Source organism: Mesorhizobium sp. STM 4661 (genome assembly GCF_000359125.1).
Lineage (GTDB): Bacteria > Pseudomonadota > Alphaproteobacteria > Rhizobiales > Rhizobiaceae > Mesorhizobium.
On sequence record NZ_CAAF010000055.1, the window covers coordinates 1 to 56,561 of the forward strand.

A 56,561-nucleotide genomic window follows, 5' to 3' on the forward strand; every position below is an offset into this window, starting at 1 on the left:
TGAATTAGTCGCATAAGATAGATTATGGAACTTATGCATGGGCCCGGCGGCTGGAAATTACTGGCGATTTTCATAGGCTTGGCGCAATTGATGGGTGTTGCCTTGAGCCGATGGGCAACGTTAGGCTGCCCGGATGACGACAGCAAAGCGTGAGATCGAAGCGGCGATCGAGGTGTTCGTGCATGGGTACAGCGCCGGCAAGAGCCAAACCTTTCCTTACGACGCCAGCCGCGTCGGGCCATTGTGGCTGATGCGCGATGCCGTGCGCAAGAATCCTCGCGACTGCCGCAGCGAGGAATGGGTCGTCCATGACGTTGCCGCTCAGGAGGCCGATGCGATCGTGCGACAGCATGCGCGGCCAAGCCACGCCATTTCCGTCGTGATAGCGAACGACGAACCGGATAGGCCGGTGCGAACCGCATACAAGGCTCTCGGCTACCGGCTGCTTCGGACGGAAGGATTTTTCGTCCAGCCACTGAGCCAGATTCCAAAGCCGCCGGCGGTTGTTTCGATCGAACGCGTGCAGACAGTCGAACGGGCGGCGCAGTTGGGAAAGATCATGCGCAGGCGGCCGATCGCGGAGGATCTGCTCGGCGACGGCGCGCCGTTCCGCCAATATGTGGCGGTCGATGGCGACGATATCGTTGGACGCGTGCGCAGCGTGGATGCTGTCGGCGCCACGTGGTGCGCGGACATGTATGTCGAGCCCTCGCACCGGCGTCGCGGCGTCGGCCAGGCGCTTATGTCGAAAATGCTGCGTGACGACCGGGCCCATGGGTCGCGGTGCTCGGTGCTGGCCGCGACGCATGCCGGGGCGCTGCTTTATCCCCGGATGGGCTATAAGCGGATTGGAACGCTGCTGATATTCTGGCCAAAGCGCCGAATGCCCTTATGAAGCGCTATCCGTATCACACTGACTCATAAGGAATTTCGATCGCCATGCCATCATAAGCCGGTTCGACGTTGGCCGGCGTCTCGGCCATCACCGTGGCGTAGTCGAGCGGCACATGCATGTGGGTCAGCACGGCATTTTTCGGAGCCAGTTTTTCGATCCAGCCGAGCGCCTGGTCAAGCGACAGGTGACTTGGATGTCGCGTATATTGCAGCGCGTCGATGATTAGCATCTCGAGACCATGCAGCCTCTTGGCGGTGGCGTCCGGGAAGTCGCTGATATCGGGACAGTAGGCGAGCCCGCCGATGCGAAAACCAAGCGAGATGATGTCGCCATGGAACTGCGGCAGCGGCCCGAGGGTGAGGGCACCCCCCTCTCCTTCGATCACTACCGGCCTGGCGTGGTCGATGATATGGGCGTTGACGATGGGCGGATAGGAACTGCCTTGCGGCGTTTCGAAACAATAGCCGAACGCCTGCCGCATGCGCAGCATGGTGGTTTGGTCGGCATGGATATCGATCAGCTGGCGCTGTTCGAGCACGAAGCCACGCAAATCGTCGATGCCGTGGATATGGTCGGCATGCGGATGCGTGTAGACGACGGCATCGATGCGCCTGACCGATGCCAGCAGCATCTGCTCGCGGAAATCCGGCCCAGTGTCGATGACGACGGTGGTTCGGTCGCCATTCGCCGCGATCCGCTCGACGAGTGCGGCGGTGCGCATGCGCCGGTTCCTCGGATTGGCGGGGTCGCAATTGCCCCAGTCGCCGGTGATGCGCGGCGTGCCCGGCGACGAGCCGCAGCCGAGAATGGTAAGACGCAACCGGTCGCTCATGCGCCCAGTGCCTGCGTGTCCGGGCCTTGCGTGTCGGGGCGTGGCATTTTTCTGAACAGCCGAAAGAAATTGTCCGTCGTGATATCAGCGATCTCGGCCTCGCCGACGCCGATCGTTTCGGCCAGAACCTTGGCCGTGTGTGCGACATAGGCCGGCTCGTTGCGCTTGCCGCGAAATGGCACCGGCGCCAGATATGGCGCGTCGGTTTCGACCAGCAGGCGCTCATCTGGCACTTCGGCGGCGATAGCGCGCAGCTCGGCCGAATTCTTGAAGGTCAGAATGCCGGAAAAGGACACATAGCCGCCAAGCGCCACACCCACTTCCGCCAACCTGCGCCCCGAGGAAAAACAGTGCAGGATGAAGGGGAAGGCGCCCTTCCCTGTTTCTTCCTCAAGGATCGCTGCCATGTCGTCGTCGGCGTCGCGCGAATGGATGACCAGCGGCAGGCCGGTCTGGCGCGCGGCGGCGATATGGGTGCGAAACCCCTGTGCCTGCGCGTCGCGCGGCGCGTGATCGTAGAAGTAATCGAGCCCGGCCTCGCCGATCGCCACCACCTTGGGATGCGCGGACAGGCGCACAAGCTCGGCAGCGGTCACATCAAGCTCTTCGGCCGCATTGTGCGGATGGGTACCGACCGAGCAATAGACCTCGTCGAAAGACTCGGCAATCTCAAGCACTTGGCTAAATCGCTTCACGCGCGTCGAGATCGTCACCATGCGCCCGATTCCAGCGGCCAAGGCGCGGGCGACGATGGCTGCCCGCTCCTCTGCAAAGTCCGGAAAGTCGAGATGGCAGTGACTGTCGACTAGCATCAGGCGTTCGCGTCCGGCTGCTCGACATAGCGTGGAAACACCGGCTGCGGCGCCGGCATTGCCGTGCCGGGCACCAGTGCATGATCTTCCGCGACATGCGCGAAATCGCGGCTGTCCGCCGGCACCGCCAGCAGGTCGAGCAGCTTGGCGGCCGAGCCTGGAATGAACGGCTGACACAATATCCCCACCCGCCGGAGCACCTCTGCCGTCGTCCACAGCACCGTTTCCATGCGCGCCGGATCGGTCTTCTTCAGCGCCCACGGCTCCTGGCCCGCGAAATAGCGGTTGGCTTCAGCCACCACCCCGAAGATCGCCGCCAGCGCCAGATGGATGCCCTGCTCCGCCATCGTCCGGCGCGCCGTGACAAGGGCGGCACTGGCCTGATCGAGGATCGCCTTGTCGGCTTCGCTCAATTCGCCGCGCTTCGGCACCACGCCATCGCAGTTCTTGGCGATCATCGACAAGGAGCGCTGCGCCAGATTGCCGAGGTCGTTGGCGAGATCGGCATTGGTGCGGTTGACGATCGCCTCATGGCTGTAGCTGCCGTCCTGGCCGAACGGCACTTCGCGCATGAAGAAATAGCGCACCTGGTCGAGGCCGTAATGCTCGATCATCGCGAATGGGTCGACGACGTTGCCGACTGACTTCGACATTTTCTCGCCGCGGTTGAACAGAAAGCCATGCGCGAACACACGCTTCGGCAGTTCGATCCCGGCCGACAGCAGGAAGGCCGGCCAGTAGACGGCGTGGAAGCGGATGATGTCCTTGCCGATGACATGGACGTTTGCCGGCCACCAGCCCCATTTCTTGTCGTTGGTGTCGGGGTAACCGGCGGCGGTGATGTAGTTGGTCAGTGCGTCGACCCAGACATACATCACATGCTTGTCGTCGCCCGGCACCGGCACGCCCCATTTGAACGTGGTGCGCGAGATCGACAGGTCCTTCAGTCCGGATTTGACGAAGCTGATGATTTCGTTGCGCCGCTCCGCCGGCCCGACGAATTCGGGGCTGTTCTCGTAAAGCGCCAGCAGCCTGTCCTGATAGGCGGAAAGGCGGAAGAAATAGCTTTCCTCCTCGGTCCACTCGACGGGCGAGCCGAGCGGCTCGCGGCGAATGCCGTCGTCGCCGACCTTGGTTTCGGCCTCGTCGAAATAAGCTTCCTGCCGCACCGAATACCAGCCGCTGTAGCGGTCGAGATAGATGTCGCCATTTTCCGCCATGCGCGTCCAGATCGCCTGGCAGGCCTTGTAGTGGCGCTCCTCGGTGGTGCGGATGAAAACGTCGTTCGAGCAGCCGGTCGCTTCGAGCATCGAGCGGAAAATCGCCGAGTTGCGATCGGCAAGCGCTTTCGGCGTCAGGCCTTCGGCGTCCGCCGTCTGCTGCATCTTCAAGCCGTGCTCGTCGGTTCCCGAGACGAAGAAGACGTCCTTGCCGTCGAGCCGCTGGAAGCGGGCCAGCGTGTCGCTGGCGATGACATTGTAGGCATGACCGATATGCGGCTTGCCGTTCGGATAGAAAATCGGTGTCGTGAGGTAGTATTTTTCGCGTGCCATGGATGAGCCGTCAGGAATGTCTGAATGAAAGATGTCGCGGTGAGATATCGCATCGAAACGGCGATTGCCATCCCGAGGCCAATGCATGCCGCCCAAAAGTGGCCCCGGTTTTTGGGGCAACGGCATGCATCAAGAAAACCGTCACATTCGCATTGCAGAATTCAGGCGGTCGATCATGGTCAAGGCGTGCTGCTTCTTGTCGAGATTGTAGGTATCGGTCTCAGATATAGCGTTCAGCGCCTCGTGCCAAGTATCCGACAGGGTTTTCGCCCGCGCCAGGTCGCCCGCCAGCGCGGCTTGGCTTGCGCCGGTCGACAGCAGGTCAAGCGCACGACGATTGAAGATGTCGAACTGGATCGCCTGGTCGCGTCCGGCAACCGCCTCCGCGAGCCGATAGGCGCCGGCGACATCGCTCTTTCTCGCCGTCACCAGCGCGTCGAGCGTCTCGGCGATTTCCAACCCGCCATATTGCGTCAACAGGATTGCGGTGCGCGCGCTGCCCCCTGCCCGCTCGGCCAGCGCCGCGCGCGCCGCGGGATTGTCGGGCGGCGGCGGCTCGACCCCGTCCAGAACCGTCATCAGGCTTTCGGCATCGAGCGGCGTCAGCCGCACCATCTGGCAGCGCGACCGGATCGTCGGCAGCAGGCTGCCCGGCGCATGGACGATGAGGATGAACAATGTCCGCGCCGGTGGTTCTTCAAGGTTCTTCAACAAGGCATTGGCGGCGTTGATATTCATGTCGTCGGCCGGATCGACGATCACCACGCGGTAGCTGCCGTCATGCGAGGTCAAGGAGAGGAAGCGGCTGACCTTGCGGATCTCGTCGACGGTGACGACCGTCTTGAAGCTCTTGGTCTTGTCGTTCGGCGGGCGTGTCAGATGCAGCACCGAAGGATGCGCGCCGGTGGCGATCTGGCGAAACAGCGATGACGCCGGATCGGGAACCGCAAGTGTATCCGGCGCCTGCCCGAAGGCCGGATGCTTCAAAAGATGATGCGCCAGATGGAAGGCAAGCGTCGCCTTGCCGATGCCGACCGGGCCGGCAAAGATCAGCGCATGCGGCAACTTCCCCGAGCGATAGGCCGACGCGAGCATGTTCGCCGCCTGGCCATGTCCGACCAGACGCGGGGTCTCGGACGGCTCCGGTACGCCATCCAGCGTGTCGTGCTGCTCAGGGGCGATGCGTTCGAAGATCATGCCGGCGACGCCTGCTTCCGATTTTCTGGCGTCAATGCCTCCAGGGCCGCGAATACCGTGGCGGTGACGACGTTCTCCACCATGTCGGGGTTGGCGGACGCGTCGATGACGATACAGCGCTCTGGCTCGCCGGCCGCGATCGCCAGAAAGGCATCCCGGCGGCGCTGGTGGATATCAAGCGTCTCCTTTTCGAAACGGTCGGCATCGGCATCGCTGCCCCGCCGTGCCGTGGCGCGACGCAGGCCCTCGGTCGGGTCGATATCGAAGATCAGGGTCATGTCGGGCACCATGCCGTTGATGGCAACCTCTTCCAGCGCGTCCATGAACGCCGGATCGAGGCCGCCGGTGACGCCCTGGTAGACGCGCGAGGAATCCATGAAGCGGTCGCAAAGCACGATCGAACCGCGCTCGACCGCCGGCCGGATGACCTGCTCGACATGATCGGAACGCGCGGCTGCAAAAAGCATTGCCTCCATCTTGGGGCCGAACGGTTCGGCGGCGCCTGAAAGCAGGACATGCCTGACCGCTTCCGCGCCCGGCGAGCCGCCCGGCTCGCGCGTGACTAGGACATCGTACTTCTTGGCGCGCATCTTCCTGGCCAGCCGCTCGATCTGCGTCGACTTGCCTGCTCCTTCGCCGCCTTCGAAGGTGATGAAAAATCCGCGCGCCAATCGTAACGCCTCTGTCCGTGCCTGGGACGGTAATAGTCCCGGCCGGGAAAAAGGTCCACCGCGACGCCCTGGTCTTTATGCGTTTCGCCGCGCACCTTGGATGACATGCGCTAACGCAACCAGCCGACGGCCAGTTCCCTGGCGGCATCGAACGCGCGCTGCGGCAACGAGCCCACACCGACCGACTCGGCCGCGAAAAGCGGCGTCTCCTGGCTCAGCGTGTCGCCGATCCAGACGCGCAGCGCGCCCACCGGCTGCCCCTCCTCCACGGGTGCTGCAACCGGTCCGTCATAGACGATTCTGGCGGTCACCTTGTCGCGGTTGGCGATGGGCAGGAAGATCGTCACCGGGCCCTTTGCCTTCAGCGCCACGCCGGATTTCGCGCCGCCGAAAACCTGGGCCTCGCCGACCGCTTCATCTCCAGCGAAAATCTCGGTCTTCTGGAAGGAGCGAACGCCCCAGTCGAGCAGCTTTCGCGCCTCCTCGGCGCGCTCGCGGTCGCTGGCCAGACCGCTCATCGCCGCGATCAACCGCGTGCCGTCGCGGCTGACCGAGCCGACAATGCCGAAACCGGCGGTCTCGCTGGCGCCGACCGCCAGGCCATCGGCGCCGATATCCATCGCCAGCAGCGGATTGCGGTTCCTTTGGATGATCTTGTTCCAGGTGAAGTCCTTCTGGCCATAGTAGCGATAGAGATCCGGGTAATCGCGCCAGATATGCAGCGCCAGCAGCGCAAGCTCGCGAACCGTCGTTTGCTGACCGTCGGCCGGCAGGCCGGTCGAATTGACGAATGTCGATTTGGTGAGGCCGATCTGTCTGGCGCGTTCGGTCATCCGCGCCGCGAAATTCGCCTCCGATCCGGCGACGCCTTCGGCGATGACGATGCAGCCGTCATTGGCTGCCTGGACCGTCACGCCCTGGATGAGGTCCTCCAGCCGGATCGCCGATTTGAGCTTGGCGAACATGGTCGAGGTTCCAGACGGCGCGCCGCCCGTGCGCCAGGCGTGTTCGCTGACCACGAATGTATCGTCGAGCGTCATGCGCCCCGACTTGATGGCGTTGAACACCATTTCCATCGTCATCAGCTTGGCCAGCGAAGCCGGTGGGAATGGCCTGTCGGCATCCTTGGCAAACAGCACCGTGCCGGTTCCGGCATCGATCATGAACGCCTGCGCGGCCTTGGTCTCGAAAAGCTGCGCCGCCGCCGGCGCCAGCGAAACCAGCAGCAGGCCAAGACCCAAAAGCCCAGCAAAAGGGAGCCCGGCAAAAGGCCAAGCGCAGCGAAATTTCATCAGAGGTTCGACCCGTCAGCATTTCAGGGCAGGCTCTACAGGCTATCAGGCTTTTTCCTGGCGGAACAACCGCACCACGGAAAACCGGCAAAAAAACTTCTGGCCTTGCCGGTCAGTTCCGCACGGCGAGCGCGTCAGGCGCACCATGCGACCACGCCGCTTGCAGCATCTCGTCCAGGCTGCCATGCCCGTCAGGGTAGAGATTGACGGAATACCAGTCCTTGCCCTCGAGTTCGGAGCGCTGGATTTCGGTCTTGCCGAAGCCGGAAAGCGCTGCCGCCACGCGCTTCGCCACGGCGGCATCCTCGAACGAACCCGCCGCGACATACTCCGTTGGCGAACCGGCCGACGGCGCTTCCAGATTGGCACGCTTCCATGACTGGAGGATTTCGGCGGGCGACATGCCGTCGCCATCCAGCGCGGCAAAAGCGTTGGATGCGCGCTCCACGCGTTCATCCGCATAAGACAGCGACGCCACGGTGAATGGCGATTGCGGCGGCGGATTGATCTCCGGGCGCTCCGGCACGATCGGCCCGAACTCGGGCAGCGTCACATCGACGAGGGCCGGCGCCTGCGCCGACACGACAGGCTGGGGTCCCGAATTCGTCAGTTGACCAGGAAACGGCGCGGCCGCGGCGCCTGCCGGCAGGCTCGGCGACGGTCCATTCATGGCGATCATGACGCCGGTGGGCAGGCCGTCGGACGGATCCGGCGCCTTGTTGCCGGGTTGGTAGGACGCCATCAGATACTGGTCGTCATTGCCGTCGAGCGGCGCTCGTCCGACATATTCCACCTTCACCTTGGCGGTACCGATATTGGCATAGTCGAGCATTTCGGCGGCCCGCTTCGACACGTCGATGATGCGTCCGTCATGATAGGGACCGCGATCGTTGACTCGCACGATGACCGAACTGCCGGTCTTCATGTTGGTGACGCGTGCATAGCTCGGCAGCGGCATGGTCGGATGCGCACCAGTCAGATGCGTCATGTCGTAGACTTCGCCATTGGCGGTCAGCCGGCCGTGGAAGGCTTCGCCGTACCAGGAGGCGAGACCCACCTTGGCATAGCCCCTGTCTTCCCTGGGATAGTACCACTTGCCGCGTACCTGATAGGGCTTGCCGAGCTGGTCGCGTCCGCCGCCACGCCGCAAGCCCGACATCTTGAAGGTGACGCGCGGGCTGGCCTTCACGCCATACTCGGCTTCGGAGAAATATTCCTTGGAGCGGGGTTTCTTGTTGACCATCGCCTTCGGCTCCGGCGGCGTAGCACACGCCGCCAGCAAGGCAGCCGACAAAGCCAACAACACGAAAGCGGAAGCGCGACGGAAATGTGGGCGCGCCACAGGCTGCATTTTTCTGATGTCCCCTACAGTCTCGACAGGCGCACTACGACCTGAACCCCAGGAGCCAAAGCACCCGCTCGACAAAGCCAGCGACGCCCTGATTCCATTCCCCTTGTGCGCAGGAATTCTTTATCAGCGTATTAACCGATTGTGGTCGGAACCGGGCAAGATTATGGCACGGGCCGGCAAGGCGATCGGCATGAAAAGTCACAGCTTTTCGAGCACCCGCGCCACGCTGGTCACAGCACAGCGCGCTGTCCGTTGTCGGTGCGAAAAAAGCTGAAAACCGATCTCGGATGCCAGGCGTCGGTCACTCCGCCTTCGACTCCTGCGACGGAGCCAATTGCGCCGTCACATGTGACAGCTTCTCGCGCTTTGTCAAAACCGGCTTCGCGTAGGTCTTCTTCATGGATTCCCCCGAAAGTTGAAAACGCCCCGCAAGTTGGCCAGTCTTGCGCCATATTGTCAATCGGCCGGCCATACTTTGCCGTTGGCAGAAAGGCCGCGGCCGGTTGACAGGGCTTTGCTGGGCGCACTAGAGCAATGACGCGCGAATGGTCTCTGGGCGCGGCAGTGCCGAACAAACACCAGGACAGATCAGGACGCGCACTCAAGTGATTGAAAAATCACGACGGAGGGATGGCCGAGCGGTTTAAGGCACCGGTCTTGAAAACCGGCGTGGGTGCAAGCCCACCGTGGGTTCGAATCCCACTCCCTCCGCCATTTAGGCGTTGTAAGGAATTGATTTAAAACGAATTTTGCGACTTGTAAGGTTTAGTCCTAAGCATATTTCCTAATGCAGCGGAGTCCTCATATGCCGCGTCCGATATTCGGGGCCATGGTATGGCCACTCTACCTGACTGGATAGACGTGATGTTCGATACCCCCGGACGGTCAAGCCGGGCCTTGTCGCTGCCGTAAAGCATCTGCGCGGGTGACCTGCGCCACCGCCCCGCTACAGGATTTCCGCGACGCGGACTAGGTGCGTTCCTTGTTTCGCGCCGACATCCCATTTAGCCTAATTTGGTTTCAGGGGGGCAGGCATGCGTCACAATCCGGAAGACAATCGGCGATCAGCCACCGGAAGCACATTGGCCATCGGGCTTTTGATATTGGGTGTACTCCTGGCAGGATGCACAACTGCATCAACTAGCGGAAAAGACGGGTGCCTGCGCTGACCGCCCAGACCGATTATCGTGCCACTGTGATTTTTGTTTTCCTGTGGCTAGCTGCGTTGGCGTGGACCGGCGTGAACACCCTTCTCAACCGCCAAGCCGCAGGTACGGTGATCTACGAGACAACTGAGTACCGATGTATTGCCGCTGCCACCGGCAAAACGGTACAAGTTAAGTGGAGCACTCTTCGCAATCTGCGATATCCCAGCACCGGCTTTACTGTCGGGACGATCGTCGAAAAGCAAGGCATGAACTGCATCTCTGACGGAGGTGCGGTCTCGTATGCCATGCTCCCATTGTCTGAAGGCACTGCACTCTCTGCCGTTCGCATAAAGGGCGGAGAGGTGAAGGTTGAGTTCCGGCGCGGCCAGTGGGCTGACGTTACGGACGCCGCAGGGACCGAGACGTGGCGCAATGACGGCGATGGCTATCACAGGATTATCCCGTAATGCGTCTTGATGGCGGCATTTTTCTTTTTTGACCCCTGGTAGATTTGACCGATCGCTGCTCTGGGCAGCGCGGGCATCCAAGCGGCATGAACTGCAATAGAAGTAAGCCGGCTTGGCGATCCTACCGCCGGCCTCCTCGACACCGCGCTGGATCTCCTCAAAGGCCCGCATGCTTCGTCGTGAGCGGCACGAAAAAGTTGATTTCTCGAACTGGGAATATGCCGCTAGTCTGTAGTGCACTCTCACAAAGCTAGGAGCCATAGGATGAAGACCACTATCTTAGTCGCCGCCGCTCTAGGCCTTTCGGTGTCCGGCGCCGCAGCGGAATGTGTTGGCCACACCAAAACGACGGCTTCCGTCGATCAGCAAACCAAAGTGGCAAGCATCGCGAACAGCAATACGCCGACAACCGCCGACACCGCGACTACCGCCGACACGCCGATCCTCAAAAAGGAAGACGCGAAAGAGGCGGAATAGGCGCTTCAACACGAAGCAAGCCCTGACTGACCGCCCCCACCCAGGTGGCGGGGCGTTTGACGTGGGCCGAGACTCTTTGGCTTAGACCCAAGAGCTTCATAAGTCCCGATAGCCCGCCCAAACCCTTCGAAAGAGGTGCCGGGCACTGCCCGGCGCCTCTTTCGATATTTTTTAGTCTCCGACCACACCGCCGGCTCGTATCCGACCGGGTCGGAGTTCCGGAAAGGTAAGCCGGCTTGGTAATCTTACAGCCGGCCTCCTCGATGCTGCGCTGGTTCTCGTCGTTCTCGGCATTCCTCGTCCCGTTTTGGCACGATCGAATTGGCATCTGAATTGCTCGTTGAGACTCGCCAGAGTTGGGCTCGCCGATTGCAAGTCAGCGCTATTCTTCGGTCATTGTGTGAGCGCCTTCATATCAGTTTCACACACGAAGGCTTTGAATGGTGTCGACAAGCGCTGCGAAGGAGATGGAAAATGGGTTTGGCCGAAAACTTGTCCGATATCGCGCTCACATTCGGTTGTCCGGACTGCTCGCATCCGACCGTAAGGAAGGGCTCCGCGCTGAGAACGATCGCCCACATCAGATGCGACGGGTGCAACGCCAAGGTGCGGATCACTTATCCGCACAAGCTGGCGATCTTCGAAAAGCACAAGCAACTGGCCGCCCGGGCCGCGTTTTGATTGACTAATTGCCGGCATAGGGGCAGCGACCAACAGCACCTCGACAACGCGTTGCTTCCCGCTGAGCGCTACTTTAGCTTGTCCTTGATTTTTTCCAGCGCGTCTGTGGCGTTGCGACTGTCGGCCCACGTGCCTAACCGAATATGATTGATCGCGCGATCGGAGGTGCCGGAGCAAAGGGGCGTCGGATCTGGCTCGGCGCCCCTTTCCACTTCCTCATCTATGGGACCACACCGCCAGCTCGTATCCGTCCGGATCGGAGAAATGGAAGCGGCGGCCGCCCGGGAAGGAGTAGGCCGGCTTGACGATCTTGCCGCCGGCCTCCTCGACGCGGCGCTGGATCTCGTCAAGCCTGTCGGCATAGAGGATCACCAGCGGACCGCCGGTCGCCCTGCTTTGGCCACCGAGAGCGAAGCCACCGGTCAGGCGGCCATCGTTGAACTCGCAATAGCCCGGTCCATAGTCCTTGAAGGACCAGTCGAAGGCCTTGCCGTAGAAGTCGCGCGAGCGCGCGATGTCGGCGACGGAAAACTCGACATAGTCGATGCGCTTGTCGTTGCAGGATTTGGCCATGATCTTCTCCTTTCGCGGCTTTGAAACTCAGCGTTCGAGCAATGCTTTCAGGGCGTGGAGGTCGCGCCCCACCGCGGCGGCGTCGGCGGCGAATGTCTCGTCCTTCATTTCAGGCGCTTTCAGAAGCGTGAACATGACTTCCGCGCCGGTCCCGTTGGGAACCACGCGCACCGCATTGCGGGTTTCCTTTTCCTCGATAAAGACGATGTGATCGAGGACACCGAATTCGTTGGGCCGGGAGAAACGGATGCGGATGAGCCGGCCGTCCGGGTCCTCCGCTGTCCACTCCTCGCCCGATTGCTCGAAGCGCCTGCCGAGACCTGCCGCCCAACGCTGGAAGTTCTCCGGGATGGAGGCGAAGTCGTAGACTTCGCGCCAGTCCCGGTCGATGGACACGGGGATGATGCGGGATTTGTAGATGGTCATATCTGCCTCCTTCGAATGAAGGCAGACTAGGCAGACATTACGGTGGCGTATTGAACAAAACGGCCAGTCAGGCGCCGAGCTGCCGCAGAACCGCCGCGGGCGAAAAACCCGACAGGCGCCGCACCTCGCGGGTAAGGTGCGCCTGGTCGCTATGGCCTGCTTCGAAAGCGAGACCGGCAAGGCGTTCGCCGCCGGACCGCCGCGCCAGGCTCAGGAACCGCTGGAAGCGGAGAATGCGGTCTAGCGTCTTCGGCCCATAGCCGAAAGCCTCCTGGCAGCGGCGGCGGAGCGTTCGCGGGCTGACGTCCAGCCGGTCGAGGATCACCGCCATGCCCGGACCGGCGGATTCGGTTTTCAGCGCGTTGAAGGCAAATCCCATGTCCGGAGGCGGCGGCTCGACATCGGGCGCGCGCCCGGAGAGTGCCCCTTCCATCACCCGCATCCGCTCCGTCGTGGAAGACGCATCGCCAATTCTGTGGGCGATCTCGCGCGCCGGCTTTCCCCAGAAGTGGCTGAGCGCCACCCGCTCGCCGACGATCTCCGTCATTGGCAGGCCGAGCCACCGGCTAGCCGCACCCGGCCGGAAGCGGGCGCCGATCACGGTGCAACCGGGTGTCAGTGCTGAGAGGGCAACGGCAACGTCGGGACCCGCTACGACCAGCTCGCCGTCGATCCAGGTGATGTCGACGCAGCCGTCCGGGACCACGGCCGACAGCCCTCCTCCCTCCAGTCGCACCGCATTGGACCAGACACACTGGAAATGTCCTTCGAGTGCGGCCGCAGGATCGAACTCGCGGTAGTCCCCGATCGCCCCGGAAAGGACGGGTGTGTCGGCATCAGACGTCACGAGCCTCTCCCGTGAGGAATACTTTCGGCGGCGTTCTTCGGCCCCGCACCTAATCTATTGCCGTTGCGGCTTGCATCAACCCTACCCTGCGCCGGATCCGCCATTTGCCGTCGATTCCCCGCCATCCCGCGACATAGCGGCCGATTGCTGCATGGCGCGGCAGTGAAAATTCGCCAGGCGCCCCCCCGTTCACGGCATCTTCATCGTTCACGGGTTCGTCTCCGGGACGGCATGCGGTTGATTTTTCCGCTGGAATATGGTGCTTCTCCCGGCCATGAAGAAGCTGTGTCTAACCGTCCTGGCATCAGCAACGCTGGCTTTGCCAGCCAATGCCATGGACAGCGCGTTGCGCGCCGGCCTGTTGAAACTTGACCCGCAAACCCGGCTCGAACAGCGATGCGACGCTGAAGTGCTCGACCGGATCAGCCACGACGATCACAAATACAAGGCCGATCGCGTCGTCGCCTACGCGTTTGCGACGCCCGAAATGGCCCCCGATGCAATCAGGAGCCCAGGGGCTGCCTTTCGCAGCAAGGGGCAATGGTACCGGCTGAAATTCAAGTGCCAGACGGCACCGGACCATATGCAGGTTCTGGATTTTCGCTATCGGATCGGCGAGGAGATTCCGCAAACCGATTGGGCGAAATACAATCTCTACGACTAAAGCGCCGCGTCCTGGGCGCGCAATTTGAATCTAAGCTTCGTGCTTTTGCCGGCCGCCGGCTCAGGCCATTGCCGCCACGATCAGGAAGTTTGCTGACCTTGTCCCCAGACAGTCTCTTGACGTGCGGGAACCATACACGTTAGGGCGTCCTGACAATCGACGCGAACGATCGGCGAACAAGCAAGGGGCCTCCAGTCGATGGAAATTTTCACTGCCGCGGGCTTCTCGGCCCTGCTCCAGGTCATCGCCATCGACCTTGTCCTTGCCGGAGACAACGCCATCGTCATCGGCCTTGCCGCGGCGGGCCTGCCTGCCGACCAGCGCAAGAAGGCGATTCTCGTCGGCATCGCCGCGGCCACCGTGCTTCGCATCTTCTTCGCTCTGATCACGCAGTGGCTGCTGGCCATCGGCCCCATTCTCCTCATCGCCGGCGGCCTGCTGCTGCTTTGGGTGTGCTGGAAGATGTGGCGCGAGCTGCGTGTCACCCACGAGCAGGAGCATGATGCGACGGAATCGCTGTCCAATGCCGAGTACGGCAAAGACGGAACGATAGCCGACAAGGGACCGCGCAAGACCTTCGCTCAGGCGGCGTGGCAGATCGTCATTGCCGACGTGTCAATGTCTCTCGACAACGTCCTTGCTGTCGCCGGGGCCGCGATGGACCATCCGACGGTCCTGATCATCGGCCTGGCGCTGTCGATTGCGCTGATGGGTTTTGCTGCTTCGTTTGTCGCACGCCTCCTGCACAAGTACCGCTGGATTGCCTATATCGGCCTCGTGATCATCCTTTACGTCGCGGTGAAGATGTTTCTGGATGGTGCCGTGCAGCAGTTCCCCGAACGGTTCGCGTTCCTGGCGCCCTGGTTCGGACCGGGCGGTCAATGAGCCCGGTCCCTTGCAGTGCGGGCCCGCCCGCACTGCGCCAAGCCATTCGCCGGTTTGCTTGATTGTGGAACTGTGCTATTGCGCCGCGCAAGTTAAGCTCCTGCAAGAGTTCAAAAAGACCGATATCTATTGACTTCCGGGCCGGACCTCAGGGTTTCCGGCCCGTATCCATTGGAACCGCACATGTCCGCCCCTCGCGTCAGTTTCGTCAGTCTAGGTTGCCCGAAGGCCCTGGTGGATTCGGAGCGCATCATCACGCGCCTGCGCGCCGAAGGCTACGAGATCGCGCGCAAGCATGACGGCGCCGATCTTGTCGTCGTCAACACTTGCGGCTTCCTCGATTCCGCGCGCGACGAGTCGCTCAACGCCATCGGCTCCGCCCTTTCGGAGAATGGCAGGGTCATCGTCACCGGCTGTCTCGGCGCCGAACCGGACGTCATTCGCGAAAAGCACCCCAACGTTCTCGCCATCACTGGCCCTCAGGCCTACGAGAGCGTGATGGCCGCCGTGCATCAGGCGGCGCCGCCGAGCCACGACCCCTATATCGATCTCTTGCCGCCGCAGGGCGTCAAGCTCACCCCGCGCCACTACGCCTATCTCAAGATTTCGGAAGGCTGCAACAATCGCTGCACCTTCTGCATCATTCCCGCCTTGCGTGGCGATCTCGTCTCACGGCCGGCGGCCGACGTTCTGCGCGAGGCCGAGAAGCTGGCCAAGGCCGGTGTCAAGGAGATCCTGGTCATTTCGCAGGACACCAGCGCCTATGGCATCGACATCAAGTACCAGGCCAGCCAGTTCGGCGACCGCGAGGTGCGGGCGAAATTCCTCGATCTGTCGGAAGAACTCGGCAAGCTCGGCGTCTGGGTGCGCATGCACTATGTCTACCCCTACCCGCATGTCGCTGATGTCATCCCGCTGATGGCCGAAGGGAAGATCCTTCCCTATCTGGACATTCCATTCCAGCATGCCTCACCGCAGGTGCTCAAGAACATGCGCCGGCCGGCGCATGGCGAAAAGACGCTCGAGCGCATTCGCGGCTGGCGCGAAGTGTGCCCGGACCTTGCCATCCGTTCCACCTTCATCGTCGGCTTTCCCGGTGAGACGGATGACGATTTCGAGATGCTGCTCGACTGGCTGGACGAGGCCAGGATCGACCGCGCCGGCTGTTTCAAATACGAGCCGGTCAGGGGCGCTCGCTCCAACGAACTCGGCCTCGAACAGGTCCCGCAGGAGATCAAGGAAGCGCGCTGGCACCGCTTCATGCAGCGCCAGCAAAAGATTTCGGCAACGCAGCTCGCCAAAAAAATCGGCAAGCGCCTGCCGGTCCTGATCGACGAGGCGCATGGTACCTCGGCCAAGGGCCGCACCAAATACGACGCGCCCGAGATCGACGGCTCGGTGCATATCCAGTCGCGGCGGCCGATGCGCGCCGGCGACATCGTCACCGTCAAGATCGATCGCGCCGACGCTTATGATCTTTATGGCTTGGCCGTTTGACGGCTAATATGCGAAATCCAAGCAAATCCAGTGCGGTCAATAAGGAATTTTTTGACCGTGTAAAACCGATCATGGAATCGTGGGGGCTATCAAAGCACCCGAATCCAACGTCTTACTTTGGTCGAAGCAGTCACGGATTCAGGTATGATTTTGCGGACCTGAGCAACAATAATGACATTAAGATAGCGGCATTTTATATCTTAGATCGGAGCGGCCCTTCGCTATGGATAAAGGGGCTTCGCTTGAATCGTGGACTTCATGACAGTGCAGACCTGCCAATAATATTTGACAGTCTGGACGGCGTCTTCACACTTGAGAGAAAATGGTCAATACTCCGGCCATTAAATGTTAGATTTGAATTTTACAAAAAAGGTAACGATTCCAACGAATCGGCCGCATCTCGAATCATGGATGTTGTCGTAAGCGAGATACCTAAACTAAGAAACTACTTATACGGCTAATTTGCCAGGCCAAGTACTGCCGAGTGCCAAACGGCACCCTAAGTCGAGCATGATGGCCCCGCTTACGGTTGTTAAAAAACCAGAATGCCGCCGATTTTGACGGCATTCAAATTGATGGGTTGTTGCCAACCGGCGGAATGAAAAAGGGCGCCATGTGGCGCCCTTTTTGTCTCGCGTTTCCTAGGGCTTACTGCGGCAGCTTGTCGTCGACGCCCTTGACGTAGAAATTCATGCCGAGCAGCGTAGCGTCGTCGGCGACTTCGCCATCCTTCAGCCACGGCGTGCCGTCCTGCTTGGCGATCGGGCCGGTGAAGGGGTTCCAGCCGTCGGCGATCTTCTTGGTGGTTGCCTCGGCCATTGCCTTCACGTCGTCGGGCATGTTGGTGAACGGGGCGAGCTTGACGGCGCCGTCCTTGATGCCGAGCCAGACATCGCCGGGCTTCCAGGTACCGTCGAGCGCGGCCTGGACACGACTGATATAGTACGGACCCCACTCGTCGGTGAGCGAGGTGAGCTGTGCGTTCGGCGCGAACTTGATCATGTCGGAAGACTGGCCGAAGCCGTGCAGCTTGCGCTCCTCCGCCACCTGCAGCGCAGCGGTGGAATCGGTATGCTGGACGATGATATCGGCGCCCTGGTCGAACAAGGCCTTGGCGGCATCTGCCTCCTTGCCCGGATCGAACCAGGAATTCACCCAGACGATCTTGGCCTTGAAGTTCGGGTTGATCGACTGCGCGCCAAGCATGAAGGAATTGATGCCCATCACCACTTCCGGGATCGGGAAGGAAACGATGTAGCCGGCCACACCGGCCTTCGATTCCTTGGCCGCGATCTGGCCGAGCACGTAGCGGCCTTCATAGAAACGCGCATTGTAGATGCCCAGATTGTCTGCCTTCTTGTAGCCGGTCGCGTGCTCGAACATCACTTTGGGGAATTTCTTGGCGACCTTCACCTCCGGGTCCATGAAGCCGAAGGATGTGCCGAAGATGATCTTGCAGCCTTCACGCGCCAGGCGCTCGAAGGCGCGGTCGGCGTCGGGGCCCTCGGAGACATTTTCCAGATAAGCGGTTTCGACCTTGTCGCCGAGTGCTTTCTCCACTTCCAGGCGGCCCTGGTCGTGCTGGTAGGAATAGCCGAAATCGCCGATCGGGCCGGTATAGACCCAGCAGGCCTTCAGCTTTTCCTGGGCTTCGGCGGTCGCCGCCAATGACAACGCGGCGGTCGTCGTCATCAGGGCAATGAGCAGTTTTTTCATTGTGTTACCTCTCTGAGTTAAGCCTTGGAGCTTCCCGTCTTTTTTTGTCGTCAACGATCCGGAACGAATGGCTGCCCCAAGGAAGCCGGCGTGTTCATCATCGTCAGACGCTTGTTGCGCGAGATTAGAACGAGAACCACCACGGTTGCCAGATAGGGCAACGAAGAAAGCAGTTGCGAGGGAACCGGAATGCCAAAAGCCTGTGCATGGAGCTGGCCAATCCAGACCGCGCCGAAGATATAGGCGCCGGCCAGCACCCGCCAGGGCCGCCATGAAGCGAACACGACCAGCGCCAGCGCGATCCAGCCGCGCCCGGCGGTCATGTTCTCCACCCATTGCGGCGTATAGACCAGCGACAGATGGCCGCCCGCAAGGCCGGCACAGGCGCCGCCGAAGATCACCGCGAGATAGCGGTAGCGGATGACCTTGATGCCAAGCGCATGCGCCGATGTGTGGCTGTCGCCGATCGAGCGCAGAGTGAGGCCAGTGCGGGTCTTGAACAGGAACCACGCGACGGCTGCGGTCAACGCGATCGAAATGTAGAAGATCGGATCCTGGCCGAACAGCAGCCTGCCGACGACAGGGATCGAGGTCAGGCCGGGAATGTCGAGGTTGGGCAGCCGCTGACCGGGCTGGCCGACAAAGCTGGTGCCCATCATGCCGGACAGGCCGAGACCGAGCAGCGTCAGCGACAGGCCGGTCGCCACCTGGTTGGTGGCCAGCGACAGCGTCATGACGGCGAAGAGAAGCGAGAACAAAGCCCCCATGGCGATCGCCGCCAGCAGGCCGATCCAGGGCGACCCGGTGAGATAGCCGGCGCCGAAGCCGCCGACCGCGCCCATGATCATCATGCCTTCGACACCGAGATTGAGCACGCCGGAGCGCTCGACCACCAACTCGCCGATCGCCGCGATCAGCAGCGGCGTCGCCGCGGTGGCGATGGTCAGAAGGATGTTGACGGTGATGTCCATCAGCGGGCCTCTTCCAGTTTCGGTGCGGCTTCGAGTTTGGGAGCGGCCAGGCCGATCAGACGAATGCGGTAATGGATGAGCGTGTCGCAGCCGAGCACGAAGAACAAAAGCATGCCCTGGAACACCCGCGCCACCTTGTCGGAGATGCCGAGCGCGCTTTGCACCGCCTCTCCGCCGAGATAGGTCAGCGCCAGCACCAGGCCGGCTGCGACGATGCCCAGCGGATTGAGCCGGCCGAGAAACGCCACGATGATGGCGGTGAAGCCATAGCCGGGCGAGATGACCGGCTGCAGCTGGCCGATGGCGCCGGAGACCTCCGAGATGCCGGCAAGGCCGGCCAGCGCACCCGAGAGTAGGAAGGCGAAGAACACCATGCGGTTGAGGCCGAAGCCGGCGAAACGCCCTGCCCTTGGGCTCGAACCGAGCACGCGGACCTCGAAGCCTTTCAGCATGCGGCTCATCAGGATCCAGATCAGCCCGGCAGCGACAAGCGCGAAGACGAAACCCCAGTTTGCCCGTCCGGAATCCGGCATCAATTCCGGCAGAATGGCCGAGTCGTTGAACTGCACCGTCTGCGGGAAACCATGGCCTTGCGGGTCGCGCCAGGGACCACGCACCAGCCAGTCGAGGAAGAGCTGCGCGACATAGACCAGCATCAGGCTGGTCAGGATCTCGTTGGTGCCGAAGCGTGTTTTCAAAAGGGCCGGGATCGCCGCATAGGCCGCGCCGCCGACCATGCCGAGCAGCAGCATCAGCGGCAGCACCAGCGGACCTTCGAACCGCGGAAACAGCACCGGGATCATCGAGCCGACAATACCGCCAAGGATGAACTGGCCCTCGGCGCCGATGTTCCAGATGTTGGCCTTGTAGCACACCGACAGGCCGACCGCGATCAGGATCAAGGGTGCTGCCTTGATCGCAAGCTCATGCAGCTGCCAGACCTGGCTGATCGGTTCGATGAAGTAAATCCGAAATGCATTCAAAGGGTTGACGCCGAGCAGCGCGAACATGATGGCGCCTGCGATGATCGTCAGCAGGAATGCTATGAAAGGCGACAGTGCCGAGAACAGCGCCGAGCGCTGCGGGCGTTTGACGAGTTCGAGGCGCATCATGCCGTCTCCAGAATGTGTTCGGCGTGGCCAGGCTCGGCGCCACCCATCAACAGTCCGATCTTTTCGAAGGTTGCCTCCGCAATCGGCAGCGGCCTGGACAGTTCGCCATTGTGCATGACCGCTATCGAATCGGATATCTCGAACAGTTCGTCGAGATCCTGGCTGATGACCAGCACCGCCGAGCCGCTGCGCGCCAGCTCGATCAGCGCCTGGCGAATGTGGGCGGCCGCACCCGCGTCGACCCCCCAGGTCGGCTGATTGACGACCATGACCCCAGGTCTGCGGTCGAGTTCGCGGCCGACGATGAATTTCTGCAGATTGCCGCCCGAAAGCGCTGCCGCCTCCGGATCAGGCGCGCTCTTGCGCACGTCCATCGCCTTGATGATGCGCTGGGCGGCGCCGTAGATCGCCTCGCTTTTGACCATGCCGCCGGTGCCAACAAAGACTTTGCCATCGGTGGCGTGGCGCGACAGCAGCAGGTTCTCGGAAAGCTTCATGCGGGGTGCTGCACCATGGCCGAGCCGCTCTTCGGGCACGAAGGCGGCACCCATCAGCCGCCGGCCAGTGATACCGAGGCCGCCGGCATCCTTGCCGCGGATGCGCACCGAGGCCGCATCCTGCTGCAGCACTTCGCCGGAGACGGTTTCGAAGAACTCGCCCTGGCCGTTGCCGGCGACGCCTGCAATACCGATCACCTCGCCGGCGCGCACAGTGAGGTTGATGTTTTTCAGCGGGATTGAAAACGGCGTTGCCGGCTTGCGGCTGAGCGCGCGGATCTCCAGCAGCGGTTGCGCGGTCTCGATGCCGTCGGCCGGGGCGCGCACCACGGCCTTGACTTCGTTGCCGACCATCATGCGCGCCAGCGACGCGGCGGTTTCCTCGCGCGGGTTGCAATGGCCGACCACCTTGCCGTGGCGCAGCACGGTGGCGCGGTCGCAGATGCGCTTGACCTCTTCCAGCCGGTGCGAAATGTAGAGGATCGACTTTCCTTCCGATCGCAGCCGTTCGAGCGTCTCGAACAGCTTGTCGGCTTCCTGCGGCGTCAGCACCGAAGTCGGCTCGTCAAGGATGATGAGCTGCGGCGTCTGCAGCAGGCAGCGGATGATCTCGATACGCTGGCGCTCACCGACCGACAGGTCGCCGACCAGCGATTCAGGATCGAGCGGCAGGCCATAGCTGTAGGAAAGCGCCCTCGCCTTGGCGGCTATCGTGCTGATGGGCGAACCGTCATCCAGCGACAGCGCTATGTTCTCGGCCGCCGTCAGCGCCTCGAACAGCGAGAAATGCTGGAATACCATGCCGATGCCGAGCTTCTTGGCAAAGCCGGGATTGGCGATCCTGACTGCTTGACCGTTCCAGAAGATCTCGCCCGAATTGGGCTCCAGCGATCCGAACAGCATCTTGACCAGCGTCGACTTGCCGGCGCCGTTCTCGCCGAGCAGCGCGTGGATCTCGCCCTTGGCGATGTTGAGATCGACATGGTCGCACGCCGTCAGCGTGCCAAATATCTTGGTAAGGCCACGAACCTCGAGCAGGTTTGCGCCGTCGTGATTTGCACTCACAGTGCCTCCCATCTGGTTTGCCAGATATGTTCTGTGTTCCCGCCAGCATGGTATGCGTCGCCGGCTCCCGTCGGAAAGCGGCACGCGTCTTGAAAGAGCTTCAAGAATTTCAGCGGAAACTCAAGGGGTAAAGCGCAACCCCTCAAAAAGCCGACCTGGTGCATGTCGCGCAAAAGTGCGCAGCGGTTTTGCGATAACGGCATGCACAAAACAAAGACTCAAAAGCGCGTCGCACGAAACGCGACGCGCTTAAGGGACGAGAATGGTTGTCCCGGTCGTCCTGCGCCCTTCAAGGTCGGCATGTGCCTTGCCGGCGTCCTTCAGCGCATAGCGCTGGTTGATCCTGATCTTGACCGCGCCGCGGAGCACGACGTCAAACAGCGCGGCGGCGGATGCCTCGAGATCCTCGCGCCTGGCATTGTAGACGAACAAAGTCGGCCGCGTCGCGAACAGCGAGCCCTTCTGCGCCAGCAGCGACATGCTGAACGGCGGGATTGGTCCCGACGACTGGCCGAAGCTGGCGAACATGCCGAGCGGCTTCAGGCAGTCGAGCGAGGCCGGAAACGTATCATTGCCAACCGAATCATAGACGACGTCGCACTTCTTGCCGCCAGTGATGGCAAGCACACCGGCGACGAAATCCTGCTCGCGGTAATTGATGACATGGTCGAAGCCGTGTGCCTTGGCGAGTTCGATCTTGTCGGTTGAGCTGGCGGTGCCGATCACCGTTGCGCCGAGGTGCTTCGCCCATTGGCCAAGGATCAGCCCGACGCCGCCGGCCGCCGCGTGAAACAGGATCGTGTCGTCCGCCTTCACCTTGAAGGTACGGCGCAAAAGATACTCCGCCGTCATGCCTTTCAGCATCATCGCGGCCGCCTGCTCGTCGCTGATGCCGTCGGGCGCCTTCACCACACGGTCGGCGGCGATCACGCGCTGTTCGGCATAGGCGCCAACATTCACGGCATAGGCGATGCGGTCGCCCGGTTTCAGCCAGTCGATATCAGATCCGACTTCCATGACCACTCCGGCAGCCTCGCCGCCAGGTATCAGCGGAAAACCGCCGGGTGGCGGATAAAGACCCGAGCGATGATAGACATCGATGAAATTGAGGCCGATCGCCGTGTGTCTGACCAGGATCTGCCCCGAGCCTGGCTGGCCCGGATCGGCGTCCTCATAGGTCAGGACCTCCGGACCGCCATGGCCATGGATACGGATCGCTTTGGACATCTATCAGGTCTCTTGGGCTCAAACTGTCTTTGGGATCAGACTGTCTTGGGGATCAGACTTTGCCGGAATCAGGCCCGGAATCAGGCTTGGCGCCGAGATTGGGAAAGAGCTGCATGATACCGCCGATGCAGGCGAGGTAAAGTCCGCTGATGCTGATGCCGATCTTGGTGAAGATGCTCACCTGCTCACCGAGCACGCCGATCTGGTCATAGAAGGCGGCGAGAGCCGCCTGCGCCAGGGCCAGCGCCCCGAAAGCGCACCAGAGCAGCGTCATGCCGAGATTGAGCGGCCGCAGCCGCACCACTCGCACTGGATGGATGAAATTGATCGGCACGAAGGTCAGGATGCCGGCCGCCACGACCACGCCAAAGGAAACCCATTGTCCCGGCTCGATGACGAACAACGTGAACACCACCATGTTCCAGACCACCGGAAATCCCTTGAAGAAGTTCTCCTTCGTCTTCATGCCGGTGTCGGCATAGTAGATGGCGCTGGAGACCACGATGATCGCCGCCGACAGGAACGACAGGCCCTCGCCCATGAAGCCGCGCTGGTAGAGCGCGAAGGCCGGGATCAGCACGTAGGTCACGTAGTCGATGATATTGTCGAGCAGCTCGCCCGACCAGGTCGGCAGGATCTCCTTGACGTCGAGCTTCCTGGCGATCGGCCCGTCGATGCCGTCGACGAACAGCGCCAGCCCCAGCCACCAGAACATCGCCGTCCAGCGCTCCTCGCTTGCCGCCACCAGCGACAGGAACGCCAGGAACGAGCCCGAGGCGGTCAAAAGATGCACCGAAAAGGCACGCGCCTGCGGCCATGTGACCTTCTTCTTCGGCATCGGAATCCGGTCGGCGATTTTCCTGACCGTTGTCTTCTTGCTCACGAGGTCCGCCAGTCCTGCTTGCAGATGTCGGCCGCGGGGTCGGCAAGATTCCAGTTGCGGCCGAACGTCCGTACCGGGGTCACGATGCTCTGTCCTGATCTGCCATGAATTCTCCCCCACTCATGCCGAGACTACTAGCAGGGCGACTGCTCGGACAAGCAGTATCGCACCCCGTCCGAAGCCAGCCCCAGCGGCCTCCGCCGGCCAAGGCAATCGAATGGGCCGAATCGCCACGTTGATCAAGCCGCATGATCCGGCCTATATCCGTTGGCAGGCCGATGGGGCCTGCATCGTGATCCGGAAGCCGAATTTGGACCATCAGAAGACAGCGCGGATACTGGTAGCCGGCAGCGGTCCGGCGGGGCTGATCGCGGCGCTCGGGTTCGCCGACGCCGGCTTCGCGGTGACGCTGGTCGGACCTGAGGCCGTCGGCCTTGATGGCCGCACGACGGCCTTGATGAACCCTGCCCTGAAAGTTCTTGAGCGGTTGCGCATTCTCGACGAGGTGAGGTCAAAGGCTGCACCGCTCAAGGTGATGCGCATCGTCGATGCAACCAGCAGGCTGATCCGCAGTCCGGTGGTCACTTTTCGCGCCAGTGAAATCGGCGAGGACGAGTTCGGGTTGAACTTGCCTAACAGCGCGCTCAATCCGGCACTTGCCAGGGCTGTTGCGGCGCATTCCGGCATAGAATGGCGAAAATCCCTGGTGGAGACCTGGCGGCTCGACGCCGGTCACGCCTATGCCGTCCTGGCCGATGGCAGCGAGGTCGCGGCATCGCTGGCGGTCGCCGCCGACGGGCGCCTGTCTCCTGCCCGCGAGGCTGCCGGCATCTCGACATCGGCCCGGTCCTTGCCGCAGGCGGCGCTCGTTCTCAATTTCGGCCACCGCAGCGAGCACGCTTTCACCTCGACCGAATTCCACACCGAGACCGGTCCGTTCACCCAGGTTCCCCTGCCTGGCAACCGGTCCAGCCTCGTCTGGGTGGTCGAACCGGAGACGGCAAAGGAACTCGCCGCGCTGGACGACGCCACGCTTTCGATGCGGGTCGAACAGCGGATGCAATCGATGCTGGGCCGGGTATCGGTAGAGCCCGGCCGGCAGGTCTACCCGCTTTCGGGCGTGACGCCCCGTCGTTTTGCGCGCAACCGGGTGGCACTTGTCGGCGAAGCCGCGCATGTATTTCCGCCGATCGGAGCGCAGGGGCTCAATCTCGGTATCAGGGATATCGACGATCTGATTGGAATCGCTTGCGAAAACGAGACCGATCCTGGTGCTGTCAAGGCGCTTGCAGCCTATGATTTCAGGCGTCGGCCCGACATTCTGGCGCGCAGCAGCGCGGTCAATCTCCTCAACATGTCGCTGCTCTCGGACATGCTGCCGGCCCAGATGGCGCGCAGTGCCGGCCTTGGCGTGCTGGGCGGCTTCGCGCCGCTGCGCGCCTTCTTCATGCGCGAGGGGCTGCGGCCCGGCAGCGGTTTTGCCGCACTTGCCGGCGGCTTTAGGAAACAGGTCCGCCGGTAGCACGCGGTGGCGGATCATGACCGAGAGGCAAGTGGTGATCAGCAGGCGTCTGACATTTTGCGGCTGGCCGGAGAACTCTCGGGCCGGGCTAGCCCCCTGCCTAACCGCGCGTCAAGCGCTTCGGGATTGAATTGATACGGCGTCTGCGCCAAATAGAGCAGATATCAGCCCTAAAGTCGGGCTCGATTTCTTGTGGCGTGATGCGTAGATTCAAGGTTCTAGAGCGTCTTTTCACGCAAAGAGCGTGGGGCACCCCTGGGACTTAGGTAGTGAGTACGATGAAAACAGCCAAATTCTCGATCGGACAAGTGGTTCGCCACCGGCTGTTTCCGTTTCGCGGCATCATCTTCGATGTCGATCCGCAATTTGCCAACACCGAGGAGTGGTACGAGGCGATCCCCGCGGACGTGCGGCCGCGCAAGGACCAGCCGTTCTACCATCTGCTTGCCGAGAATTCGGAAACGGAATACGTCGCCTATGTGTCCGAGCAGAACCTGCTCGAGGACCAGTCTGGCGAACCGGTGCGGCATCCGCAGATCGGCGAGATGTTCGACAAGCGGCCTGACGGGCGCTACGAGCCGAAACGCCAGTCGCGGCATTGACCTCAATACGCTGCGATCAGCACCTAAATCATGGCGGCGTCGGATTGATTTGCGAGCATGGTCCAGATCCATCGTGCCAGCCTTTCGTTGCCGAAGGTTTGCAACAGATCCGACAGAGCAGCCACCTATCGACCTATATTCGCATGATGCCCAATTTGTAGAGGCGATGATAGAGAATCTGCTTCTTCATATAGCCGGCTATCGCTGCATTGACATCTCCCCCTCGGGACAAGGAGCCGTGACTGCGTAGGCGTAGGCGGTCCTGCTCTTCTCGCCCGACGTCGTGCATGGCAAACGTCTTTTGACTGGGATGAACGCGAAAGCAGCCAAGGAAGCGGGGAAGCCGCTTGAAACGGAAGCCTGCCGCCTGCGCCCGCAGGATGAAATCCCAATCCATCGCAAACTGAAACATTGTGTCGAATGCACCCAGTTTTTCCCAAACGCAGCGGCGCCAGAACATGGTCTCCTGGGGGATGTAGTCGGCCCATTTGATGACCTCGCTGTCGTGCGGCGGCAGGACCACGCGAGCGGTTTCCCTACCCTTTTCGTCGATCACGATTCGATTGCCATAGACGAAATCGGCCTTGGGATACTTTTCGAAGGCGTGTGCCACATAATGCAGCGTTCCGGGCAACAGGACGTCGTCGCTGTTGAGATAGGCCATGATGTCGCCGGAGACGACCGCAAAGCCCTTGTTGATGGCGTCTGTCTGCCCGCCGTCCGCGGCGCTGTTCCAGGCAATCCGTTGTCCGTAGGACTCGAGTATCTCGCGTGTCCCGTCTTGCGAGCCGCCATCCTGAACGATGTATTCGAGATTGGGAAAGTTCTGGGAGAGGACGCTGTCGATCGTAGCTGGCAGAAAATGCGCATGCCGATAGGACGGCGTGACAATGGCAATCCGAAGCGTGCCCGTGTGGGGTGTTGGGACGCTGTAGTTGGGTGGGGTATGCAATTTCCGTGGCTGGTACTGATGAAAATCGAAAACCTTCGGCTGAAATTTATATCGCCAGCTGTTGCGCCGCCGCAGGTGATAGGCACCCTCCAGCATCTGGATTCGCCGCTTGAGCGACGAAATCTCTTCCACCAGATTAGCGATTGTGACTTCCGGCCCGCCGTCCATCACTGGTTCCTCAAGAATTGCGTTGCCACACGTCACACAACACGTGGTCCGTTTCAATAGCGCCCAGTGCTACAATTGGTCTGCTACAAGGTTTCTGCGCCACGGACGCCGGTTATGTTGCAAACTCGGGATTTGGCCGTGAAGGTGCGCAGCCCCCGATGCGTCCAGACTGCGGTGGCGCCCTTTGAACAGTAGACCCTCCAGAAAACGAAGGCATCTCATGCGCCGCTCTTTGTTACGGAAAAGTTCGCAACAGAATCCGCCCGATTCGAATGTGCTGTTTTCCGTTCTGATGCCGCTTGAGTTCCATCGCGACCAGGCAACCATCGCGATCCGTAAATGGCGGCAGGACCAGACCCTGAGGGGTTCGGCGTTCGAACTCATACTCGTTGCCTCCCACGATGCCAATGCTGCGGATATGGATGAGATTCGCCAGCTGCTTGCACCGCAGGACCGCCTCGTCCAGACGTCAGCCAAGCATGACATCGCCCAAGTTGCGGAAGCAGCGCGGCATGCCCGGGCGGACCTGCTGTTTTTCACCGAAAGTCATGTCTGGCCGACGCCCACCGTCCTCGAACAATGCCTCGATGTCTTCTCAAGGCGCCCCGAATGGGCGGGATTCTCGTGTCGAACCCATGCCAGCGCACCCAACAAACTGGCGCGTTCGGAAGCGCGGATGTACGAGGCCGATATCCAGCACGGCATGACGAAGAGTTCGTGGCGCAAGATCCTCGACCAGTGCTTCGCAACACGCCGCAAGGCCTACGAAGAAGCCGCGGGGTTTGACCCTGGCTTCGGGCATTTTTCGGAATGGCTGTTGGCTGCCCGCTACCACAAATTGGGGCTGTCCATCGGTTACGTGCCAGAAATCGAACTTGTGCATCACTACATTGGGCAATGGCCGGAACTGCGTCGCTTCACGGAGGATTTCGTCGCCGGCGAGGCACTCTGGCTGGCGCGCGGCGGACCGCGGCAGGAGCCGATGATCGAAATTCCATTCGAATGGAGCAGTCGAGGCGAACGCCGGAAAGATCTGGCGCAGCATATTCTGCAAATCGCCTGGCACCAGAAGAGACGGAAATTGCGTCCGCAGTTGCACTGTGGAGGCATGATGCAGGTGCTCCGGCGCCATTGGGTCGCGGCCCTGCTGGGAGACCGTCTGGACACCATCAGCGCGCGCGCAACGCTTTTCTGGCGGCACGTCGCGCTGATGTTGGCAAGGGCATTCGGTTCGGACGCGCAACTCGACAGAGTGTTTCGGCAAACGATCGCCGCACTGGTGCACGAGAGACGGCTGCGTACCTCACCTGAAGTGCAAAAGGTCGCTGGCGATGGCTCGCTGTGGACGCCAGATGAACTCGATGCCGGACGTGCTGCCGGGATCTATGCGGCAGAAGTCTATGATGGCGTAGCCTTTCGATGGTCGAGCGATGCCGCGTCGGTCGAACTGAAATTGCCTGTGGGTGAACATCTGGTGCAGGTCCAGACGCTGGCGCACATATTGATGACGCGCGTTGAGCCGCTTTTTTATCTGAACGGGCAAATATTGCCCATTGAAGCCGCCAATGTCGCCGACGGGACTTTCGTCCTGAAGGTGGCGCGGGACAGCGACAATCCCGCGATCTTCGGGTGGGTCGGTGAGCATCAGCAAGCGCCGAACGATAGCCGCATACTGGGCCTGCCGATCACACGGATTTCCAGGCTAGGGAGCAACGATACCTGACAGGGCCGAACAGCGCAGACCTATCTATCGTGTGACCGACGCGGACGCCATCCAGACATCAGTTGGCGGTCTTGGCCTTGTCCTGCTCTTCCTTGAGCTTCTTGGCGAAGTCCTGGTTGTTCTTGGCGACGAAATCCTGAAGCTTCTTCTGCCGATCCTCGATGTCCGACTGCTGCAGCGGCGGGCCATCGAAGGCGCCGCTGAAGCCGGTCAGCGCGATCTTGATCGGGTTCGGCTGATTCTGGAAATTGACCGAGGTGAGCGTCAGGTTCGAGCCCTTCTTGAAGGAGGCCACGAGCTGGTCGGTCAACGGCACTTCCGCCACGCAGCGGTCGGGGAAGCAGATTACGTAGTCGAGCTTCTGCGCCTTGCCGGTGTCGATCTGGAGACCGATGCCGGGAGGAACCAGGCGGCCGGTCGGAACCGTGACCTGGAACACCTTGCGGTTCACCTTGCCCTTCAACTCGATCAGGCTGACACCGGTGATGAGCTGGCCGTTGCCGGCGGTGGTAATGTTCTGGACATTGCAGATGTCGACGTCTTCCTGCTTGGTGCAGGCCTTGAACCAGCCTTGCGGAATCTGCTGTTGCTGCTGCGCGGAAGCAGAAGGAAGCCCGGCGACCAGAAAGCCGACCACGCCAGCGGCCATGGCCGAAAGGCGGTATGCGTTGCTGTTCAGGCTCGTCATGTCGTGCACTTCCTCTCAAATGATCCCGGGAACCGGCTTCTTCGCGCCGTGTGGTCCAGCTACCTGTTGCCGAAATGAGGCAACAGAATGACTTTGGACGGCGTGTTACACTGCAAGCGATGCCGAATCCAGCCCGGTAACCGCAATTCTTGAAGACGCGATTGGCCGTCGCGCGGCCGCCTCATGCTAGGGTGCGCTCCGAATCATCAAGCCGACCCGGTAAGGAGACGGTCATGGGCCGCGTTCTTGTTTGGCTGATCGCCGCGATCTCGTTTGTCGCCCTTTCGCTCCAGCCGGCTCTCTCCGAGCCGAAACATGCGATCGCCATGCAGGGCGAGCCGGCGCTGCGGGCCGACTACACGCATTTCAATTACGTCAATCCCGATGCGCCGAAAGGCGGCAGCATCACCTATTGCGTCGTCGGCACCTTCGACAATCTCAACCCGTTCATCCTGAAAAGCCTGCGCACGACCGCGCGCGGCATGATCGACACGGTCTACGGCAATCTGGTCTTCGAACCGTTGATGCAGCGCAACTATGACGAGCCTTTCAGCCTCTACGGCTTGCTCGCTAGCAGCGCCGACATGGACCCGGAGCGCAAGAGCATCGAGTTCCATCTCGATCCCAAGGCAAAATGGTCGGACGGCCAGCCGGTGACGCCGGAGGACGTGCTGTTCACCTATGATGTTTTCACCGACAAGGGCCGACCACCCTACAGCGCCCGTATGAAGATGATCGCCAAACTCGAAAAGACGGGCGATCACAGCGTGCGCTTCACCTTTAATGATGAGGCCAACCGCGAGACCCCATTGATTATCGCGCTGACGCCAATTCTTCCCAAGCATGCTTTCAACAAGGAGACTTTTGACAGAACCACGTTGAAGCCGTTGATCGGCAGCGGTCCCTACACGGTGTCACAGGTATCCCCTGGCCAGCGCATCGTCTTCAAGCGCAACCCGAATTATTGGGGCAAGGACATCCCGTCCAAGCGTGGCTTCGACAATTACGACCAGATCACCATCGAATATTTCCTCAACGCCAACGCCAAGCAGGAGGCGTTCAAGAAAGGCATTTGCGCCATTGACGACGACAGCGATCCGGTCAGGCGCGAGCGCGATCTCGACTTCCCGGCCTTCCACAAGGGTGAGGTGGTCGCCGAGACCTTCGATACGGGCATTCCGCCTGTTGTCAACGGCTTCCTGTTCAACACGCGGCTGCCGAAGTTTTCCAACCCCGTCGTCCGGCGCGCGCTCGGCATGCTCTACGACTTCGAATGGGCCAACAAGAACCTGTTCGGCGGCAAATACACGCGCACCATGAGCTACTGGCAGAACTCGGAGCTTTCCGCGCTCGGCCACCCGGCCGACGATCGGGAAAAGGCGCTTCTGGCGCCCTTCCCCGGCCGCGTGCCGGCTGATGTCATGGACGGCACCTACCGGCCGCCCGTCACCGACGGTTCGGGCCAGGACCGCAAGGTGCTGAAGGTCGCCTTCGACATGTTGAAGGGCGCGGGCTACACCGTGCAGGACGGGACCATGCTCGATCCCGAGGGGAAACCTTTCGGCTTCGAGATGCTGACGGCGTCGCAGGACGAAGAACGCCTCGCCGCCATCTACCAGCGCACGCTGGAGAAGATCGGCATCGATATGACCATCCGCGGCCTCGACGGCGACCAGATCCAGTCGCGCAAGCAGCGTTTCGATTTCGAGATGCTGGTCGGCTCGAGCGGTTTCAACAATTCGCTGTCGCCCGGCATCGAGCAGACCGGACGCTGGGGATCCGCCGCCGCCAAGGCCGAAGGGTCGTTCAACCTCGCCGGCGTCGCCGATCCTGCCGTCGACGCTGCGATCAACGCGATGCTGAATGCTCGGACCAAGGAAGACTATGTCGCTGCCGTCCGCGTTCTCGACCGGCTGCTGATCTCAGGCAACTACATGGTGCCGATGCAATACAACACGCAGCAATGGCTCGCTTACTGGGCCTATCTGGAACATCCCGAAAAGACCCCCATATTCGGCTATCAGCTGCCGACCTGGTGGCGGAAGCCCAACTGACGCAAAACCAAGGAGACGACCATGAGTGCCGACAGCTTCATCACGGTCGACGTGGTGTCCGACGTCGTCTGCCCATGGTGTTTCATCGGCCAGAAGCGGCTGGACAGGGCGGTCACTAATGCAAGCGATGTCGAGGTGCATATAAGCTGGCGGCCATTCCAGCTCGATCCGACCATCCCGCCCGAAGGCAAGGATCGCCGCGAATACATGATGGCCAAGTTCGGCAGCGAACAGCGCATCCGCGATATCCATGCCCGTATCGAGCCTCTGGGCGAATCGGAAGGGATTTCCTTCGCCTTCGACGCCATCAAGGTCGCGCCCAACACGCTCGACGCCCATCGCCTGATCCGTTGGGCGGGTGCCGCCGGCGAAGCCGTGCAGAACCGGCTGGTGCGCCGCCTGTTCCAGTTGAATTTCGAGGAAGGCGCCAATCTCGGCGATCATACCGTGCTGATCGAAGCCGCTCGCGAGGCTGGCATGGATGCGTCCGTGGTCGAAACGCTCTTGCCGACGGACGCCGATGTCGAAGCGGTGCGGACCGAAATCACTACTGCTTCGCGCATGGGCATCACGGGCGTGCCGTGCTTCCTGCTTGAAGGCAAATATGCCGTGATGGGCGCGCAGGACGCCGATACGCTCACCGACGCAATTCGCCAGGTGGCAGCGGCCAAGGCGCGGGGCGAGTTGGAAAAGGTCGACTGAGCTACTTCACCGTCGCCTTGGCTCTGCTGACGAAGAACCGCTTTTGACAGAGCGCGGCAATGCTTTTCCGGTCACGTCTAGGCGTCAGCACAAGCGATGACGCGAGGGAAAGCCGAATCATCCGAAGCCATTTTCAGCTGTTTTCGTCAGCCCGAAGCGGGAGTCCTTGGTTCTTCGAGTAGATGATGACGTTCACGAAACCGTGTGTGAAGCTTCCCCTAGGTAAGACGCCTACTCTTCTGCGTGGCAATTAGCAACTCTTTGAAATTATAAGGATAATCAGTCTTCTGACCATTGATCACACGACGTTGCAGTCTCGTAATCTGTTGCATCACGGCAACGACCGTAGCCTCAATCCACTGCAGCCCGGAGAAAATTAATAGAAAATGATCAATTGGTGTTACTGTTCGTAACAAAACTAAAAAAGGTTTGGGCGGGATTGTGATTCGGGTCGGTAGACCAGAGCGACACTCAATATCGGAAAAATGGCTTCGCGATGTCGAAAGACAGGCGCCCCTGACGCCGGTGTCCTCCATGCGCAGCTTCTGGGGGCTGATGCGGGCCTACTGGTTCTCGGAGCGCTGGAAGGAAGCCTGGACGCTGACGCTGGTCATAGCGTTGCTCACCGCGCTCTCCAGCAAGGCCGGCGTCTGGTTCGCCGAAGCATCCGGCGAACTGGTCAACTCGATCGCCTTTTTCCACGATGCCGCAAACACCACGCCGCTTCAATCGCTGCTGACCAACGCCGGCATACTTGTCCTTCTGGTTGTGCTCAAGGACGCAGGCTTTACCGGCATCCGCACCCTGGTTTCCACAACGCTGCATCGCAAATGGCGCGGCTGGCTGGACTGCCAGTTCAACGAAGCGCTGCTCGACGCCAATCATACGCATTTCCATGCCCAGCATGGTTCGTCCGGCTCCGCCGCTCCCGACAACATCGATCAGCGCATCCAGGAATCGATCAAGGACATGACCGGCGGCGCCATAGGCCTCGCCATGGGCGTTCTGGCCGTCGCCACCTCGCTCTATTTCGTCGGCCAGAAACTGCTTGAAAACTCGGCGGAGGTCCAGGGGCTGGAGTTCCTCGGCAGCTACGGCAGCGCCGTCCTCGCGTTTCTGGCGGTCGCCACCTATGTGCCGCTGAACACCTGGATCGCGGTCAAACTGGGCAAACTGCTGGAACGGCTCAACGTCAGGATGCAGCAGGCCGAAGGCAGCTATCGCGGCGAGCTGACCACTTTTCTGCGCCGCAGCTTCCATGTCGCCGCATCGCAGGGCGAGGATGTGCAAAGGACGATGCACAGTCAGCGCTATGTCGACATCGACCGTACCTGGGCGCGGCTGAACATCGTCAACACCAGCTACAATTCGTTCGAGCTGGTCTACAATTTCATCGGCGCCCGCATCGTCGCCTATGGGCCGGGCCTCGTGCCCTTCATCCACAACGGCTTCGATCTCAAGGGCTATATAACCGGCTCCGAGATGGTCAACTCGCTGATCAGTCAATGTTCGTGGTTCATTCATGTCATGCCTGCCATCGCGGCGCTCAGGGCCAACAGCCAGCGTGTGACCGAGCTTGCAAACGCCATTGAAGACGTCCAGCACCCGCAGGAATTCTACCGGCAGACCGGCCATTCCGATTTCCGCTATGCCAGTCAGAACCCGGTCTTCGGCCTGACTATCCAGAAGCTCGAACTGGCCCATCAGGGGGAAGACGCGACGCCGTTCCTCAGCGCCGCCAACCTTCGCTTCCGGCGCGGCGAATGGACGTTCCTGAAGGGCGAATCCGGTTGCGGCAAGACCTCGCTGATCAAGGCGATCAATGGGCTTTGGCCTTATGGCCGCGGCACCATCGTCTTCCCGGAGGGTGTCAGGAGTTTCTATGCCGCCCAGGAGGTCAAGCTGCAGCAGGTCTCGCTGAAGCAGCTGGTCTGCCTGCCCGGCTCCGAGCACGATCACTCCGACGCGCAGGTCGCATCGGCACTGCACAGGGCAGGCCTTGGCGACTTCATCGAACACATGGCCGACGAAAGCCGCGAGGGGAAGATCTGGGATCAGGTTCTCTCCGGCGGCCAGAAGCAGAAGCTGGTTGTCGCCCGCATCGTGCTGCAGCAGCCGGGACTGCTGTTCCTCGACGAAGCGACCGGCGCGCTCGATCCCGACGGAAAGATCGCCTTCCATCAGGCGATCAAGGACAATTGCCCCGATGTGACGGTCATCAGCGTCATGCACGAGGCCGTGCCGCCAAGATCGCTTTCAGGCGCCGAATTCTACCACAGCGTGGTCTCGATCACGGATGGCATTGCGACCAAGAAGCCGCTGGTTCCGAGCCTGCCTCGGGAACTCACCACCATCCTCGCACAGCCAACGCCGGTCGAGGACAAATGGCTGCGTTTCTCCCGCCGCCTGAAGCAGAGATAGCACCGAGACCATGGCGTGACGGCATTGCCGGTGCCCGGCATCGGTCCAGCCCCATCGGGTAGCGATCACTCGCGATCTGGCCCGTTCGCTGCCATTTTCAGCCCTCATTGCGATTGACTCGGCAAGAAGCGCTCCTATGTTGCGCCGGCTTGCAGAATAGAATTCGAAACCCGCGAGCAGAAAGGTCACCGCGCCATGCCTGGCGACAGTCACAGTCGAACGCAACCGCCGTCCGCCTGGACGTGACCTGAACGGTTCACGTCCTGCCGGACGGCAAGGAGTGAGCCATGAACGAATTTTTCCCCGTAGCGGGCGACGATGCCGTCGCGATCGCCCGTATCCTTGCAAACGATCACGTCGCCGACATTGTCGAGGCCCTGAACCAGAAACCTCGCGAAACAGCGACGGAGTTGCTTTGTGAAGTGCCGTTCGAGCGGCTGGTCGAGATTTTCGACCAGCCGCTCGACGGTGCGTCCGAGCTAAACGACCGAGGACGTGCATCGTTTCGGCGGCATGGAGGCTCTCGATGAGCCCTACATGAAAATGAGCTTTCTCGCCATGATCCAGAAACGCGCCGGCTGGCTGTGCGCGCCGTTCATCAGCGAGATGCTGACCGCCAACGCCATGCAGAGCTACGAGGGCGAACTCGAAAAAGTTCATCCCGCTGATCATGAGTTCCGGCGGCAATTCCGGCTCGCAGGCGACATCGCTCGTCATCCGGGCGCTGGCGTTGCGCGAGATCGGCCTTGGCGACTGGTGGCGGGTCGCCCTGCGCGAATTGCCGACCGGCCTGGTGCTCGGATCGATCCTCGGCGTCGTCGGCATCTGCCGCATCGCGCTCTGGCAGTATCTGGGCTTCTACGACTACGGTCCGCACTGGCCGCTGATCGCCGCGACGGTCGGTGCGGCACTGGTCGGCATCGTCACCTTGGGCTCGCTGTCAGGATCGATGCTGCCGTTTGCCCTGAAACGGGTCGGCTTCGATCCGGCAAGCGCCTCGGCGCCGTTCGTTGCCACGCTGGTCGATGTCACCGGATTGGTGATCTATTTTTCGGTGGCGCTGGTGATCCTGCGCGGGACGCTGCTGTAAAAAACTCACGCATCTCCATCGCGGCAATCTCGTTGCCGCGATGGGTTCTTGTCGCGTCAGACGCGCGCGCCGTCTTTCACCCGGTAGGCCGGCTTGTACATGGTGACGAGCTCTTCCGCCGCGGTCGGGTGCACGGCCATGGTGCGGTCGAAATCGTCCTTGGTAAGGCCGGCCTTGATCGGAATGCCGAGAAGCTGCGCCATCTCGCCGGCGTCCGGCCCGAGTATATGGGCGCCAAGCACCTTTTTCGACGCGCCGTCGACCACCAGCTTCATCAGCATCTTTTCGTCACGGCCCGACAGCGTGTGCCGCATCGGCCGGAATGTGGCGCGGTAGATTTCAATGTCAAAAAAGCGCTTTGTCGCTTCGTCCTCCGACAGCCCGACCGTGCCGATCTCCGGCTGCGAGAAGACCGCGGTGGCGATCGTATCATGGTCGGGCGCGGTCGGATTGCCCTTGAAGACGGTCTCGACGAAGCACATCGCCTCGTGGATCGCCACCGGCGTCAATTGCACGCGGTTGGTGACGTCTCCGATCGCCCAGATGTTGTCGATGTTGGTGCGCGAATATGGGTCGACATTGATCGCGCCGGTCTTGGTCAATTCGATGCCGACGCCTTCAAGGCCGATGTTTTCGGTGTTGGGAATGCGGCCGATGGCGAGCATGACCTGATCGACCGTCAACACCTTGCCGCCGGTGACAAGCGCGTCAAGCCTGCCGTCCGACCGCTTGCGGACCCATTCCGACACGGCATGGCAGAGGATCCTTATCCCCTTCTTTTCCATCGTCTCATGCAGCATGCGCCTGAGGTCCATGTCGAAGCGGGAGAGGATCTCCCTGCCGCGGTAGACCAGCGTGGTTTCGACGCCGAGGCCGTGAAAGATGTTGGCGAATTCGACGGCGATGTAACCGCCGCCCTCGATCATGATCGCCTTCGGCAATTCCTTGAGGTCGAAGGCTTCATTGGAAAAGATGCAATGCTCGTGGCCGGGCAGAGCCGGATGCGGCGCCGGGCGACCGCCGGTGGCGATCAGAATCTGGTCGGCCGTGACGGTGCGGTCCTCGCCGAGAAGATGCACCACATGCGGGTCGACCAGCATGGCGCGCGACTGGAACGTCTCGCCGCCGGCGCCTTGCACATTCTTCTTGTAGATGGCCTCCAGCCGGCTGATCTCACGGTCCTTGTTGGCGACCAGGGTTGGCCAGTCGAAAGTCGCCCGCGGCACCGTCCAGCCATAGCCGGCGGCATCCTCGAAATGTTCGGGAAATTGCGAGGCATAGACATAAAGCTTCTTCGGCACGCAGCCGCGGATGACGCAGGTGCCGCCATACCGGTATTCCTCGGCAATGCCGACGCGCTTGCCGAGCGCCGCCGCCACACGCGCCGCCCTCACCCCGCCGGAGCCGCCGCCGATGACGAAAAGATCGTAGTCGTAACCGGCCATGGTTTGCTCCTGAAGATAGAAAAGTTCGAGCCACAGGTAGGCCGCAAAGCACCAAAAGAAAAGCCCGGACAAGGCCGGGCTTTCTGGTCCAGTGGCGGCTATTGCGCCCCGAAAAATACGATCAGTTCTGCGTACCGTCTGCTGGGGCGGCACCATCGGCTGGAGCAGCAGCATCCGCGGGCGCCGCCGTCGCCTTGGCTTTCGCCGCCGCGGCCAGCGTTTCGCCAACCTGCTGGGCGAGATCGCGGGCGAGGCCGTTCTGCCAGATGTCGGCGGCCTTGACCAGATCACGCGTCACGGCCGGGCCGCTGTCGAGCAGCTTCTTGCCGGACTCCGAACTGTAGAAGGCGGCGATGTCGTTGAGTTCCTTTTCGGAAAACACCTTGGCATAGGCAAGGGCCGCTTCCTTCTCCAGGTCGGCGCGGCGCGAGGCCAGCGCCATTGCCTTTTCGTTGATCGTCTTGCCGATCAGTTCCTGCATGTCCGGGTTCTTCTGGATAAGCTGCTGCTCGAGGGCGGCAGCCGCCTGCGGCAGGATGTTGTCGAACGGGTCCGTCGCGTGGATCGCCGTGACCGCTGCGCGCGCGGCTTTCAAATGCGCGTCGGTGACGTCCTGCGAAAACGCCGGCGCGGAAAACGCCAAGACGGCCGAAGCCGCGACAATGGCGGAAAGACGGCGAACCCGGTTATGCAACATCATGATCGGTAGAACTCCCTGGTTTTCGGGCGGCATGGACGGTTTGGATGCCGTCGCCGCCGGCGATGATGGCCGCTGACGCCAGCCCGATGAAAAGACCATGCTCGACCACGCCTGGAATGGCGTGGAGAGCATTCGAAAGCGCTCTTGTATCCGGAATGCGGCCAAAAGATGCATCGAGGATAAAATGGCCGCCGTCTGTAACAAAAGGCTGGCTCCCCGTCATCCTCAATGTGACCGGACCGGAAAGGCCAAGCCCTTTGGCCGCCGCGCCGACCGCGATTTCGGTGGCACGCAGGCCGAATTGATTGACTTCGATGGGCAGTGGAAAACGGCCGAGCGTCTCGACCATCTTCGAACGGTCGGCAATGACGATCATGCGCTGGGATGCCGCCGCGACGATCTTCTCGCGCAGCAGCGCGCCGCCGCCGCCCTTGATCAATGTCAGCGCCGGGTCGATCTCGTCGGCGCCGTCGACGGTGAGGTCGAGTTCGGGCGTTTCCTCCAGGTCCGACAGCGGCACGCCAAGCTCGCGGCAAAGGATGGCGGTGCGCTCCGAAGTCGGCACGCCGACGATCGTGAAGCCGGTGGCGACCTTTTCGGCGAGCAGCCGCACGAACTCCTCGGCCGTAGTGCCGGTACCGATACCGAGCCGCATGCCGTCGCTGACATGGGCAAGCGCTGCCCGCGCTGCCTCGACCTTCAATTGCCTCGCATCCATGCCGCTTGTCGCGCCCCGTTTTTGTTTGCGCGCTCCTAACATTTTTGCCAGCCCGGTCAAAGACCTTGGCTGTGGACTGGCCAAGCCAGCTTGCCTGGCCGGCTTGCCTGATTGGATCGCAGGGGTTATCGCCTGCGGCAACGCAATCGTCACAGGACAGGCCATGACTCGACCGATCATCGTGTTCGACCTCGACGGGACGCTGATCGACACGGCGCCGGATCTGCTCGACAGCCTGAACCACAGTCTCGCCGCCAGTGAACTTGCGGCTGTCGACGAGGCCGGCTTCAAGCGCTTCGTCGGCCATGGCGGCCGGGTGATGATCGAGCGTGCCCATGCCGCGCAGCGAAGATCGCTCGCGGTGGACGAGCATGACCGCTTGCTGAAACTGTTCCTCGATCACTACACCGACAACATCCCCGGCAAGTCGCGCCCCTACCCCGGTGTCGTCGAGGCAATCGCCCGGTTCGAGAATGCCGGCTATCTCCTGGCCATCTGCACCAACAAATACGAGGCCAACTCGGTGGCGCTGGTCGAGGCGCTCGGCCTCGCAAGACATTTTGCCGCGATTTGCGGCCAGGACACGTTCGCATTCCGCAAGCCCGACCCGCGCCATCTCACACAGACCATCGCTCTCGCCGGCGGCAACCCGAACCGGGCGCTGATGGTCGGCGATTCGCAGACCGACATCGATACGGCGAAAGCCGCCGGCATTCCGGTGGTCGCGGTCGATTTCGGCTACACCGACCGCCATGTGCGCGAATTCGAACCGTCGGCGGTGATCTCGCATTTCGACGCTTTGACGCTGGACCTGGCGGAACGGCTGATTACAGCTGCGGCACACTGACCGCGAGGGCGGCAGGGCGTCCCCACGCAGGTTGCATTCGCTCTTCGCCGGAGCGCCGGACATTGCCTTGACTTCGCGGGCCGGCCTCCCTTATATCGCGGCTCGCTTGGCCTTCGGGCAACGAGCGGGCGATTAGCTCAGCGGGAGAGCACACCCTTCACACGGGTGGGGTCGCAGGTTCAATCCCTGCATCGCCCACCATCTAATCTCCAGAAATGGTTAGATGACCGGTCTTCACGACATTCACTGAATTTCGCTGCCAGCCTAGCCGACAGGGCTCCGGTTCGTGTCTGCATCCATGTGAGTGCTAGCCGGAGCGGCATCGGCATGGTCTGCTGCAAGTAAGCTATGTAACGCCCTTCACAGACCGTCGGCAGGTTTCGCGCAAACATAGCTCGGGTCGGCCGGCGTTTCGATTGGCCGTACGGAACAAAATTTCGTGGTCCGGAAAGCAACCGGCCCAAGGCGGGGATTTTTGGCGGGGTTTTTGATCACCTAGGCATTTCACAGTTGCCGTCTGCGCGCGTTGGCTCCTCCCGCCGCGCGTGCGGGCGGCCTTCAACGCAGGCGGATCGGATACCGGACGCTCCGGTGTCCGATCCCATGCCTTTGGAAGGAGCCGCGACATGGATGAACACCGGGCTTTGACGCGGTCCGCTCTTGCCGTAAACTTTAGCGGTTGCGGAAATTGGGGCATCGACATGGCTTTTGCTGGCGCGAACGACAGAAATGATCTGCCGCGCCTGGCGCGGATCGATCCGCGCCAGTTCGACCTGCTGTTCAGCGGTTGCAAACTCGAACGCTACGCCGCCGGCCAGCATTTGTTCGTCCAGGAAGATGCCGCCGACCGCATCTACGGTGTGATGAAGGGCACGGTGGAAATCTCGATCTATTCGCCTGGCGGCCAGAAGCTGGTTGCCAATATTGAGCTGTCGCGCAGCCTGGTCGGAGAGATAGGGGTACTTGACGGACGCCCACGCACGGCCACCGCCATCTGTCTCACTGCCTGCGAGCTGGTTTCGCTCAGCCGAACCCAACTGTTTGATCGGATGGAGAAAAACCCATCCCTGGCGCGCGCCATGATCGAACTTTTATGCGCGCGGCTGCGCTGGGTCAGCGGCGAACTCGGGGATCAGGCGTTTTTCGGCATCGAGGCGAGGCTGGCAAAACGACTTGTCTTTCTGAGCGGCGTCATAGCCGACGGCGCAGGCTGGATACCGATCTCGCAGTCCGAACTGGGCGAGTTCCTTGGCGCCACGCGCGAGTCGGTCAACAAGACGCTCAACGACTGGCGCAGCCGGCAGATCATCGCCATCAAGCGCGGCGGCCTGCGCATCACCGACGCCAGGGCGCTCCGCCATATCGCCGACACGCAAGACGACGACTGAGGACGGCGATTCGGGGATGCGTCCTCGAATCAGAGCCGCGAAATCAGGTAGCGCAGCGAAGACTTGCCAGGCATGAAGAAATAACCCCCTCCCCTTGTGGTGACGAATTGCGGTATCCCCTTCAGCACGGTGACGCCTTCCCAGGACGGGATGGTGAACCTGCCGCTGCCGTCGCGCGAGCCGATGGTCGGATCCTTTTCGGCGACCAGCCCCTGGAACGAAGTGGATGACACCCAGGTCTGCTGCATGAATTCATACTGACGCTCGATGTCGGCGTTGAGGCACATGAAGAGCAGGCCCTTCTCGACCTTTCCGCCCTTCTTGTCCGGCGTCAGATAGGTGCGGCCGACCCGGATGATGCGGTGTCGCTTGCCGATCCTGATTTGCGTCTCGCGGTCTTCGCCCAGCGAATCGCGGGGATTCGACCGCCGGACATGGGCGCCAAGCGGGCAGCGATGCCCCTGTGGGTCCTCGGCGCCAAAGGCAAAATCATTGTCGGCCGGGCGGCCGGCGCGGCCGTCGGGATTGCGCACCAGCGAGCTGCCGTCCGGCCAGCGGCCAAGCATCTTGGCGGCGACCCAGCGCGGCGTGATGGCGGGGTTGCCGGTTTCGCTTGCCGCCTGCATGGCCGCGGCCTTGCAGTAATCGTCGAATATGTCGACGTGCTGCTCGAACTGGCGCACGACAAGGAAGGAGCCGTTGCGGCCGAAATCGTGCGGCGGCGGTGGCATGCCCGCGATCTGCCGGTTGCGGCGCACCGACGACAGGATGCCGGACCGGTCCTGCGAGGCCCGGACGGACGGCGAAGCCGGATAGAAGCCGTGCTCGTCGCGATAGCCGAACAGGAACTCGCCCGGCGCGACCAGATGCATCGGTGCCGCGCCGGCATTGGCGCGCGCCGTGCCCCTGACGATCGGTTGCGAAACACCGTCGACGAAGCCGAAATGCTCCACCGCGCGCTTGCCCTCGCGCTTCACCGCAAGCGGCAGTTCGGCGACGAGTTTCATTCCCGCGCCCGTCGTCTTTCGCTTCAGGGCGGCGATTTCGGCCGCCAGCATCTCCGCGCTTTCGGCATAGCAGACAATGACCGCATCCACCGGTTTCCGTGGCGAGCCCCACCGCCATTTGTCGGGCACGCTGTCACCGACATCGTCGAGGATGCGGCTGCGCTCGGGATTGCCCATGCCATGGCGAAAGGCGACCGGAAACGTATCGAGCGGATCGTCGTCGACGCCACCGTCCAGGCCCAGGCGGCGAAGGCCGTCGGGCCCGAACGCCACCGTCATTGCCCGCTCTGCCGGCGCGCCGTCGCCGAAGCTCGTTTGTGCGACGATGAACTCCAGCCACGCCTTGCACCTGATCCGGGAAAGTGTGTCCGGCACGGCTATCGCCAGCATATGGGCATGGCCGAGCGAACCGAACGGGCCGAAGAAGACGGACTGGATCTCGCCGGTTTCCAGCTGCTCGACCGGTGCCGGCGCGGATGTGAACAGGCCTGTCGCTTCCGCCTTCCTCGCCTGCGGGCGCGGCAAGGAGCCGAACAGGCTCAGCCAGTCGCGCGCCTGGTTGCCGGTTGCCGAAGCGATGCCGCGCCGGATCCTGGAGTTGGCGCGGATGCGGATCGTGTTGAGGGCCGGATAGGCTGAATACCAGAACAGCGTCGGCACCTGCTGGCGCCGTGCCCAGCGCTTGAAGCGGTCGCCATCGCGCGCGCCGTCGAGGAAGAGCCAGCGCGTGCGCGGGTAACCTTCGGTGTTGCTCCATACACCGGTAAGCCCGGCTGCGGACTTGGCGATGAAATCCTCGAGATAGCTCTCCCAGCTGCCGCCATAGTTGGAAAGGAACATCAGCCTGTTGGTGCCCGGCAGCAGCACCCAGCGGGCGAAATGGATGGTGTTGATGGTGGCGAGGAAGCCCGGCTTGAACACCTTCTGCGCCGAGATCGAGATCAGGTAGAAGGAAAGCCTGAGCGCAAGCCGCCGCAAGGTTCCGACCTTCATCGTCGAGATCGCCGTCAAATGGTTCTGGGCAGTGCGGTCCTCGTGGACGATGATCTTGTCCAGCGCGTCGAGGTCGACAGGCGTGTTGTGAGGGCGATCGATGTCTTCGATACGCCGCAAGGCCATGAAGCACAGGCCGATCACCGCGATCGCTATCGCCAGCAGTCCGAGCACGGCCAACAGAAGTGCCGTGCCTGATATGGCGAGGTTGGTGAAGTTGAGGCCGTCAGGGTCGCCGAACACCAGCACGTAGGTCATGCGCCAGCAGGCAAGAACCAGCAGCGCGACGGTGACTAGCACGGTCGGCGCCAGCAGGGTGGTGGTAACGGCCTGCCACCATTTTCCCGGTGGCCTTTCGAGCAGGCTTTCGGTCGGCTGAAACGCCCAGCCGAACTTGCCGAGCGACTGGACATGCCGGCGGGCCTCAGTGAGCACGGCGGCGGCATCGCCATTGCCATCGCGCGGCTGTTCGACGATGTCGCGGATGGTGTCGGCGAGTTCGGCTTCGGCCAGGATGCGGCGGACCGAATGTCCCGGCGTGCCGGAAAACACCAGCCCGGCATTGCTGCCGAAAGATGGCGATATCTCGACATTGTGCTTGCGGAGGAAGTCGCTCAGCGAGCCGCCATCGGGCAAGCCGCGGACGTCTTTGAAAATCGGTCGCAGCCGGTGACCGATGGCTTGCGAGACGGCGTCGATGACCTCATCGCTGCTGCCGTCGCCGGAGACTTCGAGAACCAGAGCGCCTTTTTCAAGACCTGACGCGTCATCGGTCTCGCCGGTGCCGGCAACGGCCAGGCTGGTGAAATGAATGGTCCCGGCAATGTCGAGCGCGGCGCGGATCTCTTCATTGGCCGGATTGCCGAGCGCCGCGACCCGGTCGCGAATGGTATCCAGCGGCGCACCGCGGGTGATCGGGCAGACCACCGTCACCATCGAATGGTCGACGGTGCGGCAAAGCGCCGGCCGATCGAAGTCGATCTTGAGGCTTTCCGGATAGGCGCCAACGCTGCTCATGCGCCCGGCCCTGCCGCGCGCGCGGCGTACGCCCTGCTGCTGGAACAGGGCGCGCAGGCTTTCGCCGATCTGGACCCTGGCGATCTCGGCACCGATGCACAGATGAATGCCGTGGCCGAACACCATGTAGTCGCGTTGCGGGCGCGAGGTGTCGAACTCGTTCGGGTTTTGCACGGCTTCAGCGTCGAACATCGCCGACAGCGTTGCGGGCATGACCACCGTTCCCGCCTTCACCAGGCGTTCGCGGCGCGTGCCCTTGGCGATCGTGGTGTCGCGCGACGTGTAGCGCCACGGGCCGACCCAGATCGGCTTGAAGCGCATGGTTTCAAGGATTGCCCGATCAAGCTTGCCGGTGTCGTCCTTGGCGAGCGCCGCATCGATGGCCTGCCGGGCGTCGGGCCGGGACAGGATCACGTCGAGGCAATTGCCGCCGGCCAGCACATTGGTCGGAACAAAGCCAGCGATCATGCCGAGCATGATCGAATGGATGTCGGGCAGCGACAGCTTGCCCTGATCGAGAAGGGCGACAAGTCTTGGCAGCGGCTGCTCGGCAGTCGCGCCCTTCTGCCTGATCGCGTCGATGGAGCGGTCTATGACCTTGATCAGCCGGTCGCCGGCGACCACGGCAAGCTCGCGCGTGGTGGGGTTTGCCGTTGGATCCGAAAAAAACAGCGCGCTCAAGGCTATTGCCCAGTCGGCGAATTCGGATTCATCGTCGATCTCGAGACCGAAATAATCGCGGCAGATGTGCACCGGCACGATCTTCATCAGTCCGGAGATGGCATCGAAGCCAGGACTGGCGCGGCTCATGATTTCCCTGGAATGGCGTGCGGCGATCGGCCTGACGGCGGCCTCGACCTCGGCCGGCGGGAAAGCGCTGAGCACCGACGACTTCATGCGGCGATAGTCGGCACCGTCCTGCATGCCGAGGATGAAGTTCGACCCGCGAGCCAGTTCGGTCATCTCGGGTCCATAGGGGGTCTGGAACTCGTCACCGCGCTCCAATATGTCGCGAACGTCGGCATTCCTGGTAACGAGCAGGAAATTGCCGAAGGCAAGGTTCGGCCAGAACCGGCGCAGCAGCGCCAGCGCCCAGCGAGGATCATTGAAGAGGAAGCCTGCTATGCGCGCCGCAAGACCGTTGGAACGCAGCCGTCCGAGGTCGAATGGCGGCAATTCCGGCAGCGGACGCTGGTTTTCCCGGGCCTCGCGGACGGCATCGAAATACTTGATTCGGAACATGCGCATTCAAGCCCCCCGGCTGTCCAAATTATTGCGATACCGGCAACCTCTGGCCTAGGTTCGCAGCGGTTGCGCGTATGTGAATTCCCTCACAGTTGTTGGTGTTCGCCCGCTTCGATCGTGTTGTTGGCCCTGGCCATTTCGAAATTGCCGATGAGGAATTCATTCGCCGCCTTGTCGGCGAAAGGTATCCAGCGTACCCGCTGCTCCGAGAAATCCGGATGCCTGGTCGCGAAAACGGCCATTTCCCGCTTGCCCTCTTCCTCGCGGCCGCTGCGCATCAAGGCGCCGATCTTCAGGAACCTGGCGTAGAAATAGCCTGGCGACAGGTTGAGCGAGCGGTCAGCGGTGGCGATCGCCGACGGCCAGTCTTCGGCGAAGGCATAGGCCGCCGCCAATTCCCCCAGATTGTGGAACCGATAGAGGTCGAAAGGGCTCAGTCGCTCGGTATCGAGAAAGAACGGTATTGCGCCGACGGCATCGCCGAGCAAAAGGCGGGCACTGCCCATGGCCGAGCGCGCGAAGGCAAAGCTCGGATTGATGTGGATGGCTTGCTCCAGGTGCTCGACCGCGGCCCGCGGCTCTCCCCGCATGATGTCGACGGCGCCAAGATGGGCATGCGGGCGTGCATCCAGGCTATCCATCAGCAGCGCCTTGCGCGCATATTGCTCGACCTTGTTCAGATCGTCATTGTCGCCGAAACGCAGCCAGGCACGCCAGAAATACCACCATGCCAGTTCGTTCAGCACGGCACTCGAATTGGGATCCTCCCGGTAAGCCTTTTCGAAGAAGTCCAGGGCGATTTCAGTATCGCCGCGCGTGCGCCTGTTCATGTGCCAGCGGCCGCGTCGCACCAGCTGCCAGGTTTCCAGGCTTTCCCACGGCACCTGGAAGGTGCGCACCTGCTCGGCGCGGTCGACCTCCTTGTCGAGGATCGAGACGATCTCCGCGCCGATCTGGTCGCGCAGACTGAAGATGTCGACGAGGTCGCGATCGAAGCGCTGCGACCACACCAATCGCCCGTTCGACGTGTCTGCAAGCGAGGTGTTGAGGCGGATCTGTCCACCGTTGCGCATCAATGTGCCGCTGACGATGTAGCGCGCACCGAGGGCATTGCCGATCACCCGCGTCCCCAGAGTGTCATCGCGAAACTGGAAACTGGAGCTCTTGGCGATCACCGAGAGCCATCTTGTGTTCGAAAGGCCGTAGATGATGTCTTCGGCGATGCCGTCCGCCATGTAGCCGACATCGCGTTCGCCTCCATCGCCCTGGAACGGCAGCACCGCGATGGCGGGCGGACCTTTGGGCGACTGCTTGTGCTGACCATTGACTGGAGGCATGGCCGCGACGAATGCCGCGGGCGACGACCCGTTGCCGATGCGCCCCGCGATCAGAACGCGCACCGGCAGCGCGATGTTCTTCAGCATGAATTCGCCAAGATCGATGAACTCGGCCGCTGTCTTGTCCTTCACGTGGTGCCAGGTCGTTTCCGAGACGGCAAGACCATCGCGCGGCGCGAACTCCTGGATCCTGGCGGCGATGTTGACGTCGTCGCCGTAGAGCCGGCCTTCGCGAACGATGACGTCACCGGTGTTGATGCCGACGCGAAAGGGCATGCTCATGGCTTCATCGACCGATGAATTGAGCGTGACAATGCGGCCCTGAAAATCGAACGCCGCCCGCAGCGCCTCGATCGGATTGCCGAATTCGGCCATGATGCTGTCGCCGGCATCGCCGAAGGTGCGGCCGCCAAAGGTGCTGCAACTGTCGGCGATGATGTCGCGCCGTTCCTCGAACGCGGCGACAGCCGATTCATCGTCAAGACCCATCAGCCGCGAGAATCCGACGGCATCGATAGAAATGATTGTCGCAAGCTGACGGGTGTAGTTCCGTTCAGCCATGTCTGAGCCCCGGTCTTTTCTGGTCTGCGCCAGCGCAGGCGACTACCTGCCTCTGAATATTTCGCCGCTTTGCTGGAAGAAGATCCCTGGCAGGTGCAACGCGCCGATGTCGCCCTGTCTTGTCACGAACCCTAACAGGGTCTTCGCAAAATCTCTACCACGATCAGCTAATAGACCGCATGCTGCGGCATCGTCCATGCCTAACTGCCGGTTGTTCAAGAATTGCCGGTGGAGTCTTCGCCCTTACGCATTGAAATAAAACGACTTTCATCGATTCCAGGCGCAGTCGTTCACGGAGCTTGCGACGGCCTCCGATGGACGATGCAAACAATGCTGGCACAACGGAACAGCTGCACTTTTAGGAGGTGGAACAAACCTGCCTGGAAACGAGTTTCTGCTCATCGAATTGTGAGGGATAGCCATGTCCAGACTTGTTTTGGCGACAGGTGTCGCCGTTCTCTTCATCGGAGGATCCGCCTTTGCCGCCGACGGACCGTTGCCGCCGCCGAATGCCAAGAAGCTGTCGGAAATCATCGCCAAGGTCGAGCAGCGCAACGATTTTCGCTATGTGGAAGAGGTCGATTGGGACAGCGGCGCCTACACCGTCACCTACTACACGACCGACAAGGCGAAAGTCGAAATCACCTACGATCCGGTCACGGCCGAACCGAAATAGAAGCACACCTCAAGCCACCGGCCCTTCCGCCTCCCCTTGCGTCCATCCGTCTTTGATGGCTGACTGCGGCGTTGGCACTGCGCTGCACGGGGGTGGGCATGGCGAAGCACGTATTGAAACGCGTCTTGATGATGCTTGCCGGCTATTTTGTTGCGGTGCTGGTCGCGCTGATTGCAGTGGTGGCCATCTACGCCGCATTGAGTTCGCTGCCCAACGCGCCGGACTATTTCGGTTTCATGGGGGTCACGCCCATCGTGGCGCTGGTCGTGCCGCCGCTCGGCATGTTCATCTATTTCCTGACGATCATACTGACCGGCCTGCAAACATTGATCTTCGCGCTGATCGCCGAATTCTTTTCGCTGCGCAATTTCTGGCTGCATATGTTCTTTGGCGCCGCGGCCGCGGTCGGCGGCTTCGCCCTCGTCTGGCCGAGCGCGCCGGAGGACATGAGCCCCGAGCGCTGGGCCGATATCGGCATCATCGCCGCCGCCGGTCTCGTCGCTGGCCTGATCTACTGGCTGATCGCCGGTCCCGAAGCCGGCTTCCGCCGCCCGCTCTATCAGCTTTAATGCATGTCGCGCAAAAGTGCGCAGCGGTTTTGCGATAACGACATGCATAAAAACAAGAACTTGAAGCGCGTCGCATGAATCCGTTCAAACGCGACGCGCTACTTTCAGCTTGCCGGCGAGCGCACCGCTTCCGTGCTGTCGATCGCCTGCCGCAGCCGCGTGTCGCGGTCGTAGACGTCGTTGAAATATTCGACATTGCCGGCCATGTCCGGCCAGGCGGTGAAATAGGCGACATAGACCGGAATGGTGCGTGTCACGTCCTCGGTCGAACGTCCGCGCTTCAGCTTCTCAGCTATGTAGTCGACCGAAGTGCCGAGCACCGCCGCCGCCATGCCGCGCGGATCCTGCAGGCGGACACAGCCATGGCTGAGCGCGCGCATGTCTCGCTGGAAGAACGATTTCTGCGGCGTGTCGTGCATGTAGATCGCGTGCTTGTTGGGGAACAGGATCTTCAGTTCGCCCAGCGCATTGGCCTCGCTCGGCAGCTGACGCACGCTGTAAGGTATGTTTGCGCCATAACCACCCCAATTGACCGAGGATGAGGGAATGCGCTTGCCGCGCGCATTGAACACTTCATAGCCGGCACGGTCGAGATAGCCCGGATCCCGGCGCAGCCGGGGCAGCATTTCGTTGACGAGAATCGATTGCGGCACGCCCCAATAGGGGTGGAAGTCGACCTGCTTGATGCGGTCGTAGAAGAAAGCAGTCTGGTTCGTCGTCCTGCCGATGACGGCGCGGGTCTTCAGCTTCTCTTCGCCATTGTCGATATAGCTCGCCGTGAAGGCCGGCTGATTGATGAAGACGCGCGGACTGCCGAGATCGGAGGGCAGCCAGCGCAACTCTTCCAGCGCGACCTGCACTTTCTGGATCTTGTCGGCCTTCGAGGCTCCCACCAATGCCGCGACGGTACGCGGCCCGATGACGCCGTCGCCCTTCATTCCGGCTTTCTTCTGCACCGCCTTGATGACCGGCACCAGCTCCGGAACATAGTCCTCGCTGGTGGCTAGCCTGGCCAGGGTCTCGCCATAGGCGCCGCCCATCTCATCATCGAGATTGCGCGCGATCTTGGTCAGCAGCTTCGGCAGTTCGGGGCTGCTCTGCCCCGGGTTCAGCAGCAATTTGGGATCGACGACGATTTCGTCTTCGGCGCTGGCCTGCAGCGATTCCAGTTCGACGCGCAGCGCCTGGTACTCGGCGTTCTGCGGATGGCGCGATTCGAGATAGGTGCGCACCTGCTGGGTGTGCGCCAACGTTTTCAGCACACTCTCCATGTCGAGCGGCTTGGCCGGGAAATCATAGTAGCCAGTCATGCGATTGGGATCGACACGGCCGCTTTGCGCGTCACGAACGTAGCGCAGGACGCGCGCCGACAGCGCCATCTCGAAGCGGACAAGCTCCTTCAGCAACGCATCGGCGTCGCCCGCCGATGGGCTGGCGGCAGGCACTTCAACCGTATAGTCGGCGGGCGTGAGTCCGTAGCTCGCCGCCTCGCCCAGCACCCGCACCGCATCCTGGGCGCGGCTGTTGGCGCTGGTTCCCGTCACCCAGATAAAGTCCGGGTTGGCTGAATAATAGGCAACGAGCGCCTTGGCGATGTCTTTCTCGGCAAAGAGTTCATAGCCGTCGAGCCCGGCAATCGCCTCGTGGAAGGCAGCGTTGGTGGCGGAGGATGGCTGGAACGCGGCATCCTGCGGCTTTGCCGGCTCGGGCATTGCCGGCTCAGGTGTTGCCACCAGTGCCGCGAAGTCGACACGCACGAGCGGATCGCTTTTATAGGTATAGTAGGACGGGCTGCTGATCTGGACGGCCCCGCCGCCGCGATTGTTGCCGACACTGCGAGAAACCACTGGCGCCTTTGGCTTCGCCTTGTATTTCGGCCTGTTCTTGGACGGTGGCGGGGGGAAGTCACCTTGCGGCGCGCGCTTGATGCCGCCGCCGAAAAGCATCTCGAAAAGCCCTTGCGCGTTTGCCTGCGGTGCGCCGAAAGCCAGCATTGCCGCGGCCGCCACGAGCGGCATCACGGTTGCTTTGTTTCCGAGGAATTTCATGGATCACCCGCTCCGGCTGCAACCGGTTCCCGTTCTGCCCGTTTCGCACCGCTTGACGGTCCCGCCCATCGTATGACGGATGTAAGGCGCGACTATACCGATTCATACCGATTTCGTTAAGCTTCCATAAATTTCGGCGATCCTGTTGCAGAACAGTTTCACAACATCGTGACGCCAGGAGCGTGTTCATCGCGCTCCGGTTGGAGGATGGCGCCGCCATGGCGAGCATCAGGCGTTGGCGATGGCCGACGTGGCGTGACAAAGGCCTGACGTTATGCTGCAAATCCAGGCGACCAGCAAAATGCGGTCGGGAGGGTGAGCCGGTGAAAAAGGGATATCGCGAACTGCTCGACGAGGCCAATGCCGAGATCGAGGTGGTTTCGCCGGAGGAAGCGGCGGGGCTGCTCGACGACGAAGGCACGATCTTCGTCGATCCGCGCGACCCGCGCGAGGTTGAGCGGGACGGCAGGATTCCCGGCGCCAGGCATGTCACCCGCGGCATGCTGGAATTCTGGATCGACCCCGAGAGCCCCTATCACAAGCCGTTCTTTGCCTCGGGAAAGAGCTTTGTCTTCTTCTGCGCCGGCGGCTGGCGTTCGGCGCTCGCCACCAAGACGGCGCAGGATATGGGTCCGTCACCGGTGAAGCATATCCTTGGCGGCTATACCGCGTGGAAGGCGGCCGGACTGCCGGTCGAAGCCGGCCAGAAAAAGCAACTAGATATTTAGCGTCAATGCAGCGAAACCGGCTCCCGGTGGCCGTCGACGAAGCCGATGGCGCGTTCGACCACGGCCTTGTCGGCGAGGATGCGGCGGTGGCCGAGCCCGTCTGCCCAATGGAGCCGGACATGGTCGCCCGCGTCCGCGTAAAGCCTTGCATGGTCGGCCGATACTTCGCGATCGTCCGGCGCATGGATGACCAGCGTCGGCACCGGCCTGCTGGCAAGCTGGCGGTCGCCGGTGAATTCATGCAGCGGCCGGCCGGCGATGTGTTCGACCCTGTCGGCCATGGCGGCCTGCGAACGCGGGCCGACATTGAGCATGCGGCTGAAATCGGTGAAGATCGCCGGCAAGGAACTCGGCGCCGCGATGAGCACCAGCCGCTCGGCCGCCAGCGGCTGGATGTTCTTGACCGATCCGGCGATGGCGTTGGCGGCGACGGCGCCGCCGAAGGAATGACCGACAACCGCTGCGAACGGGCCGAACCATTCACCGGCGAGCCGCGCGGCATCGACCGCGCTGACCAGTGTCAGCCGGCGGCCCTGCGACTGGCCGTGGCCCGGCAGGTCGAGCGAGACAACCCTATAACCGGCATCGCGATAGCCCTCGATCAGCGCGCGCATATATTCGGTGCGTGAGCGCCAGCCGTGGATGACAAGCACGGTGCCTTGAACCGCCCTGCCCGGCTCGGGCCGGAATTCATGCACCATGACGCAGCCCTTTGCGGTCTTCAGCCGATGGTGGCGGGCCTCGGCCATGAACGCGGCGGCGCGATCAACGGCGCGGCGCTCCCCATCGCTCAAAGCCCTGGCGTTCGGCGTGCGGCAGAACAATTCAAACGCCGCGCGCCCGGTAAGGCGGGGAGCCACATGTTCGGCGGCGCCAAATACGCCCCGGATGACCTTCAGTCCAAATGATGCCATAGTGGCGATCCATCCATTCGTTCAAGCATGAACATAATAGTTCAAACATGAACATTAAGCAAGAGCTGCCCTGGGACAACCCACGTTTTCGCAACTGGGTGGCGGTGGCGCGCGCCTGTCATGTGCTGGAACGCACGCTGGCGGTGAAGCTCGCGCCGCTGGACCTGAAGCCGGCGCAGCTCGATGTGCTGATGAACCTTTACCGCCACCCTGGCATGTCGCAGCACGATCTCGCCAGGCGGCTGCTGGTCGGCCGCTCCAACGTCACCATGCTCTTGCCGCAACTCGAGACCCGAGGCCTGCTGCGCCGCGAAGGCGACGAGAAGGACAAGCGGGTGCTGCGGCTGACCCTCACCCAGGCCGGCGAGGCCCTGCTGATGCAGGCGCTGAAGGTTCACATGGCGCTGATCGAGAAGGCGATGAGCCAGTCGACGCCGGAGCAATGCGACATGATCGGCGAGCAGATGCGCAAGATCTATGAGGTGCTGAAGGAGGCGTGATTGGTTCGATCGGCCTTGCGGCCGGCTTACCACATCGTCTTCTTCGCCCGCTCCGGCCATTCCTTGTCGTAAGTCTCGCCGTCGATGTTTCTGCGGCTGGTGATTTCCAGGATCTGTCCGGGTGTCGGCAGCGATTTCGGATCGACGTGTCTTGCCGGGTTCCACAGTTCCGATCGGACAATGGCCCGGGCGCACTGGAAATACACCGAATCGACATCGACAACCGTGACCGAGCGCGCCGGCTTGCCTTCGACGGTGAAGGAGGCGCAAAGCGCGGTGTCGGTGGTGATGTAGGCTTGGCCGTTGACGCGCAGCGTCGTGCCGGAGGCCGGCACCAGGAACAGCAGCCCGACGCGCGGATCGCGAATGATGTTTTTCAGCGAATCGGCACGGTTATTGCCGCGCCGGTCCGGCATCATCAGGGTTTTCGGGTCATGGATGCGCACGAAGCCGGCAAGATCGCCGCGCGGCGAGCAGTCCAGCCCTTCCGGCCCGCTGGTCGCCAGCGCAACGAACGGCGAGGCCTCGATGAAGGCGGCGTATTCGGGAATGACATGGTCGAGTTCCTTGACCACCGACGCTTCGCCGGGCAGACCATAAAGGGCTTCGAGTTGTTCGACCGTGTTGATGACGGACAATTTTTCGTCTCCGAACCTTTGCCGGCGCTACCTCATATCCGTGACGTTTTGACGACAGCACCAGTTGAGCTAGCGGTCGCGGCTCAGTCCCTTCTCCTGCAGTTCGGCGAGATAGGCGGCCCAGCGCGCCTCCTTCTCGTGGCCCAGCGTATGCAGGTAGCTCCAGGTGAAGATGCCGGTGTCGTGGAAATCGTCGAAAGTGATGCGGACGGCATAGTTGCCGACCGGCTCGATCTTGAGGATCGCGACGTTGCGCTTACCGGGAACGGTCACGCGCTGTTCGGGCGAATGGCCCTGCACTTCGGCCGACGGCGAGGCGACACGCAGAAGCTCCGCCGGCAGTTCGAACGGCTGATGGTCGGGGAAGGTCACGGTCAGCAGCCTGCGGTCTTTCGAGACCCTGAGTTCCTTCGGCGCCGTCATGGTGATAAGTCCCGCATCAATGGGCCTTCCCTACGCCGCTTTGCGCAACGGGAAAAGGTCGCTTCGAAACTTCCGACACGATCTGTCGGTGGCGGGATGTTACTAAAGATCGAAACCTCTTAGTCTTGAATGGCAGGCTGGATCGTATCACATAGCTAGATATAACGACGCCGTTCGCGGCCACGGGAAACGCATAGCATGGACATGATCGATCCTTTCGGTCGCACGATCAGCTATCTCAGGGTGTCGGTCACCGACCGCTGCGACTTCCGCTGCACCTATTGCATGGCCGAGGACATGACGTTCCTCCCCAAGAAGGATCTTCTGTCGCTGGAGGAGCTCGATCGGCTGTGCACGGTGTTCATCGAAAAGGGTGTCAGGAAGCTGCGCCTGACCGGCGGTGAGCCGTTGGTGCGCAAGAACATCATGCATCTGGTGCGCCAGCTTTCGCGTCATCTCGAAAGCGGTGCGCTGGAAGAATTGACGCTCACCACCAACGGTTCGCAGCTTTCGCGCTTTGCCGCCGAGCTCGCCGATTGCGGGGTCAAGCGCATCAACGTCTCGCTGGATACGCTCGACGCCGATAAGTTCCGCCAGATCACCCGCTGGGGCAATCTGGGCAAGGTCATGGACGGCATCGACGCGGCGCAGGCGGCCGGCTTGAAGGTAAAGCTCAACGCGGTGGCGCTGAAGGATTTCAATGACGCCGAGCTGCCTGACATGCTGCGCTGGGCGCATGGCCGCGGCATGGAATTGACGGTCATCGAAACCATGCCGATGGGCGAGATCGACGCCGATCGCACCGACCAGTATCTGCCGCTGTCGTTGCTGCGCGCCGCACTGGAGCGGCAGTTCACGTTGACCGACATTCCCTTCAAGACCGGCGGTCCGGCCCGTTACGTCCACGTCGCAGAGACCGGCGGACGGCTCGGCTTCATCACGCCGATGACGCATAATTTCTGCGAGAGCTGCAACCGCGTCCGGCTGACCTGCACCGGCACGCTCTATATGTGCCTGGGCCAGGAGGATGCGGCCGGCCTGCGTGCCCCGTTGCGCGCGTCGGAAGGCAACGAATTGGTCGCCGACGCCATCGATGAAGCCATCGGCCGCAAACCGAAGGGCCATGATTTCATCATCGACCGCCGCACCAACCGCCCGTCGGTGTCGCGCCATATGAGCGTCACCGGCGGCTGATCCTTTCCGGTCACACCCAGAAAAAGTCCTATCTGCAAGCAGTTGCTGATTTACCGCTCAGGCGTTCCGGCCTAGCTTCCCCTCCGGGGCGGCTCTTCGCTCCATGGGGGAATACACTATGCGCAAACTCATTCTTTCTTTGGCATTGCTTGGCCTCGCGTCCGTGCCCGCGGCGGCCCAATCGATCGGCGGCACCTACACCGTCGCCGGCACCAATTTCGACGGGTCCACCTATGGCGGCGAGGCAACAGTCACGCTGACCAGTGAGACGACCTGCACGATCCACTGGGAAACCGGCGGCTCGTCCTCGGACGGCATCTGCATGCGAAACGACGACGCCTTTTCGGCGGGCTATGTCATGGGCAAGGCGGTCGGTCTTGTCGTCTACAAGGTGATGGATGACGGTTCCTTGCACGGCCTGTGGACGATTGCCGGCAAGGATGGCAGCGGCACTGAGGTGCTGACGCCGCAATAGGTTCTGCAGCCATTGGCAGATATTGCGGGCCACGGCGAAGTCGCTGTGGCCCAGCCCTTTGACGTTGCTGTCTGTGACCGGCTGCTACAGGCTTGATGCAAAGCGCAACCGGTAACGCCCTTTGCTTCTTTCCCCAAATCTGCGCGGCGCGCTGTTCATGATGGTGGCGATCGTCGGCTTCACCCTCAACGACGCGATCACCAAGGTTTCGTCGGAAACGATGAACATGGCGCAGGTCATGCTGATCCGGGGCGCCTTCGCTTCGCTCCTCGTCGGCTTGCTTGCCTGGCACAGCGGCGCGCTTGCCCGGCCGGGCTCGATGCTGCAGCCATTGGTGGCGATACGTGTGATCAGCGAAGCCGGCGCCACCGTGTCGTTCCTCGTTGCCCTCGCCCATTTGCCGATCGCCAATGTCTCGGCGGTGCTGCAGGCGCTGCCGCTGGCGGTGACGATGGGCGCAGCCCTGGTGTTCAACGAGGGCGTCGGCTGGCGGCGCTGGCTGGCCATTACCATCGGGTTTGCCGGCGTGCTGATCATCGTAAGGCCAGGCTTTGAAGGGTTCAGCGTCTATTCGCTGCTGGCGCTGGTTTGCGTCGGCTGCTGTGCGGTGCGCGACCTCGCCACCAAGCGCATTCCCCAGGCCATCCCGTCCTTGCTGGTGTCGACCGCCACTGCGTTTGCCATGATGGTCCTGGGTGCGGCGCTGCTTTCGCCAATGGGCGGCTGGACGCCGATGACGGCGAACAGCACGGCACTGCTGGCGCTTGCCGCGGTGCTCGTAATCATCGGCTACCAGTTCATCATCATGGCGATGCGGGTGGGCGACATCTCTTTCATCGCACCGTTCCGCTACACCGCCCTGCTCTGGTCGATCCTGCTGGGCCTCGTCATCTTCGGCGATGTTCCAGACCTGCCCATGACCGTGGGCGCCACCATCATTGTCGGCTCCGGCCTCTACGCGCTCTACCGCGAACGGGTCGTCGGTCGGCGGAAAACAGCCGCCGAAAGCGCTGGACCTGATATGGCGCCGGACGGCATATAGGCGGCTGGCGCACAGGCAGCAGACGATGGGCCGAGACATTGCAGGGATCATTCTGGCCGGCGGCCGGTCGCGGCGAATGGGCGGCGGCGACAAGAGCCTGCTTGCGCTTTGCGGCAACAGCCTGTTGGACCATGTCGTTTCGCGCTTTGCCCCGCAGGTCAGCCCACTGGCGCTCAGCGCCAATGGCGATCCTGCACGGTTCGCCCGGATTGGAGTTCCGGTGCTTGCCGATGTGGTGGAAGGCTTTGCCGGGCCGCTTGCCGGCATCCTGACCGGGCTCGAATGGGCTGCCGCCGACACGGCCTGCGAAACACTTGCCACGGTTGCCGGCGACACGCCCTTTTTGCCGCGGGATCTGGTCGAACGGCTGGTGGCGGCAGCCGGGGAACGTGCGGGCGTGATCGCCGTTGCCAGTTCAAGCGGCAAACGGCATCC

The 56,561-nt window shown here is 61.9% G+C and carries 52 protein-coding genes, 2 tRNA genes and 1 pseudogene (1 of these 55 running past the window's edge); 28 read left to right on the top strand and 27 right to left on the bottom strand.

The genetic code is table 11. From position 1 onward, the window contains the following. Positions 1–133 precede the first annotated feature (133 nt). Positions 134–895 (top strand): GNAT family N-acetyltransferase, encoded by a 762-nt coding sequence (locus tag MESS4_RS17735; RefSeq protein ID WP_006333558.1) that lies wholly within the window; start codon positions 134–136, stop codon positions 893–895. A gap of 13 nt (positions 896–908) precedes the next feature. On the opposite strand, the gene MESS4_RS17740 is transcribed toward MESS4_RS17735, so the two are convergent. The 7 genes from MESS4_RS17740 to MESS4_RS17770 all read right to left on the bottom strand — a co-directional run bounded on the left by MESS4_RS17740 (position 909) and on the right by MESS4_RS17770 (position 8,603). Further along, positions 909–1,727: an MBL fold metallo-hydrolase gene (locus MESS4_RS17740; RefSeq protein ID WP_006333560.1), complete on the bottom strand. Its 819-nt coding sequence runs from the start codon at positions 1,725–1,727 to the stop codon at positions 909–911. Continuing rightward, entirely contained in the window at positions 1,724–2,539 is an 816-nt protein-coding gene (locus MESS4_RS17745) for a TatD family hydrolase (RefSeq protein WP_006333564.1), read from the bottom strand. The genes MESS4_RS17740 and MESS4_RS17745 overlap by 4 nt, the downstream gene beginning before the upstream one ends. Continuing rightward, positions 2,539–4,179 (bottom strand): methionine--tRNA ligase, encoded by a 1,641-nt coding sequence (gene metG, locus MESS4_RS17750; RefSeq protein ID WP_081609773.1) that lies wholly within the window; start codon positions 4,177–4,179, stop codon positions 2,539–2,541. Before metG ends, MESS4_RS17745 begins: the two co-directional genes overlap by 1 nt. A 54-nt stretch (positions 4,180–4,233) precedes the next feature. Then, positions 4,234–5,289, bottom strand: a complete 1,056-nt coding sequence (locus MESS4_RS17755; RefSeq protein WP_006333568.1) for a DNA polymerase III subunit delta' — start codon at positions 5,287–5,289, stop codon at positions 4,234–4,236. Next, on the bottom strand, positions 5,286–5,960 hold the full coding sequence (gene tmk / locus MESS4_RS17760; RefSeq protein WP_006333571.1) for a dTMP kinase: 675 nt from the start codon (positions 5,958–5,960) through the stop codon (positions 5,286–5,288). The genes MESS4_RS17755 and tmk overlap by 4 nt, the downstream gene beginning before the upstream one ends. 110 nt (positions 5,961–6,070) lie before the next feature. After that, positions 6,071–7,252 carry a D-alanyl-D-alanine carboxypeptidase family protein gene (locus MESS4_RS17765; protein WP_198292767.1) on the bottom strand — a complete coding sequence of 394 codons (1,182 nt, stop codon included), beginning with the start codon at positions 7,250–7,252 and terminating at the stop codon, positions 6,071–6,073. Between the two features lie 112 nt (positions 7,253–7,364). Further along, complete coding sequence (locus MESS4_RS17770) at positions 7,365–8,603, bottom strand: septal ring lytic transglycosylase RlpA family protein (protein WP_006333576.1); 1,239 nt, start codon at positions 8,601–8,603, stop codon at positions 7,365–7,367. Between MESS4_RS17770 and MESS4_RS33990 the strand changes: the two genes are divergently transcribed. The 5 genes from MESS4_RS33990 to MESS4_RS17790 all read left to right on the top strand — a co-directional run bounded on the left by MESS4_RS33990 (position 8,485) and on the right by MESS4_RS17790 (position 11,376). Next, entirely contained in the window at positions 8,485–8,877 is a 393-nt protein-coding gene (locus MESS4_RS33990) for a hypothetical protein (protein ID WP_198292770.1), read from the top strand. The two genes, MESS4_RS17770 and MESS4_RS33990, sit on opposite strands and share 119 nt — an antisense overlap. A 350-nt stretch (positions 8,878–9,227) precedes the next feature. Next, a tRNA-Ser gene (locus tag MESS4_RS17775) sits at positions 9,228–9,317 on the top strand. A gap of 442 nt (positions 9,318–9,759) precedes the next feature. Continuing rightward, positions 9,760–10,218, top strand: a complete 459-nt coding sequence (locus MESS4_RS17780; protein WP_006333581.1) for a hypothetical protein — start codon at positions 9,760–9,762, stop codon at positions 10,216–10,218. 264 nt (positions 10,219–10,482) lie between these two features. Beyond that, positions 10,483–10,695, top strand: coding sequence for a hypothetical protein (locus MESS4_RS17785; RefSeq protein ID WP_006333582.1), 213 nt, complete (start codon positions 10,483–10,485; stop codon positions 10,693–10,695). A gap of 474 nt (positions 10,696–11,169) precedes the next feature. Then, positions 11,170–11,376, top strand: coding sequence for a hypothetical protein (locus tag MESS4_RS17790; RefSeq protein WP_036241535.1), 207 nt, complete (start codon positions 11,170–11,172; stop codon positions 11,374–11,376). Between the two features lie 216 nt (positions 11,377–11,592). Here the strand turns inward: MESS4_RS17790 and MESS4_RS17795 are convergent, their stop codons facing one another. The 3 genes from MESS4_RS17795 to MESS4_RS17805 all read right to left on the bottom strand — a co-directional run bounded on the left by MESS4_RS17795 (position 11,593) and on the right by MESS4_RS17805 (position 13,222). Next, positions 11,593–11,949, bottom strand: a complete 357-nt coding sequence (locus MESS4_RS17795; RefSeq protein WP_006333584.1) for a VOC family protein — start codon at positions 11,947–11,949, stop codon at positions 11,593–11,595. A gap of 27 nt (positions 11,950–11,976) precedes the next feature. Continuing rightward, the gene (locus tag MESS4_RS17800) at positions 11,977–12,375 is read right to left on the bottom strand and encodes a hypothetical protein (RefSeq protein ID WP_006333585.1); all 399 of its coding nucleotides are present in this window, start codon (positions 12,373–12,375) and stop codon (positions 11,977–11,979) included. A 67-nt stretch (positions 12,376–12,442) separates the two neighbouring features. After that, positions 12,443–13,222, bottom strand: coding sequence for a helix-turn-helix domain-containing protein (locus MESS4_RS17805; protein WP_006333590.1), 780 nt, complete (start codon positions 13,220–13,222; stop codon positions 12,443–12,445). A gap of 256 nt (positions 13,223–13,478) precedes the next feature. Between MESS4_RS17805 and MESS4_RS17810 the strand changes: the two genes are divergently transcribed. The 3 genes from MESS4_RS17810 (at position 13,479) to rimO (ending at position 16,268) form a co-directional block, all read left to right on the top strand. Beyond that, a complete protein-coding gene (locus tag MESS4_RS17810) occupies positions 13,479–13,886 on the top strand; it encodes a DUF930 domain-containing protein (RefSeq protein WP_006333594.1) in 408 nt (135 codons plus the stop codon). Positions 13,887–14,084: 198 nt separating this feature from the next. Then, complete coding sequence (locus MESS4_RS17815; RefSeq protein WP_006333596.1) at positions 14,085–14,771, top strand: TerC family protein; 687 nt, start codon at positions 14,085–14,087, stop codon at positions 14,769–14,771. A gap of 183 nt (positions 14,772–14,954) precedes the next feature. Continuing rightward, positions 14,955–16,268 (top strand): 30S ribosomal protein S12 methylthiotransferase RimO, encoded by a 1,314-nt coding sequence (gene rimO, locus MESS4_RS17820; RefSeq protein ID WP_006333597.1) that lies wholly within the window; start codon positions 14,955–14,957, stop codon positions 16,266–16,268. Between the two features lie 648 nt (positions 16,269–16,916). On the opposite strand, the gene MESS4_RS17825 is transcribed toward rimO, so the two are convergent. From MESS4_RS17825 to pcsA, 6 genes are all read right to left on the bottom strand, one after another. Further along, positions 16,917–17,984 (bottom strand): BMP family ABC transporter substrate-binding protein, encoded by a 1,068-nt coding sequence (locus MESS4_RS17825; RefSeq protein WP_006333600.1) that lies wholly within the window; start codon positions 17,982–17,984, stop codon positions 16,917–16,919. Between the two features lie 50 nt (positions 17,985–18,034). Further along, positions 18,035–18,955, bottom strand: coding sequence for an ABC transporter permease (locus MESS4_RS17830; RefSeq protein WP_006333603.1), 921 nt, complete (start codon positions 18,953–18,955; stop codon positions 18,035–18,037). Beyond that, positions 18,955–20,067: an ABC transporter permease gene (locus tag MESS4_RS17835; RefSeq protein ID WP_006333605.1), complete on the bottom strand. Its 1,113-nt coding sequence runs from the start codon at positions 20,065–20,067 to the stop codon at positions 18,955–18,957. Before MESS4_RS17835 ends, MESS4_RS17830 begins: the two co-directional genes overlap by 1 nt. Continuing rightward, a complete protein-coding gene (locus tag MESS4_RS17840; RefSeq protein WP_036241537.1) occupies positions 20,064–21,641 on the bottom strand; it encodes an ABC transporter ATP-binding protein in 1,578 nt (525 codons plus the stop codon). The genes MESS4_RS17835 and MESS4_RS17840 overlap by 4 nt, the downstream gene beginning before the upstream one ends. A gap of 237 nt (positions 21,642–21,878) precedes the next feature. Then, on the bottom strand, positions 21,879–22,856 hold the full coding sequence (locus MESS4_RS17845; RefSeq protein ID WP_006333609.1) for a quinone oxidoreductase: 978 nt from the start codon (positions 22,854–22,856) through the stop codon (positions 21,879–21,881). Positions 22,857–22,908: 52 nt separating this feature from the next. Further along, positions 22,909–23,694, bottom strand: a complete 786-nt coding sequence (gene pcsA / locus MESS4_RS17850; RefSeq protein ID WP_198292769.1) for a phosphatidylcholine synthase — start codon at positions 23,692–23,694, stop codon at positions 22,909–22,911. Between the two features lie 355 nt (positions 23,695–24,049). Here pcsA and MESS4_RS17855 point away from each other — a divergent pair, with 355 nt between their 5' ends. Together MESS4_RS17855 and hspQ are read left to right on the top strand one after the other, a co-directional pair. After that, positions 24,050–25,261 (top strand): UbiH/UbiF family hydroxylase, encoded by a 1,212-nt coding sequence (locus tag MESS4_RS17855; RefSeq protein ID WP_036241546.1) that lies wholly within the window; start codon positions 24,050–24,052, stop codon positions 25,259–25,261. Positions 25,262–25,539: 278 nt separating this feature from the next. Then, positions 25,540–25,863, top strand: a complete 324-nt coding sequence (hspQ, locus tag MESS4_RS17860) for a heat shock protein HspQ (protein WP_006333612.1) — start codon at positions 25,540–25,542, stop codon at positions 25,861–25,863. A 133-nt stretch (positions 25,864–25,996) separates the two neighbouring features. Here hspQ and MESS4_RS17865 read toward each other — a convergent pair whose 3' ends face one another. Then, positions 25,997–26,983, bottom strand: a complete 987-nt coding sequence (locus tag MESS4_RS17865; RefSeq protein WP_006333613.1) for a glycosyltransferase family 2 protein — start codon at positions 26,981–26,983, stop codon at positions 25,997–25,999. A 220-nt stretch (positions 26,984–27,203) separates the two neighbouring features. Between MESS4_RS17865 and MESS4_RS17870 the strand changes: the two genes are divergently transcribed. Beyond that, positions 27,204–28,706 (top strand): glycosyltransferase, encoded by a 1,503-nt coding sequence (locus MESS4_RS17870; protein WP_006333614.1) that lies wholly within the window; start codon positions 27,204–27,206, stop codon positions 28,704–28,706. 58 nt (positions 28,707–28,764) lie between these two features. Here MESS4_RS17870 and MESS4_RS17875 read toward each other — a convergent pair whose 3' ends face one another. Then, the gene (locus MESS4_RS17875; RefSeq protein ID WP_006333615.1) at positions 28,765–29,394 is read right to left on the bottom strand and encodes an invasion associated locus B family protein; all 630 of its coding nucleotides are present in this window, start codon (positions 29,392–29,394) and stop codon (positions 28,765–28,767) included. A gap of 233 nt (positions 29,395–29,627) precedes the next feature. Here MESS4_RS17875 and MESS4_RS17880 point away from each other — a divergent pair, with 233 nt between their 5' ends. The 5 genes and pseudogenes from MESS4_RS17880 to MESS4_RS17900 form a co-directional block, all read left to right on the top strand. Continuing rightward, on the top strand, positions 29,628–31,448 hold the full coding sequence (locus tag MESS4_RS17880) for an extracellular solute-binding protein (protein ID WP_006333616.1): 1,821 nt from the start codon (positions 29,628–29,630) through the stop codon (positions 31,446–31,448). A gap of 21 nt (positions 31,449–31,469) precedes the next feature. Then, positions 31,470–32,150: a DsbA family protein gene (locus MESS4_RS17885; RefSeq protein ID WP_006333618.1), complete on the top strand. Its 681-nt coding sequence runs from the start codon at positions 31,470–31,472 to the stop codon at positions 32,148–32,150. 534 nt (positions 32,151–32,684) lie between these two features. Beyond that, positions 32,685–34,571, top strand: coding sequence for an ABC transporter ATP-binding protein/permease (locus MESS4_RS17890; protein WP_006333620.1), 1,887 nt, complete (start codon positions 32,685–32,687; stop codon positions 34,569–34,571). Positions 34,572–34,858: 287 nt separating this feature from the next. After that, complete coding sequence (locus tag MESS4_RS34600; RefSeq protein ID WP_006333625.1) at positions 34,859–35,101, top strand: hypothetical protein; 243 nt, start codon at positions 34,859–34,861, stop codon at positions 35,099–35,101. After that, positions 35,058–35,661, top strand: a pseudogene (locus tag MESS4_RS17900) (magnesium transporter); the annotation flags it as partial. The gene MESS4_RS34600 and the pseudogene MESS4_RS17900, both read left to right, overlap by 44 nt. Positions 35,662–35,717: 56 nt before the next feature. Here MESS4_RS17900 and gor read toward each other — a convergent pair. The 3 genes from gor to rpiA form a co-directional block, all read right to left on the bottom strand. Next, positions 35,718–37,106, bottom strand: a complete 1,389-nt coding sequence (gene gor / locus MESS4_RS17905; RefSeq protein WP_006333631.1) for a glutathione-disulfide reductase — start codon at positions 37,104–37,106, stop codon at positions 35,718–35,720. A gap of 121 nt (positions 37,107–37,227) precedes the next feature. Further along, on the bottom strand, positions 37,228–37,806 hold the full coding sequence (locus tag MESS4_RS17910; RefSeq protein ID WP_036241538.1) for a DUF2059 domain-containing protein: 579 nt from the start codon (positions 37,804–37,806) through the stop codon (positions 37,228–37,230). Continuing rightward, entirely contained in the window at positions 37,793–38,524 is a 732-nt protein-coding gene (gene rpiA / locus MESS4_RS17915) for a ribose-5-phosphate isomerase RpiA (protein ID WP_006333634.1), read from the bottom strand. Before rpiA ends, MESS4_RS17910 begins: the two co-directional genes overlap by 14 nt. A gap of 163 nt (positions 38,525–38,687) precedes the next feature. Between rpiA and MESS4_RS17920 the strand changes: the two genes are divergently transcribed. The 3 genes from MESS4_RS17920 to MESS4_RS17930 all read left to right on the top strand — a co-directional run bounded on the left by MESS4_RS17920 (position 38,688) and on the right by MESS4_RS17930 (position 40,759). Further along, positions 38,688–39,371: a phosphoglycolate phosphatase gene (locus MESS4_RS17920; protein WP_006333635.1), complete on the top strand. Its 684-nt coding sequence runs from the start codon at positions 38,688–38,690 to the stop codon at positions 39,369–39,371. 126 nt (positions 39,372–39,497) lie between these two features. Further along, positions 39,498–39,572 (top strand) — tRNA-Val (locus tag MESS4_RS17925). 344 nt (positions 39,573–39,916) lie between these two features. After that, positions 39,917–40,759: a Crp/Fnr family transcriptional regulator gene (locus MESS4_RS17930; RefSeq protein ID WP_244441155.1), complete on the top strand. Its 843-nt coding sequence runs from the start codon at positions 39,917–39,919 to the stop codon at positions 40,757–40,759. 29 nt (positions 40,760–40,788) lie between these two features. Here MESS4_RS17930 and MESS4_RS17935 read toward each other — a convergent pair whose 3' ends face one another. Next, the gene (locus MESS4_RS17935; protein ID WP_006333638.1) at positions 40,789–45,024 is read right to left on the bottom strand and encodes a cytochrome P450; all 4,236 of its coding nucleotides are present in this window, start codon (positions 45,022–45,024) and stop codon (positions 40,789–40,791) included. An 83-nt stretch (positions 45,025–45,107) separates the two neighbouring features. Beyond that, on the bottom strand, positions 45,108–46,919 hold the full coding sequence (locus MESS4_RS17940) for an adenylate/guanylate cyclase domain-containing protein (protein WP_006333639.1): 1,812 nt from the start codon (positions 46,917–46,919) through the stop codon (positions 45,108–45,110). 421 nt (positions 46,920–47,340) lie between these two features. On the opposite strand from MESS4_RS17940, the gene MESS4_RS17945 reads away from it, so the two are divergent. Continuing rightward, positions 47,341–47,595, top strand: a complete 255-nt coding sequence (locus MESS4_RS17945) for a PepSY domain-containing protein (RefSeq protein ID WP_006333640.1) — start codon at positions 47,341–47,343, stop codon at positions 47,593–47,595. A gap of 98 nt (positions 47,596–47,693) precedes the next feature. Beyond that, entirely contained in the window at positions 47,694–48,164 is a 471-nt protein-coding gene (locus tag MESS4_RS17950; protein WP_006333642.1) for a hypothetical protein, read from the top strand. Positions 48,165–48,268: 104 nt separating this feature from the next. On the opposite strand, the gene MESS4_RS17955 is transcribed toward MESS4_RS17950, so the two are convergent. After that, positions 48,269–50,212 (bottom strand): murein L,D-transpeptidase, encoded by a 1,944-nt coding sequence (locus MESS4_RS17955; protein ID WP_006333643.1) that lies wholly within the window; start codon positions 50,210–50,212, stop codon positions 48,269–48,271. Positions 50,213–50,535: 323 nt separating this feature from the next. On the opposite strand from MESS4_RS17955, the gene MESS4_RS17960 reads away from it, so the two are divergent. Further along, positions 50,536–50,940 (top strand): rhodanese-like domain-containing protein, encoded by a 405-nt coding sequence (locus tag MESS4_RS17960; protein ID WP_006333644.1) that lies wholly within the window; start codon positions 50,536–50,538, stop codon positions 50,938–50,940. 2 nt (positions 50,941–50,942) lie between these two features. Here the strand turns inward: MESS4_RS17960 and MESS4_RS17965 are convergent, their stop codons facing one another. Further along, positions 50,943–51,854, bottom strand: coding sequence for an alpha/beta hydrolase (locus MESS4_RS17965; RefSeq protein WP_006333646.1), 912 nt, complete (start codon positions 51,852–51,854; stop codon positions 50,943–50,945). Positions 51,855–51,901: 47 nt separating this feature from the next. Here MESS4_RS17965 and MESS4_RS17970 point away from each other — a divergent pair, with 47 nt between their 5' ends. Further along, positions 51,902–52,354: a MarR family transcriptional regulator gene (locus MESS4_RS17970; protein ID WP_006333648.1), complete on the top strand. Its 453-nt coding sequence runs from the start codon at positions 51,902–51,904 to the stop codon at positions 52,352–52,354. A 26-nt stretch (positions 52,355–52,380) separates the two neighbouring features. Here the strand turns inward: MESS4_RS17970 and MESS4_RS17975 are convergent, their stop codons facing one another. After that, positions 52,381–52,992, bottom strand: coding sequence for a pyridoxamine 5'-phosphate oxidase family protein (locus MESS4_RS17975; RefSeq protein WP_006333651.1), 612 nt, complete (start codon positions 52,990–52,992; stop codon positions 52,381–52,383). 69 nt (positions 52,993–53,061) lie between these two features. After that, positions 53,062–53,415, bottom strand: a complete 354-nt coding sequence (locus tag MESS4_RS17980; RefSeq protein WP_006333652.1) for a DUF971 domain-containing protein — start codon at positions 53,413–53,415, stop codon at positions 53,062–53,064. A 198-nt stretch (positions 53,416–53,613) separates the two neighbouring features. Between MESS4_RS17980 and moaA the strand changes: the two genes are divergently transcribed. The 4 genes from moaA to mobA form a co-directional block, all read left to right on the top strand. After that, on the top strand, positions 53,614–54,609 hold the full coding sequence (gene moaA, locus MESS4_RS17985) for a GTP 3',8-cyclase MoaA (protein WP_006333653.1): 996 nt from the start codon (positions 53,614–53,616) through the stop codon (positions 54,607–54,609). Between the two features lie 118 nt (positions 54,610–54,727). Further along, positions 54,728–55,084 (top strand): hypothetical protein, encoded by a 357-nt coding sequence (locus MESS4_RS17990; RefSeq protein ID WP_006333663.1) that lies wholly within the window; start codon positions 54,728–54,730, stop codon positions 55,082–55,084. Between the two features lie 121 nt (positions 55,085–55,205). Then, positions 55,206–56,126, top strand: a complete 921-nt coding sequence (locus MESS4_RS17995) for a DMT family transporter (RefSeq protein WP_006333665.1) — start codon at positions 55,206–55,208, stop codon at positions 56,124–56,126. Positions 56,127–56,151: 25 nt separating this feature from the next. Beyond that, positions 56,152–56,561, top strand: the 5' portion of a protein-coding gene (gene mobA, locus MESS4_RS18000) for a molybdenum cofactor guanylyltransferase MobA (RefSeq protein ID WP_006333666.1). 223 nt of this gene lie beyond the right edge of the window; the window shows 410 of its 633 coding nt (coding positions 1–410); its start codon is at positions 56,152–56,154; its stop codon lies beyond the right edge, outside the window.

What these genes read in the sequence shown, in the direction of transcription:
- metG (WP_081609773.1), bottom strand. Translation starts at nt 4,179, where the DNA reads ATGCATTGGCCTCGGGATGGCAATCGCCGTTTCGATGCGATATCTCAC.
- MESS4_RS17810 (WP_006333594.1), top strand. Translation starts at nt 13,479, where the DNA reads ATGGTGCTTCTCCCGGCCATGAAGAAGCTGTGTCTAACCGTCCTGGCA.
- MESS4_RS17785 (WP_006333582.1), top strand. Translation starts at nt 10,483, where the DNA reads ATGAAGACCACTATCTTAGTCGCCGCCGCTCTAGGCCTTTCGGTGTCC.
- rimO (WP_006333597.1), top strand. Translation starts at nt 14,955, where the DNA reads ATGTCCGCCCCTCGCGTCAGTTTCGTCAGTCTAGGTTGCCCGAAGGCC.
- MESS4_RS17935 (WP_006333638.1), bottom strand. Translation starts at nt 45,024, where the DNA reads ATGCGCATGTTCCGAATCAAGTATTTCGATGCCGTCCGCGAGGCCCGG.
- MESS4_RS17970 (WP_006333648.1), top strand. Translation starts at nt 51,902, where the DNA reads ATGAACATTAAGCAAGAGCTGCCCTGGGACAACCCACGTTTTCGCAAC.
- MESS4_RS17910 (WP_036241538.1), bottom strand. Translation starts at nt 37,806, where the DNA reads ATGATGTTGCATAACCGGGTTCGCCGTCTTTCCGCCATTGTCGCGGCT.
- pcsA (WP_198292769.1), bottom strand. Translation starts at nt 23,694, where the DNA reads ATGCCGAAGAAGAAGGTCACATGGCCGCAGGCGCGTGCCTTTTCGGTG.
- MESS4_RS17835 (WP_006333605.1), bottom strand. Translation starts at nt 20,067, where the DNA reads ATGATGCGCCTCGAACTCGTCAAACGCCCGCAGCGCTCGGCGCTGTTC.
- MESS4_RS17795 (WP_006333584.1), bottom strand. Translation starts at nt 11,949, where the DNA reads ATGGCCAAATCCTGCAACGACAAGCGCATCGACTATGTCGAGTTTTCC.
- MESS4_RS17740 (WP_006333560.1), bottom strand. Translation starts at nt 1,727, where the DNA reads ATGAGCGACCGGTTGCGTCTTACCATTCTCGGCTGCGGCTCGTCGCCG.
- MESS4_RS17830 (WP_006333603.1), bottom strand. Translation starts at nt 18,955, where the DNA reads ATGGACATCACCGTCAACATCCTTCTGACCATCGCCACCGCGGCGACG.
- MESS4_RS17840 (WP_036241537.1), bottom strand. Translation starts at nt 21,641, where the DNA reads ATGGGAGGCACTGTGAGTGCAAATCACGACGGCGCAAACCTGCTCGAG.
- MESS4_RS17790 (WP_036241535.1), top strand. Translation starts at nt 11,170, where the DNA reads ATGGGTTTGGCCGAAAACTTGTCCGATATCGCGCTCACATTCGGTTGT.
- MESS4_RS17875 (WP_006333615.1), bottom strand. Translation starts at nt 29,394, where the DNA reads ATGACGAGCCTGAACAGCAACGCATACCGCCTTTCGGCCATGGCCGCT.
- MESS4_RS17965 (WP_006333646.1), bottom strand. Translation starts at nt 51,854, where the DNA reads ATGGCATCATTTGGACTGAAGGTCATCCGGGGCGTATTTGGCGCCGCC.
- MESS4_RS17980 (WP_006333652.1), bottom strand. Translation starts at nt 53,415, where the DNA reads ATGACGGCGCCGAAGGAACTCAGGGTCTCGAAAGACCGCAGGCTGCTG.
- MESS4_RS17870 (WP_006333614.1), top strand. Translation starts at nt 27,204, where the DNA reads ATGCGCCGCTCTTTGTTACGGAAAAGTTCGCAACAGAATCCGCCCGAT.
- MESS4_RS17950 (WP_006333642.1), top strand. Translation starts at nt 47,694, where the DNA reads ATGGCGAAGCACGTATTGAAACGCGTCTTGATGATGCTTGCCGGCTAT.
- hspQ (WP_006333612.1), top strand. Translation starts at nt 25,540, where the DNA reads ATGAAAACAGCCAAATTCTCGATCGGACAAGTGGTTCGCCACCGGCTG.
- MESS4_RS17920 (WP_006333635.1), top strand. Translation starts at nt 38,688, where the DNA reads ATGACTCGACCGATCATCGTGTTCGACCTCGACGGGACGCTGATCGAC.
- MESS4_RS34600 (WP_006333625.1), top strand. Translation starts at nt 34,859, where the DNA reads ATGAACGAATTTTTCCCCGTAGCGGGCGACGATGCCGTCGCGATCGCC.
- MESS4_RS17845 (WP_006333609.1), bottom strand. Translation starts at nt 22,856, where the DNA reads ATGTCCAAAGCGATCCGTATCCATGGCCATGGCGGTCCGGAGGTCCTG.
- MESS4_RS17865 (WP_006333613.1), bottom strand. Translation starts at nt 26,983, where the DNA reads ATGGACGGCGGGCCGGAAGTCACAATCGCTAATCTGGTGGAAGAGATT.
- MESS4_RS17940 (WP_006333639.1), bottom strand. Translation starts at nt 46,919, where the DNA reads ATGGCTGAACGGAACTACACCCGTCAGCTTGCGACAATCATTTCTATC.
- MESS4_RS17800 (WP_006333585.1), bottom strand. Translation starts at nt 12,375, where the DNA reads ATGACCATCTACAAATCCCGCATCATCCCCGTGTCCATCGACCGGGAC.
- MESS4_RS17885 (WP_006333618.1), top strand. Translation starts at nt 31,470, where the DNA reads ATGAGTGCCGACAGCTTCATCACGGTCGACGTGGTGTCCGACGTCGTC.
- MESS4_RS17945 (WP_006333640.1), top strand. Translation starts at nt 47,341, where the DNA reads ATGTCCAGACTTGTTTTGGCGACAGGTGTCGCCGTTCTCTTCATCGGA.
- MESS4_RS17765 (WP_198292767.1), bottom strand. Translation starts at nt 7,252, where the DNA reads ATGAAATTTCGCTGCGCTTGGCCTTTTGCCGGGCTCCCTTTTGCTGGG.
- MESS4_RS17955 (WP_006333643.1), bottom strand. Translation starts at nt 50,212, where the DNA reads ATGAAATTCCTCGGAAACAAAGCAACCGTGATGCCGCTCGTGGCGGCC.
- MESS4_RS17770 (WP_006333576.1), bottom strand. Translation starts at nt 8,603, where the DNA reads ATGCAGCCTGTGGCGCGCCCACATTTCCGTCGCGCTTCCGCTTTCGTG.
- MESS4_RS17825 (WP_006333600.1), bottom strand. Translation starts at nt 17,984, where the DNA reads ATGAAAAAACTGCTCATTGCCCTGATGACGACGACCGCCGCGTTGTCA.
- MESS4_RS17755 (WP_006333568.1), bottom strand. Translation starts at nt 5,289, where the DNA reads ATGATCTTCGAACGCATCGCCCCTGAGCAGCACGACACGCTGGATGGC.
- MESS4_RS17880 (WP_006333616.1), top strand. Translation starts at nt 29,628, where the DNA reads ATGGGCCGCGTTCTTGTTTGGCTGATCGCCGCGATCTCGTTTGTCGCC.
- rpiA (WP_006333634.1), bottom strand. Translation starts at nt 38,524, where the DNA reads ATGGATGCGAGGCAATTGAAGGTCGAGGCAGCGCGGGCAGCGCTTGCC.
- moaA (WP_006333653.1), top strand. Translation starts at nt 53,614, where the DNA reads ATGGACATGATCGATCCTTTCGGTCGCACGATCAGCTATCTCAGGGTG.
- MESS4_RS17735 (WP_006333558.1), top strand. Translation starts at nt 134, where the DNA reads ATGACGACAGCAAAGCGTGAGATCGAAGCGGCGATCGAGGTGTTCGTG.
- MESS4_RS17745 (WP_006333564.1), bottom strand. Translation starts at nt 2,539, where the DNA reads ATGCTAGTCGACAGTCACTGCCATCTCGACTTTCCGGACTTTGCAGAG.
- MESS4_RS17890 (WP_006333620.1), top strand. Translation starts at nt 32,685, where the DNA reads ATGCGCAGCTTCTGGGGGCTGATGCGGGCCTACTGGTTCTCGGAGCGC.
- gor (WP_006333631.1), bottom strand. Translation starts at nt 37,106, where the DNA reads ATGGCCGGTTACGACTACGATCTTTTCGTCATCGGCGGCGGCTCCGGC.
- MESS4_RS17990 (WP_006333663.1), top strand. Translation starts at nt 54,728, where the DNA reads ATGCGCAAACTCATTCTTTCTTTGGCATTGCTTGGCCTCGCGTCCGTG.
- MESS4_RS17815 (WP_006333596.1), top strand. Translation starts at nt 14,085, where the DNA reads ATGGAAATTTTCACTGCCGCGGGCTTCTCGGCCCTGCTCCAGGTCATC.